The sequence below is a fragment of the Candidatus Ruminimicrobiellum ovillum genome (genome assembly GCF_002392975.1).
Lineage (GTDB): Bacteria > Elusimicrobiota > Endomicrobiia > Endomicrobiales > Endomicrobiaceae > Ruminimicrobiellum > Ruminimicrobiellum ovillum.
This window is the reverse complement of the sequence record NZ_DGIC01000009.1, coordinates 173,014-230,684: the sequence shown is the minus strand read 5'-3', so window position 1 is coordinate 230,684 and position 57,671 is coordinate 173,014. Positions and strand designations below refer to the sequence as shown.

Genomic DNA, 57,671 nt, shown 5'->3' with positions numbered 1-57,671 from the left:
TCTATTATAGCAATGCATATTTTAAGTAAAATGGATATTGCCGAAGAAAGATATAACAGCGATATATTTGAAATTTTCGGGGCAATAGGTAGCCATGAAGATAAAAATATGACACCTCCAACGGAAATTGCGGCTGCTGTTGTTTTGGGTGATAAAACAGATGTAAGATATAAAAGATTAAGAAACGAAGAAAGAAAGTTTACGGATTTCCATTCTAAAGTTATAGCCGCATGTAATAATACAAAATTGGAAGTAAATAAAGATAAAAAAGAAATTTCATTAAATATGGATATTGACACAAAAATATGTTCCATAATGGAATATTTTGAAATTTTTACACAAAGAACTGTATATTGCAGTAAAGCTTGCAGTGTTTTAAATTGCGACTTTTCTTTATATATCAACGGGGACAGGTTCTTATAATGGAGTGCGGTTCATTTCAATTATTGAAAAAATCAAGTCAGTGTAATGCAAGACTCGGCAAATTATACACGACACGTGGTATAATAGATACTCCTGTATTTATGCCGGTAGGCACACAAGGCTCCGTAAAATCCGTTTCCACGGAACAATTAATACAATCAAAAGCACAAATAATACTTGCAAATTCGTATCATATATATTTAAGGCCCGGACTTGATATAATTAAAAAAGCCGGCGGTATACAAAAATTCAATTCTTGGAACAGACCTATGCTTACCGATTCGGGCGGGTTCCAAATATTTTCACTTAACGATTTCAGAAAAATAAAAGAAGAAGGTGCTGAATTTAAATCGCATATAGACGGTTCAAAACATTTTATATCACCGGAAATATCAATGCAAATACAAAAAACCATAGGTGCCGATATTATAATGTGTTTTGACGAATGTACTCCGTATCCTTCAACTTATGAGTATGCGAAAAACTCCATGCTTATGAGTTTGAATTGGGCAAAAAGATGTAAAACGGAATTTTATAAGGATGATGCATGTAATACACAGGCATTGTTCGGTATAGTTCAAGGTTCGGTATATAAAGATTTAAGAAAAGAAAGTGCTTTAAGAATGCAAGACATAGATTTTGTAGGTTATGCTATAGGCGGTGTATCGGTAGGTGAATCAAAAGAAGAAATGTTGGATGTTATAGAAAACACGGTTCCTTTTTTACCGGAAAACAAGGCAAGGTATCTTATGGGTGTAGGAATGCCCGAAGATATTTGGGATGGAATAGAAAGAGGAATAGATATGTTTGATTGTGTAATTCCTACAAGAAACGGAAGAAACGGTCAGGCATTTACGACTTACGGTAAGATAAATATAAAAAACGGTGAATATAAAGATAAATTCGAACCGTTGGACCCTGAATGCGATTGCCAAACTTGTAAAGGGTATACTAAGGCATATTTGAACCATTTGTTCCGTTCGCAAGAGATATTGGCACTTACTTTGTTATCTTTACATAATATTAATTTTATGTTAAAATTAACGGGTAAAATTAGAAAAGCTTTGGTGGAAGATACTTTTTTGGAAACTAAACAGGATTTCTTCAGAAAATATTATTCAAATAAAAAATCCAACAGCTGAAAATACGGAGTATATTAAGATGTCAAAAATTAAATTTTTGTTGTTATCTGTTTTATTTTTATCTCAAAATATTTATGCTGATGGTGCGGCAGCGGCACCTGCGGCAACACCCGGCGGTGCTTTCGGCGGTTTGATGCCGTTATTAATAATTTTTGTTTTTTTCTATTTGTTTTTAATAAGACCTCAACAAAAACAAAGAAAAGAACTTGAAAGACAAATAAATGCAATAAAAAAAGACGATACAATACTTACTTCCGGCGGAATATATGCAAGAGTTATTGCTGTAAAAGAACAAGATGTTGAAGCTGAAATTTCTCATGGCGTTAGAGTAAAAATTGCTAAATCTGCAATAGTAAGTGTTTTAGATAATAATAAACCGGTTACACCGGAAGTTGTTAAAAAGTAAATGAATACGACAGAACTTAAATTTTCAAATGTAATGCTTGAAGATGTTAAGGCTAATGAAACCGTAAACAGTTTTATTCAAGCAGCAAATGATTATTTGGGAGCAATTGGCTATACCGAGCATGGTTACAGGCATGTAAGTTTGGTGTCTTCGGTTGCGGAAAGTATTTTGGCGTCGTTGGATTATCCGAAAAGGTTACAGGAACTTGCCGCAATTGCGGGATATGTTCATGATATAGGTAATGTTATTAACAGACAAGATCATGGTCAGTCTGCCGCATTAATGGCAATGCATATATTAAAACAAATGGGATGTACTCCTGATGAAGTTTCTTTGATAGTTTCGGCTGTCGGGAATCATGAAGAAGAAATCGGAGATCCCGTAAATCCTGTGGCGGCGGCACTTATAATTGCGGATAAATCGGATGTTCACAAAACAAGAGTAAGAAACAAAAATATTATTGCGGCTGATATACACGACAGAGTAAATTTTGCCGTTGACAGATCTTTTTTAAAAGTAAATAAAGAAAAAAAAATAATATCTTTAAATTTGAATATAGATACAAAAGTTGCTCAGGTTATTGAGTACTTTGAAATATTTATGTCCAGAATGGATATGTGTAGAAGAGCTGCAAAATTTTTGGATTGTAAGTTTGAATTAATAATAAATGAGAGGAAATTACTTTAATGAACAAACTTGGTTTCAGAACAGTAGTTACAGCGTTGTTAATCATTCTTTCAGGGTATTTTTTATTTCCTACCTTTGAATGGTACAGAATGAGTGACGATGAAAAAGCACAAGCAGAAAAATCAAAAGATCCTATTATCGGCAAGACATTAAATTTAGGTCTTGATTTGAGAGGTGGTACACATCTTTTATTGGAAGTGGATGCTTCTAAGTTGGATGAAACGGTCAGTGTAAAAGATGCGGTTGACAGAGCAGTGGAAGTTATAAGAAACAGAATAGACCAGTTCGGTGTTGCGGAACCTTTAATTGCAAAACAAGGTGACAGATGGATAGTAGTTCAGCTTCCGGGTATAAAAGATCCGGCAAGAGCAAAAGAACTTATCGGTAAAACGGCATTGTTGGAATTTTGTTTGGTTAGTACCGATAACGATGCATTAAATAAAATTCAAGATAAAATGAGAGAAAAAGATTTGTCTAAAGCTGAAGAAGCTTTAAACGATGAAGAAATAAAAGCTTTAATTCCGGAAGGATACTTCATTGCAGACAGCAAAGAAGACAGCAGAGTATATTTATTGAAAGAAGCATCTCTTACCGGTGCATATTTGGTTAATGCAAAAGTTGAACTTGCTACGGGCGGATTCGGTTATCCTCACGTATCATTAGAGTTTAACAAAGACGGCGGAAAAATATTTGCAGATGTTACCGGTGCAAATATAGACAGAAATTTAGCTATCGTGCTTGACGGTATAGTTCAGTCCGCTCCTGTTATAAGGTCAAGAATTCCGGACGGAAGAGCTATAATTGAAGGAAACTTCAATGCCGATGATGCAAAATTATTGGCTACCGTTTTAAGAGCCGGTGCTTTACCTGCTCCCGTTAAAATAATAGAAGAAAGAACTGTTGGGCCAAGCCTTGGAGATGATTCTATTAAGAAAGGTTTTTCATCTGCATTGATTGGTGTTGGAATTGTTCTTTTATTTATGCTTATATATTACGGTTTTTCAGGCTTAATTGCAGATATAGCTTTATTATTAAATTTCTTTATTCTTATGGGAATAATGTCTTATTTCCAATTCACATTAACATTGCCGGGTATTGCAGGTATTGCTTTGACACTTGCTATGGCGGTTGATGCTAATGTTCTTATATTGGAAAGAATAAGAGAAGAGTTGAATATCGGTAAAACGGCACGAGTTGCGGTTGATGCCGGATACGATAAAGCTTTTGTTACGATATTCGATTCAAACGTAACTACATTAATAGCTGCAGTATTCTTGTTCCAATTCGGAACGGGACCTATAAAAGGTTTTGCCGTTACATTAACGATAGGTTTGTGCATCAGTATGTTTACGGCTATTGTTGTTACAAAATTGATATATGATTTCTTGTTTAAAGAAAGTTTTATAAATAAAATAAAATTATAATAATTGGAGGCATACCGTGCAATTTTTTAAGACACCTAAGATAGATTTTATAGGTAAAAGATATGTAGCATTTACGATATCGATAATATTAATACTTGTTGGTATTTGTGCCGTAGCAATTAAAGGACCTAACTATGGTATAGATTTCAGTGGCGGTATTTTGATGCAATTTTCATTTGATAAAGAAATTCAAATGGATGTTATAAGACAAGGTTTGGCTTCACAGGAAGGGTTAAACTTTGAGTTGCAATCAACAGGTAAAAACGGAGTAATAATAAGGGTTAAAAAAACAAATCAATCTCAAGATGAAATGGCAAAAAACATATTATCCGTATTGCAATCCAAATATTCGGATTCTCAAATAACAACAGATAGAGTTGAATATGTAGGCCCGGCTGTAGGTAAACATTTAACAAAACAAGCAATGTATGCTTTCAGTTTTGTATTTATAGGTATTATCGTTTATGTTGCTTTCAGATTTAAATCCGCATTGTGGGGTGTTGTCGGAGTTCTTGCTTTGATTCACGATACATTTATCACATTCGGTTTAATGGTAGCTATGGATAAACAAATAGATTTGACTTTGGTTGCAGCACTTTTAACCATCGTCGGTTATTCTATTAACAATACAATTGTTGTATTCGACAGAATCAGAGAAAATTTAAGACTCATAGCAAAAGAAACTTTTGCAACAACAATAAATATAAGTATCAACGGTGTTTTAGGCAGAAGTGTTATTACATCGTTAACTGTTGCATTTGTATCCATAATTATATTGTTTATGGGCGGAGAAGTTATAAGTGATTTCGGTTTAGCATTATTTATAGGAAACATAATAGGATTTTTCTCCAGTGTGTTTGTATGCGGTCCTTTAACTTATGAATGGGAAAAAAGAAAGAGAGACAGATTTAAAAAGAATATGGGGAAGAAATAAGTTTTGATGTATAGTTTAAAATAATATTAGCTGAGGGGTTTTAGGTTAAAAATATTCAATATAATACCGAAAATTTCTCAGCTAAAATTTTTATGGAATTATAATAAGGTTTTTCATCATGAGAAAGATAAAGAATTTTAAAATCAGTATACGAACAAGGGAAATATCAAGAATTATAAGAAAACTTCTTAATACGGAAGATTTGCCGATAGAAGTTGAAGAAGCTGTTCAAAAGTCTTGTTTTGTTTGTGAAAAAGTCATAAAACCGGCAGTAGTTTATGATACTTTTTCAAAAGAGGCAATGATTTTTCCCGTTGAGTTTCAAGCTCCCGAAAAATGGATAGCCGTAAGCCCGTATATTTTGACTATAGGAAATGTTTTAGAGGAAGAATATAATAAAAATAAAGAACTTTTTGGCGAATACGGTATTCAAATAGTATCTGCAATTTCAGCGGATGCTTTAGATCAGGCAAGGAACTTTGTTCAAAAACTGTTAGCTGCGGAAGCAATTGATGAAAATTGTGAATTATCGCGAAGTATAGAATTACCTAAACAATATAATCAAGAAATTATAAATTTCCTGCCGGCAGATAAAATAAATTTGTCTTTAGACGACGATGGAAATTTTGTTCCAAAAAATTCCATGTCGGGATTGTATTATTGGATTCCCTTAAAAAAACGTGGCAGAAAATAAAGGTGTTATGAAAGAAATAAAAGAAATACTGATAAAATTAAAAACAATTTATAATAAAAAACAGCAGATAAATTTTGCTTTTTTATTTGTTTTGATAGTTATTTCCGGATTTTTAGAACTTATAGGAATATCTTTAATTTTACCGTTTATAAATGTTGTTATTAATCCCGAAATAATAGTTACAAATAAATATTTATCTTTTGTTTACAATTTGTTTCATATAAGCGATACTACAAATTTTTTAATTTTTTTGGCATTTGTTTTAATTTTGGTATATATATTAAAAAATTTATATATGTTGATTGTCTATTATTTTCAATACAAAATACTATACAATGCCCAAAAAGATATTTCTTTACAATTGATAAAATTTTATATAAATCAGCCTTATTCTTATCATTTAAATATAAATACTTCCGAGATGGTCAGAATTGTTACAAACGATACGACCCGTTGTTCGGATTTTTTGGCAAATGTATTCTTTTTATTGTCGGAATTTATTGTTTTGTTGTTGGTTACAAGTTTTCTTTTCTATATTAATAAAATTGTTACGATAGTTTTGGTTATTTTATTTGTTTTTCTGTTTTTCTGTATATTTGTTGTTTTAAAACCGAGATTAAAAGTTTTTGCCAAAAACAATCAGAAATATCATGGTGGAATGATAAAATGGATACAACAATCTTTGGGTGCAATTAAAGATATAAAAATTTTGCAAAAAGAACAATTTTTTGTAGATAAATATTATGATAGTTCAATAAAGTATTGTTCCGCACAAAAACATTATCGTTTTTTGGAACAATTTCCAAGATTATTGATAGAATCTTTTGTTGTTTCCGTAATTCTTTCGGTTATAATATATTTGTTATACGGAGGAATTGACGCTTCGACGATAATAATTCAAATGGCGGTTTTTGCTATGGCAGCATTCAGGTTGATGCCTTCAATGAACAGAATGCAAGTTGCATTGAATGCCATAATGTATTTTATGCCGTCAATAAATGTAGTTTATAGAGATTTGAAGAATACAAGAGTTACGGGATATTTGAAAGAAGATGAAAATAAAGATTTAAACATGGAAAAAGATATTTATATTAACGGTATTTCTTATAAATATCCGAATACGGAAAAATATATTTTTAAAGATATTTCTTTCGTTATAAAAAAAGGTAAATCTATCGGTTTTGAAGGTCCTACGGGAGCAGGTAAAACAACAATCGTGGATGTTATTTTAGGTTTGTTGGAACCTACCGAAGGTTCTATACTGATAGATAATAAAAACATTCATAGAAATAAAAAAAGTTGGTTTTCTAAGATAGGGTATGTGCCGCAATTTATATATCTTACGGATGATACAATAAAAAACAATATATTGTTTTATGACGATGAAAATGTCAATGAAGAGCAATTAAATACGGTTATAGAACAAGCACAATTAAGAGATTTTATAGATTCTTTACCTAAAGGCCTTGATACTGTGGTGGGAGAAAGAGGTATAAGGTTGTCCGGCGGACAAAGACAAAGAATAGGTATAGCAAGAGCTTTATATAAAAAACCGGAACTTTTGGTTTTAGACGAAGCTACTTCCGCTTTGGATAACGATACGGAAAAAGCCGTTATGCAGGCTATAGAGCATCTGTACGGAAAAATTACTATGTTGGTAATAGCACATAGACTTACAACCATAGAAAAATGTGATGAAATTTATAAAATAGATAAAGGAACAATAGTTAAGGTTAAATGATTTTGTTATAAAACGACAAAAATACAAAAAAAGATTTCTTTCCTTCCGAGAAACGGAATATTAATATGATACCTAAAAAAATTCATTATTGTTGGTTTGGCAAAAAACCGTTACCGAATATTGCAAAAAAATGTATTGCAAGTTGGAAAAAGTATTGTCCCGACTACGAAATAACAGAATGGAACGAAAACAACTTTGATATTAATTGTTGTAATTATACAAAAGAAGCTCACAAAGCAAAAGAGTATGCTTTTGTGTCCGATGTTGCCAGATTATATGCTTTAATAGAGTACGGCGGAATCTATATGGATATAGATCATGAAATACTAAAACCTATAGATTCTTTTTTACATTATGAAGCTTTTTGCGGGTTTGCGACGGAACAAGATATAGGTTTCGGTATTTTGGGATGTAAAAAAAATACGGAAATATTTAAAGAATTTTTATCTTCTTACAATAACATACACTTTATAAAACAAGACGGTAAAAAAGATATTACTATTGTTAATGTCAGGTTTCAAAAATTTTGTAATAAGTATGGATTTATTAACAATAATTCTTTTCAACAAATAAACGAATTATCAATTTTTCCTTCGGAATATTTTTATGCCAAGAGTTTTAGAACACAAAAAACAAAAATAACCGAAAATACATATTCTATACATCATTGTTACGGTTCTTGGAATACGCCTAAGGTAAGAATACAAAACTTTTTATTAAAAGTGTTCGGAAAAAAGATTACGAAAAAAATAGCGAAAATAAAGAATAAAATTATAGGATAAAATTTAAAAAGAATACAAAAGTTTTGCAAAAAATCTTCGGATTGCTTTTAAAACAAATGCGGTTGCCTTATATAACCGAGGATGATTTAAGAAAAATTTGAAAATTAATATTATGAATTTATTTAATATGTTAACATTGTTATTCTTTTTTGAAAATAAAAATTTTTTTACGGAAAATAATGCATATGACATCTTTTTCATCGGGAAAGAACTGAATGTTAAGCAGTAAGCAACATATGTAAAAGCATATATTAGAAATACCGTACAATATTCTTCATAAATATTTTTTTCTATTAAAGTTTTATAAATTTCTTTTATCAACTTAATTATGTAATAAGTTCTGAAATATAAAGAAGCCGTTAAAGATTCATCTCTTCCGATTCTGTAAAAATATATAGGTTCTTCATTGAATATTATTTTAGGCTTTAAAAGCATGAGCTTATAAAAAAATAAACAATCCTCACAACTTTTTAAAGTAAAAAATAAGTTGTTTTTTGTCAGGAAGTCTTTTTTGTATATTTTACTCCAAGGTCCGCAATTTATGCTTGGAAAAAGAATTAAAGCTTTATTGTTTTTACATTTTGTTGTAAGGAAAGAATATCTTTGAGGAATATATTTTGAAGTTTTATTATGATATAATACAAAACCTTCGGCAAAAACATCACAGTCGTTTTTTTCTATGCCGTTAAATAAAACTTCTATATAGTCATCTCTTACCCAATCGTCGGAATCCGCAAAAACAATATATTTGCCTGTTGCTATTCTCATTCCTTCGTTTCTCGCTTTGCTTATTCCTTGATTTGCAGGCATATTTAATAAAATAATTCTGGAATCTCTTTGTTGATATTCTTTAATAATCTGCAAAGAATTGTCCTGAGAACAATCGTTAACCAGTATTATTTCGATATCTTTAAATGTTTGATTAATTACACTATCAAGACATTGTCTAAGATATTTTTCTACATTATATACCGGAATGATTATTGATACTTGAGCCATATGAAATTTCTCTTAAAAATTTATTCTTTCCTTTTCAATAACGAGAGGTCTGTTTTGTATTTGAGTGAGTATTGCATGCAGATATTCTCCTAAAATACCTATAAAGAACAATTGAACGGAAAAGAAAAAAAATACGGATATTAGAATAGGTGCTATACCTGCTGGCAAATGATACCAAAACAATAATTTAAAAATTAAATAAAATATCGCTAAACAAAAGCTTAAAATCGATAATAGAAAACCGCACATTGTAGCTATCCTTAACGGAACTTTCGAATAATTGGTAAACGCCAACATTGCCATATCATAAAGTGTATAGAAAGTGTTTTTTGTTTTTCCTTTTTCTCTTTTATTTTGACAGAACTGAATACATACTAATTCATATCCCAATTCGCAAACAAGTCCTCTGAGATAAGGATAAGGTTCATTTAAGGATTTTAATTTATTGATAACTTCTTTATCGTATAACCCGAAACCCGTGCAATGTTCCAATAGTTTTGTGCCTGAATCGTTGAACAAATTTAATAATTTGTAATACCATGTTCTTATTACATACATTATTTTATTTTCTTTGCTTGCGGATTTTTGTCCTAAAACCACTTTGTAACCTTGTTCCCATTTTTTTATAAAATCAATTATCATTGACGGAGGTTCCTGTAAATCGGATGCTATAGATATAACAATATCTCCGTGTGATTGCAACATACCGTAGTATGGTGAACGAATATGACCGAAATTTCTTGTGTTTATTATAACTTTTATATGTTTATCTTTTGCCGCAAGTTCTCTTAGTTTATTAACGGTATTATCTGTTGAGCCGTTATCGAGTATGATTTGTTCGTAATCATAATTGTCTTTAAGAGTTTCGCATGCTTGTTTTATTTGGTTACAGAGCTCTTCAATATTGTCTTGTTCATTGAAGGCACTTGAAACTACGGATATTAATTTTTTCATTATTTTCTCCGCAAAGAATACTTTTGATATTTTATCATTAAAATCTTACGACTTCAACTTTTTTATATTTTATATTATGTTTTAAAATGGTATAATCAACGAAAATTAAGATAATATCTCTGACAGATGAAAAATTAAAATGAATTTGAAAATAAACTTACAAACTTTAAATCAATTAAGCATAATTTATGTTTCTTTACCTTTATTGATATTTTTGGCTACTTGGTTAAAACCTTATATCGCGACAGTGGCATTTGTTTTGTTTATATATGCCTTGTATTGCGGATATTTTAAAAATAAAAAGTTTAATTGTAAAAATTTATTAAACAATAAAAAAGTATTTATAATTGTACTCGTAACGGCTTTACTGTGGTGCTATTTTTCGGGAATAGGCGGATTTTGGTATCAAAGTAACGATCATCATTGGAGAAATGCAATTTTCAGAGATTTAATAAATCATAATTGGCCGGTCTATTACAACAATATCAATGTTGCACTTGTTTATTATATAGGTTTTTGGTTACCGGCGGCACTTATAATAAAAATAATATCTTTCTTTCAACCTCTTTCCAAATACTTATCTTTTTTTATAGGAAACGAATTATTGTTTATCTACGGTACAATAGGACTTTTTTTAATTTTTGTTAATATATTGTTTGCTTTAAAAACAAAAAAATACAGTAAAGTTTTCCTTGGAATATTTATATTTATTCTTTTTTCGGGAATGGATATAGTTGGGGTATTAACACCCGTATTTTATGATACTTCTTTTTCTTTTAAGGATTTACATTTGGAATGGTGGTCTTATATAGGACAATATAGTTCAAATACCACGGTTCTGTTTTGGGTTTTTAACCAGGGGATACCTGCTTGGCTTATAACACTAATGTTTTATAATAATAGAAAAAATATCGAAAATTACGGAATACTCGCTTTGTTATGTTTTTTTTGTGCTCCGTTACCGTTTATCGGTCTTTCCGTATTATTGATATCATACTTTATAAAAAATTTGTTTACGGAATACAGAAAAAATAAAATTTTAAATTATTTAAAAAGAACTTTTTCCGTTCAAAATACAGTAGCTGTAATATTTATAACACCGATAATATTTTTATATTTTATTTCCAATCTTACCGCAAAGGCAACGATTTCCGGAGGTTTGGGACATCATCATACACCTTGGGCTTTTTGGATGATAGTATGTATGTTTATATATTTTATATTATTGGAAGCAATGGTTTATCTTTTACCGATATATAAACAATATAAAGGAACAATTATGTATTATGTCGTTTTTATTTTTTTGTTATTGTGTCCCATATTGATGTCCGGTAAAAAAGTTGATTTTTGTATGAGGACACCGATTCCGATGTTTGTGATATTATCGTTGTTCGTTATGAGATTTTTGTTTAGAACGTATAACTTCAAAAAATATAAGATAAGATATTTGTTTTTATGTTTATGCTTGGTTTTAGGCAGTGTGACACCGATATTTGAATTTTCAAGAGGATTTATAATCGTTTCCGAAAACAAAACCGTATTTGAAAGTGCGGATCAGTTGAAAAGTTTGGAAAATATTATAAGTTATGATTCGTACGGAAACATAAGAAGCGGAAATTTTGTTGCGGAATTTCCGGAAGAAAAAATATTTTTTAAATATTTGTCTAAGCAATAATTCATAGATTTTTAATTAACTTTTTTGTATAATAACCGACAGGTATTATAAAGTATACTTAATGGAACTGCTGCCATCGTCTAGCGGTTTAGGACATCGCCCTCTCAAGGCGGGGATCACGAGTTCGAATCTCGTTGGCAGCGGTTTAATTTTTACAGAGGAAAAAATGTTAGATATTAAACTATTCAGAGAAAACATTGATGTTGTAAAAGAAGGATTAAAAAAAAGAAATCAGGATATCAATTTAGATCAACTGATGGATTGGGATAATACGAGAAGATCTATAATTACGGAGATAGAACAGTTCAGATTAAAAAGAAATACCGATTCCGAAACGGTGGGAAAGTTAAAAAGAGAAGGAAAAGAACCCGAAAAAGAATTGTTGGAAGAGTTGGAACAATTAAGAGCAAGAATACAAGAAAAAGAAAAATTTTTACTTAATATAGAAAATCAAATAGAAGATTTTTTAATGAGAATTCCGAATATTCCCGATGAAACTACTCCTGTCGGAAAGAGTGATAAAGATAATGTTGTCGTAAGAGTGGTAGGGGAACCTCCGAAGTTTTCTTTTAAGCCGAAACATCATTGGGAAATAGGTGAAAAACTCGGAATATTGGACTTTGAAAGAGCTTCAAAAATTTCAGGTTCGAGATTTTCGTTGTTGAAAAATGAAGGATGTGCTTTGGAAAGAGCAATTATCAGTTTTTTTCTTGATACTCACAAACAAAACGGTTATCAGGAAATTATGACTCCCTATTTGGTAAACAGAGCTTCAATGAGAGGAACTGGACAGTTGCCGAAATTTGAAGAAGATTTGTTCAGATGTCCTGACGATGAATTATATTTGATACCTACCGCGGAAGTTTCCGTTACAAATTTACACAGAGATGAAGTTTTGGATGAAAAGCAACTTCCTGTAAAATATGCTTCTTATTCCGCATGTTTTAGAAGAGAAGCCGGTTCGTATGGTAAAGATACAAAAGGTTTAATAAGAAATCATCAATTCAATAAGGTGGAATTGGTAAAATTTGTTAAACCTGAAGATTCCGCAAAAGAGTTGGAACTTTTGACTAACGATGCCGAAAAAGTTTTGCAGTTGTTGGGTATTCCGTATAGAGTAATGGCTTTGTGCAGCGGAGATATAGGTTTCAGCTCAACAAAAACTTATGATTTGGAAGCTTGGATGAGCGGTGAAGGTATGTACAGAGAAATCTCTTCCTGCTCTAATTTTAAAGATTTTCAGGCAAGAAGAATGAATTGCAAATATAAAAATACTGCAACAAAAAAGAGAGAATTTGTTCATACATTAAACGGTTCGGGAGTTGCGGTCGGCAGAACTTTTGCAACAATTTTGGAAAACTATCAACAAGAAGACGGTTCGGTCATAATTCCCGAAGTTTTAAGAAAGTATACCGGTTTTGATATTATAAAACCTAAAAAATAATTTATGCTTAAAAACAAAAAAGGGCAGGCATTTACAGAGGCTGTTTTTATTTTTCCTGTAATAATAGTCTTGATATTTTCTGTTGTTTGGTTTGCGAGAGTTCTTTTAACATGGCAACAACTCGTTTCCGCAACAAGATACGGAACGGATATGATAGCAAATACGACTTTGTCCGGTGAAGATATAAAAAAAGATATTAAAAACTATTTGACCAACAAAATGATAGAAGGCAGAAGGTTGGATACGGATAAAATAAAAGATATAACCGTAGATATTAAAAATTATAATGCTATCGATTACAACAATATAACGGATTTATCGAATATTTCGAACATTGTTCAAGGTCTGTTTGTTCCGTCAAACGAGTTATCAACCGTATCAATATCTTATTCTTATGATTTGCCCAAAATAATGAATATTGCAGGTATGGATGAATTTATTATAAAAACAAAACTGTCTGTTCTTGCAGGCAGCGGTTGTAAAAATAAAATACATAAAAGAAAATAATTTTCACGGGGGAAAATATGTTAAGAAATAACAAAGGACAAGGAATGGTGGAATATATTCTCATAATCGTTTTGGTTGTTATTGTTGTAATTGCAGGTGTAAAAATGTTCGGCGGTAAAGTAAACAGTATGTTTCAAGATTCAACACAGAAAATATCTACTGAAGCTAATGTAAAATAAATATGAAAAGAAATGTTATACTTATAGCCGTATTGGCACTGTTTTCGGCATTGTTTGCAACCTTATACTTGTACGACACGGGACAGCAAAACAAAAGTATGTCCGAAGAAATTAAAGTTGTTGTTGCCAATCAAAGAATAGAACAGGGACAAATTATAACGGATTCGATGATAAAGGAAAAGATTGTTCCCAAACAATATGTTCAACCTAAATATATATCGGAAATAAAAGATTTTTATGTTGACGGAAAACCTGCATATATATCCATAGTTCCTTTTGAAGAAGGGGAACAAATAACATCATCTAAAATATCGTCGTTAATATCGGGATTCGGCTTGGCAAACACCATACCCGATAACAAAAAAGCAATAACGATACTTTTTAATAATCAGGAAATAAACGGAATAATTACTTCCGGAAGTAAAGTTGATTTAATATCGATTATAGAATATGAAAATAAAAATCAAAGACTTGAAGAAGCCGCGTGTGTGGTTGCTCAAAATCTTTTGGTGTTGGCAGTCGGTAACGATATTATAGGTTCTGCAAAAAAATCTGCGGAAGAAGTAACCGTTTCCGTAAATATTCCGGTAACGATGGCTGTTTCTATGGAAGAAGCACAAAAAATAGTTTTGGCACAGGAAAAAGGAATATTGAAAGTTGTTTTAAGAGCTTCTTCCGACGATAAAATTCAACAAAATAAAACAGTTAAGATAAATGATATTTGTGAGAATGCCACGGCAAATACAAAAATACAATCCGTAAGACAGCAGAATACCGAAATGCAAAAAAGACAAAAAGAGTTAAACGAAATAATAAATAAATATTCTCAAAAATAATGAATAAATCAAAAATAATATCCATTCTACAAACAAACAAGTCCGTTTATGCAACTTCTTTGGCAAGAGGACTGTCTGCCGTAAATACTTACGATAATAAAAAAAATATTGTTGTTGATGTAAGACGACACAGCAACATAATTTGGGCTTATTACGGTAAAAAAAATATAAAATTTTTGGATGATATATTGAATGTTGCTTTGAATCTTAATGTGTCTATGTTAAAATCATATTTCGATACGAATAACGATATTGTTTGTGTGAAAAATATAACAACATTACTCAACGGTAATTTGGACTTTATAATAAAATCTTTATCGAAAATATATGGTAATATTTTTGTTGTTTATGATAACAGCGAAGGTTTTCATGATTTCTTATCTTTGAGTGATATTGTTTTATGTTTGCTTGAAAAAGAGCCTGTTTCTCTGTCAAATTACCAAAAAATATATTCCGATATAGTTATAAATAAAATCAAAGATATAAACGTTTTCCCGGTAATATTAAAAACCGATATTGATTTTAATATTGATGAAAAAGAAGAAAATTTTATTCCACAAAACTCAATATTTATTAACTTTGATTCCGATACGGAAAAAGAAGTTATCGATAAAAACTTTATGTTTAATGACGGAAAAAATGCTTTCGTTGACGGCATAAAGAAAATTATGGGGAAAATATCACAATGCACCACCGAAGGTAATAATGTAATTGATATAGCCGCAGGTTCGAATAAATATAATCTTTTAAGAGAAAAACTACATAAAGATTTAATTGAAAAAATGAAAGATTATTCTGATGAAAGCGATAAAAAAGTTTTATCGAACATAATCATGGTAAATGTTAGAGAACTTGTTTTGAAATACGGAATAAAACTTAATAATGAAACCGAAGAAAAAATTATAAAAGAATTGATTAATGATATAGCGGGATTCGGAATTTTGGAAGATTTGTTGACGGATGAAAATATTACCGAAATAATGGTAAACGGTTGTGATAATATATATGTTGAAAAAAAAGGTAAGATAGAAAAAACGAATATTAAATTTGAGAATGTTGAAAAACTAAAAAATGTTATCAGCAGAATTGTTGCGCCGATCGGCAGACATGTTGATGAATCTTCTCCGATAGTCGATGCAAGACTCAAAGACGGTTCGAGAGTAAATGTTGTTATATCCCCGATATCTTTATATGGGCCGGTATTAACAATAAGAAAATTTTCAAAGCATAAATTATCGGGACAAGAACTTATAAGTTTCGGCTCGTTAAACGAAGAAATGTTGAATTTTTTAAAAACTGCCGTTAATGATAAAAAAAACATTTTAATCTCGGGCGGAACAGGTTCCGGTAAAACCACCTTATTGAATATATTGTCTTCTTTTATAGATTCAAAAGAACGAATAATAACAATTGAAGATTCCGCCGAACTTCAATTGCAGCAGGAACATGTTGTAAGACTTGAGTCAAGGCCGAAATCTTTAGAGGGAACATCGGAAATAACGATAAGACAACTTGTTATAAATTCTTTAAGAATGAGGCCGGACAGAATTATTGTCGGTGAGTGTAGAGCTGCCGAAACATTGGATATGTTACAGGCGATGAATACCGGTCACAGCGGTTCAATGACAACTGTTCATTCCAATTCTTGTTCGGATGCGATATCCAGACTTGTTGTTATGTCTTTAATGGCGGGTTTTGACTTACCGGAAAAATCTATAATTTCCATGATAGTGTCGGCATTGGATATTATTGTTCAAATAAAAAGATATCCTGACGGTTCAAGAAAAATATCTGAAATTTCCTTGTTGGAAAAAACGGAAAACGGCGAATATAAATTGGTTTCGGTTTTTACCTATGATAATCATAAAAATATTTTCATAAAACACTTATGAGTTTAAACATTGTATATCTATTACTTTTTTTAATATCTTTTTGTTTATTGGTTTTTTATTCAGCTTTATCGTTAAAATCAAAAGACACTGCACTTGTAAAAAATAAGAATAAAAAACAAAGCAAAAAAAGAATTTTGTTGCTTATTATTTGTTTTGTTTTGATATCTGTTTTACTTAATGTAATATATGCAATAATAATAACCGTTGCGGGAGTTTATTGTTTTTGGCTTTTTACCGAAAATAAAAAACAAAAATATAAAAAGGAAATAGATAAACAGATATTGGAAACAATAAGACTATTTAGAAATTCGGTTTCGTCCGGAGAGAATATAATTCAAGCAATAGAATCTGTTTCTTGCCAAATAAAAGATCCGTTATCATCGGAATTTAAAGAAATATTGAAGAAAGTCGAGTTAGGTATCGGTTTGGATAAAGCTTTAAAAGATTCTACGGATAAAATTCAAAATGAACAATATAAATTTTTTATGGATTCTTTAAAGATATCTCATTCTACCGGTATAAAAATTTCCGATATACTTTCAAAAATAGAACAATCCGTTTCTAAAAAACTTTATTTAGCGAACAAAGTTGATGTTCTTACTTCTCAGGTGCGTTTTTCAGGAATGGTTATAAGCACGATTCCGTTTTTTATAATTTTTATAATTTATTTTATCGAACCGGAAATGGTATCGATCTTGTTCTCTTCCGTTTTAGGTAATATCATATTGCTTGTTTGTGTTATTATGATTTTATCCGGTTCTTTTATGATGAAAAAAATTGCGGACATAAAATTATGATGTATTTAATATTAACATTTATTACTTTGACTGTTTTGTTTTATATTCTTTATTTTGCAATAAGTATGTTTGTATCGGGTTTTTATGCAAAACAAAATTTTTATGGAAGTGCGGATAATAAAAATATTTTTTTAATATATATTTTGAAAATGTCAAACATGTTGCAGCCGATATTAAAACTCATTAAAATAAAACTGTTTGTCGACTATATTGCGAAACTTGACAGTATGTTAAAAGTGTTTGATTTTAATGATATGAAAATAAATTCATACAATTTTGTTTTTATACAACTTATATCAATGCTGGCAGGTTGTTTTATATCGGTGATAGTTTTCGGCTTCGATATGTTATTTATGATATGTTTCGGATTATTGTTCTTGATATTGCCGTATCTGAAGATATATGAACAGTATAATAAAAAAATTAATGAAATAGTGAAACAAATACCGGATGTTTCAAATTTATTGGCAATAATGGTTTATTCCGGAATAGATTTTAACGGAGCAATCAATAAAATAGTAACGATTTTGGAAGGACATTTTATAAACGAGTTAAAAGATATTATTAAAAAAATGTCTTTGGGAATAGACACAAAACAGGCTTTTAAAGAGTTGTCTGAAAAATATAATATTGTTCAAATAGATACTTTTGTAAAAGCGATAACAATGTCTTTGGATACCGGAACAGGTCTTACCGACAGCTTGAATAAAATAGCTCGGCAAGTGTCCGATGACAATGTCGCAATAGCTGAAAAAAAAGCCCATGAAGCTCCCGTAAAGATGTTATTACCCATGACAATTTTGATATTGCCGACCATTTTCATTTTGTTGTTTGCTCCGTTTGTTATATCTTTTTTTAAATCAGGCTCATTATTTTAATTGATATTTCTTACTGCTTGTATTCTTGTTATATCGGTAAATTTAATGTATAATATCGCCAATTATACACATTTTGGAGAAATCAATGAAAATTACTGTTGCCGGAATAGGATATGTGGGTTTATCGCTTGCTGTATTGTTGGCTCAAAAAAACGAAGTTATTGCTGTTGATATTCTTGATGAAAGAGTAAACGATATAAATAATAAAAAATCTCCCATTAAAGATAAAGAAATAGAAGATTTTTTGACAAACAAAGAGTTAAATTTAGTTGCAACTACCGATGCTCGAACAGCATATAAAAATGCCGATTTTGTCGTTGTTGCCACGCCAACAAATTATGATGAGAAAAAAAACTTTTTTGATACATCGTCGGTAGAAAAAGTAATAAAGCAAGTAACGGACATTAATCCGAATGCCGTTATAGTTATAAAATCCACAATACCTATAGGTTTTACACAAAAAGCAAAAGAAAATTTTGCTACCGATAATATTTTGTTCAGTCCCGAATTTTTAAGAGAGGGTAAAGCTCTTTACGATAATTTGTATCCGAGCCGTATAGTGATAGGAACCGATTTAAATAACAAAAATATTCTAAGTAAAGCGGAACAGTTCGTAAATTTATTAAAACAGGCGGCAATTAAAGAAAATATCAATGTACAATTTATGTCTGCTACGGAGGCTGAATCCGTGAAGTTGTTTGCCAATACGTATTTGGCGTTAAGAGTAAGTTTCTTTAATGAACTTGATACTTATGCCGAACTTAAAGGTCTTAATTCAAAAGCCATTATTGACGGTATATGTTTAGATCCGAGGATAGGCAGCCACTACAATAATCCGTCGTTTGGATATGGCGGATACTGTTTACCGAAAGATACAAAACAATTGCTTGCAAATTACAAAAATGTTCCGCAAAATATAATTTCCGCTATAGTAGATTCCAATAAGACAAGGAAAGATTTCATTGCCGAACAGATTGCTTCTAAAAAGCCAAAAACCGTCGGGATTTATCGCTTAACCATGAAAACAGGTTCCGATAATTTCAGACAAAGTTCGATTCAGGGTATAATCAAAAGATTAAAAGCAAAAAACATTGATATTGTGGTATATGAACCTACAATCAGGGAAAAGATATTTTTAAATTCGGTAGTTGTTAAGAATATAAATACATTTAAACAAGTTTCCGATGTTATAATAGCAAATCGTTACAATAGTGAGCTTGAAGATGTAAAAAATAAAGTTTATACAAGAGATTTGTTTTTTAGGGATTAAGTTGTTATTTGAATGAAAATCATTGACAAAATTGATATATTCTTCTATAATTTTAAAGTGTGAAAAAGTTGTGAAAATCAACTTTTCATATGTGTATATAAAAGGAGTTTTTGATGGTATTAGAAGTTTTACGAAAAAAGTATCTTGGAGAAGTCCTTTTAAGTAAGCAGTATGTCACAAAAGAGCAGTTGTCGGAGTGTTTGAAAGAGTCCTTAGAAAAAAAGAAGAAAATCGGAAGTATTCTTTTAGAAAAACAATATATTTCCGAACCGCAATTATTGGAATGTTTGGCGGTAGCCTTAGGTGTTGAATATCGCGAGTTGTCGGAAGTTGATGTAGAACAAAGAGTTCTTGATTTAATTCAAGAAAAAATAGCAAGAAAATATTGTGCTGTTCCTTTGGAACTTAACGGAGATATGCTTGTAGTTGCGATGGCTGATCCCGCGAATGTTGTTTATAAGGATGAGCTTGCAAGAATTACCAATAAGAAACTTTCGGTAATCTTGGCATCCGAAAAAGATATTTTATCTTTCATAGAAAGATTTTATGTAAGAAGTTCTTTAAGTAAAGAAATCGGCGAAAATGAAATACAAGAGGCTGAAGAGGAAGAAGAATTAACCGATGATATTGAAGAGTCGGATTCGGCTCCGGTTATTAAGTATGTGAATTCGATTTTCTTTGATGCGATAACCAAGAAAGCCAGTGATATTCATTTGGAACCGTTCGAAAAAGAAATTTATTTGAGAATGAGAATAGACGGTATCTTGCAACAGATGCCTGCTCCTTCTAAAAAATATTATCCGGCTATTGTTTCCAGAATAAAAATTATGTCGGATCTCGATATAGCCGAAAGAAGATTGCCGCAAGACGGTAAATGCAGAATAAAAATTTCAGATCAGAAGATAGATATAAGAGTCTCGATAATACCGACTATATGGGGTGAAAAGATAGTACTGAGAGTCCTTGCTAAAAACGTGTTTGGTTTGGACATAGAAAGAGTAGGGTTTAGCCCTCAGGAATTAGCGTTCTTTAAAGAAGCAATCACGGCTCCATACGGAATGATACTTGTTACCGGTCCTACATCAAGCGGTAAAACTACAACTCTTTATTCCGCTTTAGGGCATATAAATACGGCAGATATTAACATTATGACTGCCGAAGATCCTGTGGAATATGAGTTGAAGGGAATTAATCAGTGCCATGTCAGAGCGGATATAGGTTTGGACTTTGCAAGAATTTTAAGAACCTTTATGAGACAAGACCCTGATGTTATACTCGTAGGAGAAATCAGAGATACCGAAACGGCACAAATAGCAATTCAGGCCGCATTGACGGGACATCTTGTATTTTCAACTTTGCATACCAACGATACGGTAAGTACAATTTCGAGAATGGCTTTTATGGGTGTTGAATCTTACCTGATGGCGGATGCTTTGAATTTGATTATAGCGCAAAGATTGGTTAGAACTATTTGTCCGAATTGTAAGAAAGAAGTTACTCTTCCGGATGAGATATATCAAAAGTTGGAACTTGATAAGTCTTGTAAAGTTTATGAAGGACAAGGTTGTAAGTTCTGTGACAATACCGGTTACAAAGGAAGAACGGCAATATTTGAAATGTTAAGAATTACAAAAGATTTGAAAGATGCTATTGCCAGAGGTGCTACCGATGTTGAATTAAGAGATTTAGCTGCAAAGCAGGGAATTATTTCTTTAAGAAAAGCCGCTATTGCTAAATTATTGGAAGGAAGAACAACGGTAGAAGAAGTATTTAATGTGAGTATGGCAGAAAAATAATTTGTGAGGTGTTTTGTAAATGCCTAAATTTAAATATAAAGCTAATAATTCTTTGGGGTTAAAAGTTTCGGGGTCCGTTGTCGCATCCTCGGAAAATGCGGCTCTTTCCGAGTTGAGAATGAAAGGCTTTTCTCAAATATCTTTGTCGCAAAGTGCTTTCGGCGGTTTCCTTGCAGACTTGGATGCAAAGTTAAAAAAGAGTACCTCAAGTACAAAAGTTTCTTTGTCGGAATTGGCGGTTGTTGCCAGACAGTTGTCTACATTGGTTAATGCCGGTGTTAATGTGTTGGAAGCCGTGTCCGATGTTGCCGTTATGGTTCAAAACGCATATTTCAGCAGCGTTTTATTAAAAATATCCGAAGATGTAAGAGGCGGAAGCAATTTCTCTGATGCTCTTGCAAAATATCCTAAAATATTCGATAACACTTTCGTTTCAATGGTTGCCGTAGGTGAAAAATCAGGTAAATTGGCTAAAGTTTTATCCGATTTGGCTACACATATTGAAAATTCAGTTAAATTAAGAAGAAAAATTAAATCTGCCGCATCGTATCCTATGTTTGTAGGCAGCTTTTTCCTTATAGTTTTTTGCGGTATAGTTTTTGTTTTAATACCGAAATTCGAAGAAATGTTTGCTTCTTTCGGAGCGGAATTGCCTTGGGCAACTCAAGTTGTTATTGATGTAAGTCATTTCGTGGTGGATAGAATTTTATACATTGTGGCACTCGGCGTATTGGCTTATATAGCATTTAGAATATGGACTAAAAATCCGGAAGGATTGAAACAGTGGCATAAATTGTTTTTCAAAATTCCCAAATTTTCTCCGATATATACAAAAATGGTTTTTGCGAATTTCTTTCAAACTTTGTCTACGCTTATAAAGAGCGGTGTCGATATTGTTTCTTCAATACAAATTGCGGCAAATACGGTAAATAATACATACTTAAGGTCTATATTGGAAGATATAAGAACCGCAATAGTCGGCGGAAATTTCTTCTCGGCTGAAATGGATAAGCATATTTTGTTTCCTAAAATGGTCGTTAGAATGACTGCCGTAGGTGAAAAAACCGGTCAAATGGAAGAAATGTTTTTGAAGATTACGGATTACTACCAAGATGAAGTTGATGCTGCTGTTGCAAGTATAAGTGCCATTATAGAACCTGTATTGATTGTTGGTTTGGGTTTTATGGTGGGTATATGTGTTATAGCATTGTATTTACCTATATTTAATATGGCAAATGCTATGGTAAACCAAAATGTTTAAAAAGGGTAAAAATTTTATGAAATTGAATGTAAAAGGTTTTACTTTTATTGAAGTTATGATTGTTGTGGTTATTATTGGTATTTTGGCTTCCGCATGGTTTTTTACAGGTAAGGGGCATATGAAAGTAGCAATGGCTAATGAGGGAAGAGCTTTAATTGATAAAATAGTTGCACAGGAAAAAATTTATAGAGTTCAAAATTCAGACTTTTTTATAACTGCTTCCGGTAAAAAACTTGAGTTTTCTCAAGAATTAAAAATTGATGCCAGACAAAATAAGTACTTTAAGAGATTTAATATAGCTAGGACCAAAAATTCGTCCGGAGCAACAAATAGAGAGGGCGTTGTTGTAACGGTTTATCCTGTGGATGGAGATGTTGATTTAAGAGGGGTTACTATTGTCGGCACTTATAAATTAAGTTCCGATGATATTGTGTATGAAGAAAATTTGGGTTGAGGAATTAAATATGGTGTCTAATTTAAAAAAACAAAAAGGAACAACCATAGTAGAAGTTTTGGTAGCGGTTATTATTATCGGTATTGTGAGTGTGTATGGCTTATCTTTTTTTTCTTCTGCATATAGGGTTTCTATAGATAATAAAGATTATAGCTTTATTTCACATGAGTTGGTAAGGAAAATGGAAATGGTTAAAGGTGGTGGCTATCCGTCTGCAACGAATCCGAACTATTATCCATTTGATATTACTTCTGAAGATGGAACAAGGTTTGATTTTAAGATTGAAAAAAAACTTAGAGACCGATGCATAGTCCATTATACTTGCGAATCTTTTGTAGATACTGACGGGACAAATACTTTTAACAATAGTGCAAGAATTGTTATTACAGCAACATGGCCATGGGCTACTGAAGGATCATATTCTAATTCTTCTAGTGCATTGGCAAAAAAAAATAGAATGGTTTTGGTAAGTTATATTGCAAAGGAAAAGTGGCAATAGTGAGGTGTTTTGATGTTTTTTAAGAAAAAAGGTTTTACTTTAGTTGAAATGATGGTAGCTATTTTGTTATCGGCTATTGTTATCTTTTTTTCGTATACAATGACAATATCCGCATATAAAATGTTTTCCAGAATAAGTAAGTCTTCTAAAAATTTTAATAATATACAATTTTTCGAAGAAGTTCTAAAAAAATCAATTACGGAAGCACAAACAATTTCATTTTCCTCAAATAAAAAAGAAATGAAATGTACGAGGTATGATAAGAATATTGGAGAGTTTGTTGTAGATGTTTACTCTTTTCCCGAAGACTCTGCCGGTAAATTTGATAATGTTGTTGGTAAACAATATGATTCTTTTCCCCAAAATATTATTACTGGCAATAAAATGTTCGGTTCTACAAAGCTTTTTTTAAGGACAGAACTTTTAAGTGGAACAGTTTTAGCCTCGAATGTGTTGGTGTTGGATAACATTAGGGCTTTTTATTATAGACCAAATAAATATCCTGGTTCAACTGGATCAAATCCTGCGATACATTGGGATAACATAATGATAGGTGTTGTTTACGAAGAGCAAATTATTCCCAATGTTTCAAAAAGACAAACCAAATCTTTTTGTTTTGCTGTAAGAAATGGGAGTATTTTATGATAAATAATAACAAAGGAGCCATACTTTTAATAACAGTTGTTTCTATGATGATATTGACTATTATAGGTTACATCACCTTACAGATGGTTTCTTCTCAAGGTGTTATGGATACATATGATCATACGAAAATAAGAGTGGATTATGCTGCAGAGGCAATAGTAGAAAGAGCAAGAGGTTATATAGATTATCTTGTCGTTCAAAAGTCAACGCCGATGCCTACTCCAGTGATAGGTTCATATGGGGATGTTGGTTCCGGTGGTAAAGGTCTTCTCTATTCTATGGTTGATGGTTCTGTGGATAATAGATGGTTTTTGTTGGAAAATGCCGAGGGTGTTGATAGTGTGAAAAGGGGACATGTCTTCGATAATAGTATGTATCCTAATATTTTTGCCGGTGATATTTATTGTGAGTTCGTTACGGAAGAGGAAGATGGTTTTGTTCTTGGTACAGATGTAAGCAGTGACCAACAACTGAAGTCTAAAGTTTTTATATTGAATCCTACATCTGATGAAAATCCTAAGTGTCAAACATATAGAATTGTTGCTGTTGCTTCAGCTACGGTGAATGTTGCAGGTGGAACTGTGATAGTTTCAACTGTAACATACTATTTTAATAGTCGTCATTATGTTGATAAGAATGCAGATGGTACAGTAGAAAAACATGTAACGAAACAATACTCAATGGGTTGGAGGAAACAATCTTGATAGGCATTGATTTGGGCAGCAAGTTTGTAAAGATCTGTAAAATTACGAATACTGAAAAGAAAAAGAAAGAATATTCGATAGTTTCGGCTGTAGTGGATATTTCAAACTATTCCGGAACGGAAAAGACGGAAAAATTGACATCCGTTTTGAAAAAATTAGGTTGCTTGGAAGATACCGTATGTTTGGCTGTTGGCGGTAAAGATATAATTAACAGAGATTTTGTGTTAAAAAGAAATAAGTTGATTAACCTGAAAGATCAGGTTAATAACGAGGTTGTTAACACAATTTCCGAAGATTTAGGTAAAACTTATTCTTCTTTTTCTGTTATAAAAAATAATTCCGACAAAGAATACAGCATTATTTTTTCCGCAGCTCCTATGGAAAAAGTTAATGCAAAGTTTTCTTTTATAAATACAATTGATACACTTTCCGTTTCAAGTGTTACTTTGGAAGATTTTGCTTTAGCAAATGCTTTTGTTGAGTTCGGGCCGAACTATAAGAATTCCGAAAATATTATTTTAATAAACATCGGTTACAATGTTTCAAATGTTATTGCAATGAACGGTAAAGAGTTGGTTTTTATTAAAGATATAGATTTCGGAGGTCAAGATATAACGAGAGATATTTCAAACTTTTATTCGATTCCCGAAAAATTATCCGAAGAGTTAAAGAGAAGAGAAGATTTAAGACAAACAATAAATTTTAACATGAAAAATATTTTGAAAAAAGATGTTGCAACTTTAATAGAAACTTTGTTTAGAACTATAGAACATTGTATAACAAGACAATTTATAGTTTCCGTTGACAGAATAGTGCTTACCGGCGGAGGAGCTATGACGGAAGGAATAGATAATTTTATTCAGGATACTTTAGGTATTCCTACCGAAAAATGGAATCCGTTGGATAATAACAAGTTTGTGGGATATGTAAATAAACCGCAAGGTTTTTATTTGCCTGTTGCTTTAGGTTTGGCACTCGAAAAGGAGAAAAAAGCAAATGTATAGCTTTAATTATATAGAAGGTGTTATTACAAAAGAAAAATACGGAAGTACTCTTGTAAGATTTTTAAAACTTTTAAATTTCTTTGTTCACATAGGAATAATATTGATATTTTTATTTACGGTTTTTAGACATTTCGAAACCGTAAATTACAACAAAAAAATAATTGATACAAAGAATAAAATCGAACAAAAAAGAACACAGAACAGTATTATAGAAATAGAAAAAGAGTGGGAAACTTATTACTATAAAATATTGGCTGTAAAAGAACAAATAAAAGGAAGCACGAATTACGGCTCTATTTTAAAGGATTTCGGAACATTCCTGCCCGAGGGAGATTCTATTATAAATCTTTCTATGGCGGGAGAAGCCGCAACTTCAGATTGGTTTATAAGCAAAGAAAAAGTAAAAAAATTAACCAGTTTCTATGATTATGCTCCAATTTTAAATTCTGCTTTTGAGAAAAGTGAGTGTATTAAAAACGATATGGTAATAGAAACCATGGAAAAACAGAATATTTATAAAAGAGAAGTTAATGCTTTAAAATTGAAGATAGGGTTAAAAAAAGCAAATTAAGTATTGGGGATATAATTTATGAATCAAAGTAAAAGAGTTTTAATTTTTATATTGAATTTGATGTTTTCTTTGTTTATCGCATACTTGGTATACAACTATATTTACGGCAGCTATGATAAAGAATTTAAAGAAAGAAAAAGTGTATACGAAAGATTTTCAAATATAAATTCACAGTTGGATGATTTTAACAGCATACAAACAAAGATGGATGAGTTGGATGAATCTTTAGCGGAAGTCTTTTCTATTTATAAAGACACTTTTTATTCGAACGAACAAAATATAAACGCATATAAAGTGAGAATTTTGGAGTTGTTAAAAGAAACCGATATTCATATGGGAAAAGATGATTCCATAGTTCAAGAAAAAAAAGATAACAGTATAGAAATAACTCTAAAGATAAAAGCAACATACAAACAAATTTGTAAATTTTTATTTGAATTGGAAAGGTATTCTAAAGTTTTGTCTCTTGTTATGGATTACAAAGGAAATGTGGAGATAAAAACCGTTCCTATTCTTTTTTCTTCGGAAGTAAACGATTGTTTCAGCGGAAGAAATACGATTGATTTTATAGAAGATGATATTCGTAAAGCCGGGTATTTTAAAGAAATATCCGATAAAATAGAAAAAGCAAAAGATGTTGGTTATATTCAAACATGGAGAGATTTCGAACCGATTCCAAAGACACCTTTTTATTTTTATGTTCCTGAGAAAACGGTTAAAAGCGGTGGCGGAGGTGCTGTAAAAGTTGAAAAACCTAATATAGTTATAGACGGTATAATGTATGAAAAGCAACATCCTATGGCTATAATAGGCGGTAAATTTTATTATGTTGGAGACGTTTATAATGGGTTTAAAATAACGCAAATTAACGGAAACAACATAAAAGTCAGTAAGTATGGTTCAGTATTTACAATAAAAATGGAGAATTAAAAAAAGGAGAGAAAATGAAAAAACTTTTGTTGACGGTATTAGCTGTTTCTTTACTATTTACTACTTCTTATTCTGCGCCGGAAAAAGAGAGTGGCGGAGGTTTACATTCCACAAACTTAATTTCTATCGATTTTCAAGGAACTTCACTATACACTGTTTTAAACGTTTTAAGTATGAAGACAGGTATGAAGTTGATTTCTTCCACGGATTTATATCAAAAGAAGATAATGTTATCTTTGCAGGATGTTACTGCGGAAGAAGCTCTTAATGCTTTGCTTGATACTTATGATTTGTATTATGTTAAACAGGGTGATGCAAACATATATGTTATTAAGAGTAAAGCGGACGGAAGCCACATTACGGTTTCCAGAGTTATTTTTTGTAACTATGCAAAGGCTTCCGATTTAGAGAAAATTTTGTCAACAAGATTATCAAAAGGCGGTAAAATCGTTTCCGATACAAGAACAAACTCTTTAATTATTACGGATTTGGCCGATAGTATAGATAAAATGGAAGGTCTTATAAGATCTTTGGATGTTCCTACACAACAGGTTTTACTTGAAGCTAAAATCGTAGATATTAACTTGTCTCACGGAACGGCAATAGGAACAAGATGGAACGAAACTTATAGAGACGGATTACTTAATCCTACCGTTGATCCTTCAAAAATGAACAACAAAAATTTTGTTTATGATACTCCTATAGGTTCGGTTATGGGATTAGGTTTAACAAAATCTTTTGCAAGAGTAGGAGTTTCTATTCTTGAAGGTGATGATTGGAGTATAAACGGAACATTTGAAGCCGGTGTTGAAGATAAAGATGCTAAAGTATTATCGAATCCTAAACTTCTTGTTTTGAACAATCAGGAAGCATCGATAGATATTGTTGAAGAAATTCCTTATTTGGAAAGTAAAACAACTTCTACCGAAGGAAATACAACGGGAACAATGGCATTTAAAGAAGCCGGTATAAAATTAAAAGTAAAACCTCAAATAAACAGAGACGGTTCGATAGTATTATCGATATCTCCGGAACAAAGTTATAGAACAGGTGAAACAATCGGAGAAGAAAATACACCTGTTATTAATACAAGTAAATCAACAACTACTTTAATGTTAAGAAGCGGAGAAACTGCGGCTATAGGCGGTTTAATAAGAGAAACGGAAGATACGACAGTAAACAAAGTTCCGTTATTGGGTGATATTCCTATATTGGGATACTTATTTAAGAGTGAAACGAAAAACAAATCGAGATATGAACTTACTATATTCATAACGGCAAAAATTGTTAACTAATATTTATCAAGGATTATAAAAACTATGGAAAATGAAAATTTAAATATGGACGATAATAATATAGATAACAATAATTCAAATGTTTCTGCTTCCGAACCGAATTCCGGTACAAGTACGGATGTTTCCGAAAATCATCCGGTTTCTTCGGGTTCGGACAATGGAAATAATGCCGTTAATGCAGGTGATAATAATGCCGGTAGTGAAAGTGCCGATACCGATATAAGTAATAACGGCACACAAGAGAATGAAACTGCAGGTTCGGGTAAAAGTTCTATTGCAAATGTTTTTGCAAATGTAGTTAATAAACAGGCTGATGAGAAAAACAGTGAACAAGAAGAAAACAAAGACCAACAAGGATTAGATGATGGTCCTCATGTTCATAAAGTGTTGATTATTGAGGATAATGAGGCAGAAAGAACTTCTTTGAGAGCTGCATTGGAAACCGAATCTATTGTTGTCGAAGCTGTTGAAAACGGTTTTGAAGCCGAAAATCTTGTTCGTATTTCTATGTTTGATATTGCGATAGTTGATTACAGATTACCTGATACCGACGGTCTTAATTTAATAAAAAAGTTAAAAATATCCATTCCGGAACTTATGCCTTTGGTTGTTACGGCACATAGTTCGGTAGAAATTGCCGTTGAGTCTCTTAAAATGGGTGCTTACGATTATATGACAAAACCTTTGAATATACCGAACTTAATTAAAACAATTTCTACGATGATACAAGATAAAGAAACTGCTGTTTCCAGCAGGAAAAAATTAGTTGATTTGCAATCTAAACAGGGAATAACATATACCGCATCTTCCGGAGATGAACATGTTTCTATAATAACTACACCTAATCCGGATATGTTGGTTAGTGAAGAGACAAAAGTAAGTTTCGGTAAAAAAGTAAAAAAATTTATATTAGCAGTTAAAAATTTTTATTGGGGATCATAAAATGATAATGAAAAAATTATTAATCAGTTTTTCTTTAATTGTCTTTTTGTCGTCTTTGTGTACTGCAATAACAAGAAATACTTCAAACAGTAATGAGAATAGAAAAATAGAAAAGAATGCCTATTATAAAGAATTACAAAGAGCCAAAAATTGTTATTGCGAAGGTGATTTTGACGGAGCCGAGAAATATCTTAATAAAATTTTCGAGGTTTCTATTGACAACGAAAAAGCTAACGAAATGAGAAATAAAATTTTGTTATTAAAAGAAAAAGAATCTTACTATAAAAAAACTTTGGTTAATGATTTAGTGATAGAACTTAGAAGAGCTGTTAAAGAAGGAAATTGTTATGAAGGTTTTTTATTTATAAAAAGAATACAAGATCTTTCACCGAATGAACCGATAGAAGCCTTTAAAACAAGATTGGAAAATGAAAAAGAGTTGGTTTTGTATGCTATAGAAGATACCGGAGACAAAAATCTTTTTATAGATTCTCTTGATTTCTTTGTTAAAGAAAAGTTTAAAAAATCATCGGATTATATATATAAACTATATCAAAAATATCCTAAATTTGTCGATTATGTAGGATTAAACAGATGTTATGTTTTACAGGAAACAACAAGCAAAAGAGTTAAAAAGTTTTATGATGATGCCGTAAAATGTTTTAAGGCAACAAAATTGGGAGAAGCGAGAAATTTGGCTGAATTGGCATATAGTTTGCAGCCTAACGATATAAGAATCAGAGTTTTGTTAGATCAAATTAATATGGAAATATTGTAATTGTTTAATATTTGAACTGATTAATATCTTTTTCATAACTTAGCTATATTATCTGCACCGGTTATTATATTTGACCGATGCAGATTTTTTTTGTTTTGTTCTTCTCGTCGATAAAAAATAAAAACTTGACAATTTTTAAACACTGTGTTATAATTAGCACTTGTAAGATTTAAGTGCTAACAATGTTAGAGTGCTAAATTAGAAAAATAGAAGATTAGAGGAAAAGAGGAAGAATAACCAATAACAAAATTTGCGAAGCAAATTTTACATTTAAATTTCCAATCTTCCAAATCTCAAATTCTCCAATCTTCAAAAATTACGAAGTAATTTTTAGAGGTTTGTATGAGACAAATATCTGAAAGTATTTTACAGGAAAGAAAAGCCAGAGTTTTATATGCTGTCATTCACGAGTATATAAAAACAGGTAAACCTGTCGGTTCAAGTGTATTGGAACAAAAATATAAATTTAATTTATCTCCCGCTACGTTAAGAAATTTAATGGCGGAACTTGAAAAAGACGGATATTTAACTCATCCACACACATCTGCCGGCAGAATACCTACGGATGCAGGTTATAAAGCTTATGTTAACTCCTTGGTTGAGTTACAAAGATTAGCGGTTGAAGAAGAAGAAAGAATTAAACAGGAATACGAAAAAAAGACAAAAGAAATAGAAAGTCTTTTATCTCAAACATCTAAAATATTGTCCGGACTTTCTAATTATACGGGATTTATTACAGCTCCGAAAACAAAAGTTAACGAGATAAGAAACATAGAATTGATGCAAGTTTCAAAAAGTCAGGTTATGGTTATACTTTTAACTAAAACGGGTATTGTTAAACATAAAATGATAAATTTAAGTGTTGACAGCGAAGAATTATATGAATTGAAAAAATTCTTAAATAATAAGTTAAGAGGTTTAACCATAGAAGAAGCATCAAAAAGATTAATTGTTGAAGTGGAGAAGTATCAAGATAAACAAAACGATATGTTACAACTTGCAGAACAAATATGCAGCGTTATAGATAGTATTCAGGAAGATATTTATGTCGACGGAACATCAAATGTTTTGTCTGTTCCGGATTTTACAGATTTCGAATCTGCAAAAAGTTTAATGAAACTGAACGAAGATAAAGACAGACTTATAGAAATAATAGGTAAAGATTTGGATGAAGCAACCGTAAATGTAAAGATAGGCGGACAGGATTTAAGTGAATTAAAGAATTTAAGTGTGGTAAAAACTTCTTATTCGTATGGAGATAAAATAGTCGGAGTATTGGGAATAATAGGTCCTAAAAGAATGGATTACGATAAAATGATGGCTTTGGTAAATTCTGTTTCAAATATAGTTAACGGATTCTTATTAAAAATGGGAGATGAGCAAGATGAAGAATAAAGAAAAAGAAGAACAAAAAATAGAAGCGAAAGCAGAAAAGATTGCAGAAGAAAAAATCGAAAAAGCCGAAGAAAAAGTAGCTGAAAAAGTTGAAGATATAGCAAGAGAAGTAAAATTATCGGAACTTGATATTTTGAAACAGTCTTTGAAAGAAAAACAAAAACAGGCAGATGAATATAAAGCGGAATATTTAAGAAGTGTTGCCGAATATCAAACGTTGAGAAACAGAACGGAAAAAGAAAAAGGTGAATATATAAATTTCGGTAAAGCAAAAATACTGGAAAGAAATATAAGTATATACGACGTTTTTGAACAGGCGATGATAAGTGTTAGAGCAGGACAAGATTTAAAAAGTATTAAAGTCGGTCTTGAAATGATATATAACGAATTTAGCAAAATGTTGAAGGAAGAAGGTGTAGAAAAAATAGATTGTTTAAATAAAAAGTTTGATCATAATGTATGCGAAGCATTGGATCAGGTTGAAACAGACGAAGCAGAAGAAGGAACAGTGCTTGCGGTTTATCAAAACGGATATAAGTTAAACGGAAAACTTATGAGACCTGCAAGGGTAAAAGTAGCAAAAAAGAAAGAAGAAGAAAAAGTAGCGGAAGAAGAAAATTCCGAAGAAAAATAAAAAGTAAAAAATATAAATTTAGGAGGACAAGAAAATGTCTAAGATTATTGGAATTGATTTGGGTACATCGAACTCGGCAGCGGCAGTTATGGAGGGAGGAAAAGTAACACTTATACCTTCCGCAGAAGGAACAACTTTAGGAGGAAAAGCGTTTCCTTCTTATGTAGCATTTACAAAAGACGGTCAATTGTTGGTTGGTGAACCTGCAAGAAGACAGGCAGTAACAAATCCTGAAGGAACAGTTTCCGCATTTAAAAGAAGAATGGGAGAAGATTATAAATACAAAATTAACGGTAAAGAATTTACTCCTCAACAACTTTCAGGTTTTATTTTACAGAAAATTAAAAAAGATGCGGAAGCATATTTGGGAACAACTGTAGATAAAGCTGTTATTACTGTTCCTGCATACTTTAACGATCACCAAAGACAAGCAACAAAAGATGCAGGTGCAATTGCAGGTTTGGAAGTGGTAAGACTTGTTAACGAACCTACGGCAGCATCTCTTGCTTACGGTATAGATAAAGTAGGTAAAGAACAGAAAATATTGGTATTCGATCTCGGCGGCGGAACTTTGGATTGTACAATAATGGAAATGGGATCCGAGGGAACATTTGAAGTATTGTCTACATCCGGAGATACAAAACTCGGCGGAACCGATATGGATAAAGCAATTATAGATTACATCGCTGAAACATTTAAGAAAGAAAACGGTATAGATTTGAGAAACGATAAAATGGCTGTTCAAAGATTGCAGGAAGCTGCAGAAAAAGCAAAAATCGAGCTTTCCAACATTCTTGAAACAGATATCAATTTACCGTTTATTACAGCAGATGCTACAGGACCGAAACATTTGGCAATGAAACTTACAAGAGCAACACTTGAAAACTTGGTAGATCCTATAGTTCAAAGATGTAAAGCATCTATAGACCAGGCAATAAGCGATGCAAAACTTACAAGTGCGGATTTAACAAAAGTTATTCTCGTCGGCGGTCCTACAAGAATGCCTATAGTTCAAAAATTTGTTGAAAACTATGTAGGTAAGATTGTTGAAAGAGGAATCGACCCGATGGAATGTGTTTCCAACGGTGCAGCAGTTCAAGCAGCTGTTTTAACCGGAGATGTAAAAGATATTCTTTTGCTCGATGTTACACCTTTAACATTAGGCCTTGAAACTTTAGGAAATGTTAGAACACCTATCATTGATAGAAATACAACAATTCCTGTAAAGAAATCTCAAGTATTTTCTACCGCACAAGATAATCAGCCGGGAGTGGAAATACATATTTTGCAAGGTGAAAGACCTATGGCAAAAGATAACGTTTCTTTGGGAAGATTTACTCTTGACGGAATACCACCTGCTCCGAGAGGAGTTCCTCAAATTGAAGTTACATTCGATATCGATGCAAGCGGTATTTTGCATGTATCTGCAAAAGATTTGGGAACAGGTAAAGAGCAGTCAATTAAGATTACTTCTTCAACAAAACTTTCGAAAGAAGATATAGACAAATATGTTAAAGAAGCAGAACAATATGCTGCAGACGATAAAAAGAAAAAAGAAGAAATCGAAGCTAAAAACGAAGCCGACAATTTAGTTTATGCAACAGAAAAGAGTTTGAAAGAACATGGTGACAAAATTTCTCAAGATGAAAGATTGAAAATCGAACAAGCTATCAACGACACAAAAGAAGCAATTAAAGGCGGCGATATAGCAAAGATTAAAGAAGCTAAAGATAAACTCTCGGATGCTTCACATAAATTAGCGGAAGAAGTTTATAAGGCGGCACAACAACAGCAACAGGCTAATGCACAAGGCGCAGCAGGTGCAAATGCAGGACAGCAAGCAAATAATAATGCCGGCGGAAACAACGATGACAATGTTGTTGACGCCGAAGTCGTTGATGATAAAAAATAACTAATCTTTTGAATTTATGCTTCGTTACACCGTGCCTCATTTACTTTTCAATGTAAACTTCGGCACGGTGTGCCTAGCCTAAAGTTCAAAATCTTTAGTTATTCAAGATTAAGTAAGATATTTGAAAAAACAGAACTATCAACAGGCAAATTGCCTGTTGGTAGTTTCCGAGTTTAAAAAGAAAAATTTGTTTAGTCATTTGTGTTTGTTGTTAATTGTACATTATACATTGTAAATTATAAATTGTCGTTTTAGCCTGTTGATAGTTTCGCAAGTTTAAAAAGAAGTATATTGTCATACCGCACTTGATGCGGTATCTCGTAGTTAAAAGATAAAATTTTTAAAGAGTATTAAAAGATATTTTTTAATGATTTTATTTGAAAAATTGCGAAGCAAAATACATTGTTTGTTGCTTTGTAAGACTTCTTAGATTTTAAATTTTAACGAAGTATTTACCGAATGAAGTGTACAAAAAGAAAGCGGTAGCGGTTGGTACTCGATTGAGGCAAATACAAAGTTAAAATTAAAAAGATGAAGTCGCTTCGCTCAAATATAAGAGGAAAAAAGATGAAAAAAGATTTTTACGAAGTGCTCGGTGTTCAAAAAGGAGCATCGGCCGACGAAATAAAAAAAGCATACAGACACTTGGCAATAAAATATCATCCCGACAGAAACCCGGGAAATAAAGAAGCCGAAGAAAAGTTTAAAGAGATAAATGAAGCTTACGACGTTTTGTCTAATCCGCAAAAGAAACAGCAATATGATGCATTCGGTCACGAAGGTATGAACGGTATGGGCGGAGCCGGTGCGGGCGGTTTCGGTAATATGGGAGATATGGGCGACATATTCGGCGACATATTCGGCGACATATTCGGCGGCGGCAGAGCGGGAAGATCGTCGGGCGGGGCTCAAAGACAATACAGAAAAGGTGCAGATTTAAGATACGATTTGGATATATCTATGCTTGATGCAATGACAGGTAAAGAAGTATCTTTGGATGTTACTAAAAGAGATACTTGTCAAACTTGCGGAGGAACAGGAGCAAAAGCGGGAACAACTCCGAAAACATGTCCTCAATGTAAAGGAAGGGGACAGGTTAGGGTTAGTCAAGGCTTTTTCTCTTTCACTCAAACATGTCCCAAATGTCATGGCGAGGGACAAATTATAGATAATCCTTGTCCTACTTGCAGAGGAACGGGAACAATAAGAACAAATAAAACAATAAAAGTAAGAATACCTCAAGGTGTTAACGACGGCAGTACATTAAGAGTTTCCGGCGCGGGAGATGCAGGTCCGAAAGGTGCTCAGCCGGGAGATTTGTATGTTGTTATACATTTGAAAAAACAGCCCGGTTTTGTAAGAGAAGGAGACGATTTACATACCGAAATAAGACTTACATTCGCACAAGCATCTTTGGGAATGGAATATGATGTGCCTGTCTTAGACGGAAAAGTTAAAGTTAAAATTGCCCCGGGAACACAACCCGGAACGATATTAAGAGTTAGAGATCAAGGTTTCCCTAAACTCGGCAGAAGAGGAATAAGGGGAGATTTATATGTTAAAGTTAATATAAATGTTCCGAAAAGTTTAAATTCGGAACAGAAAAAAGCATTGTTTGAATTTGCAAAAACCATGGGTGAAGTTCCGAAAGATGCCGTTCAGAAAAACGACAGTTTCTTTAAAAAGTTTTTCAGTTAATAGTATTTTGTTGTACAAAATGATAAAATAATTAAAAACTTATAAAGAGAAAATAATGAAAAAAATATTAAGTTTAACGGTTGCATTGATATTCTGTTTTGAAAGCTTTTCTTATGCAAGTTACAGCGGATATAAATCCTATATAAAGGGATTACTTGCATTAAAAAAAGGAAAATCGGATGTTGCTGTTTCCGAATATGAAAGAACTTTATCTTACGATACGGACGCTACAACCGTTTATAAAGATTTAGCACTTGTTTATTTGCAGCAGGGAGATGTTACAAAAGCATTGGAGAGTGCAAAAAAACTTCAAGAACTTGAAAACGATAATGTTAAAACACAAATGTTTTTAGGTTCTTTTTATCTTTCAATAAATGAAATGCTTTCGGCAAAACAATGTTGGGAAAGAGTTTTGGAACTTGAACCCGAAAACGAAATGGCAACCGTATATTTGGCCGCATATTACTATTCCGACAACAAACTAAAAGAATCAATTGATTATTGGACAAAATTTTTGGAACAACAACCTGAATCCGCAGAAGGATATTTTCAACTGGGTTTAACGCAGGAAAAACTCGGTATGCTCGATGAAGCTCTGCAATCATATAAAAAAGTTAATGAAATAAAATCCGAAGCACAGGAAGGTTATTTGGCAAGAGCCAGAATTTATGAAAACAAAAAAGAATATAAACTTGCAATACAGGAATATAAAGAATATGCAAAACTTTTTTCGGGAAATGTTGCAATATTAACATATCTCGGCAAATGTTATTTCGAAGAAAAAAAATATGACGAAGCCGAAGAAATAGTTTTAAAAGCAAAAGAAACCGCACCGAACAATGTTATTTTAAATTATTTATTGGGAATGATATATGAAAAACAAGATAAAATTGATGATGCGATAGATGTTTTTGAACATATAGTAAAATTGGAACCTACGGCGGCAAATTATACAAGGTTAGGTTATTATTATGCATTAAAACAGGATTATAAATCCGCGGAAAAATATCTTGACAATGCATTGGAAAAAGAACCGTTAAATTCCGAAATATTATATTTGGCAGGTTTAAATTATATAGATTCAAAAAAATATGAAAAAGCTAAAAAGGTTTTAGAAGAATCTTTATATTTAAAACCGGATTTTAACGAAGCTAAATTTTATTTGGCTCTTTCATACGATAAACTTAAAAATTTTAATAAAGCAGAACAGCTCTTAAAGGAAATAATAGCAGTTGAACCGGATAATGTTAAAGCTCTAAATTATTTGGCTTACAGTTATACGGAAAAGACGATACATTTGGACGAAGCCGAACAAATGCTTATAAAAGTCGTGAAGTTGCAACCGAATGTTCCGGCATACTTGGATTCGTTGGGTTGGTTATATTACAAAAAAAGAAATTATGAGTTGGCAGAAAAATATATTTTCGCTGCGGCAAACACACAACCCAAAGTTTTTGATAGAGATATCTACGAGCATTTGGGGGATATAAGTATAGAACTTAAAAAATTATCTCAATCGTGGTTAGCATATGCCGTTGCTTACGATTTGGGTTCCAAAACCGCAAAGAAAAAATTGAATTTGTTGGATAAAAAATTTGCACAGGAAAAAGATTTGCAACAAGAAAAATATAAAGTTGTTGCCGAAAGAGCAATATTGAATTTTCACAGAATCGCATCTTTAAAGTCCGGTTATAAAATTAACATAAAAATGAAGGGCGTATCAGTGTCTTCTTACATGTCCGTTCTGTTTGCAAGAAAATACGGAATGCTTTTTGAATTTCCTCCGAAACTATCTTTTCAGGGCGGAAGTGTTTATATAAACGATAATATTGAGTTTTATCCGCAAGCAATGGAAGAAAATATTCCCGAAGATTTTACATCCATGTTTGACTTTGCAAAACTTATATTATCAAAAGATTTTATAACTTTATTGTTCTCTTCGGATATGAAACAAAAAGGGAAAGAAATTATTTATCAAAATAACGAATACACAATAAAGATAGATTCCGCTAGCGGAATGTTTAAGGAGTTTATAAAAACAAATTCATTTGACTTGAAATTTAATTCGTATAAGACTTTTAATAACATTTCAAAAATTCCGTCAAAGGCAACTTTTATAGCCGAAAAAAACGGTTTTAAGTGTGTATGCGATTTGACAAAATCGTCAAATGTGTCACTTCCGGATTTACAAAAATTTATCGGGCAGACAAACGATGATAGTAAAAGCACCGGCCAAGATTAATTTATATTTGGAAATCATAAACAAAAGACCGGACGGATATCATAACATAGAATCCGTTATGCATACCGTTTCTTTGTTTGATATTTTAGAGTTTACAAAAATTAAAGATAACAAAATAGAACTTGTTTGCGATAATGCGGATTTATTTGATACCAAAAAAAATCTTGTTTATAAAGCCGCCGAAAAAGTTAAAGAAAAATATAACATAAATAGCGGTGTAAAAATAAAGCTTACAAAAAATATTCCTATGGGTGCCGGTTTGGGCGGAGGTTCTTCCGATGCTGCTGCGACAATTCTTGCTTTAAATAAAATATGGGACATAAATGACGACATAAAAAATTTGGAACAGTCAGGAGCCGAATTGGGTGCAGATGTTCCTTTTTTTATGACGGGCGGAACGGCAAAAATTTCGGGCATAGGCGATATTGTTGAAAAAATAAACACAAAATTATCGTTGGATTTTGTTTTGGTAAAACCAAATTTCGGAGTATCTACTCCGCATGCTTATTCCAAAGTAAAATTTCCATTGACAAATCCCCGTAAAATTAGTAAAATTATCAGAAGCCTTGAAAAAGGTGTGTTTGATTTTGAAAGTGCAAAGGATCTTTTTTTTAATAGGTTTGAAGATTTTATCTTTGAAGAGTATCAAGAAATAAAACAAATAAGGGAAGTTCTTGAAGATTTAGGGTGTGCGAGTTTGATGTCGGGTTCCGGAGCTACTGTTTTTGGTTTAGTTCATGATAAAGAAAATTTAGATTTTATCTTAAATGAATTAAAAAAATGTGGCTGGAATGTTTGGGTTGCGAGCTCATTCGAAGTCAGCAAATAGAGCTGAACGGAGGAGTTATGAAAATAACTGAGGTTAGAATTTTCCCAAAAGAAGAAGAAAAATTAAAAGCCTATGCGGCAATTACATTCGATAGTGTATTTGTTGTTCATAATTTAAGAATTGTTAAAGGTGAGAAAGGTTTGATGGTTTGTATGCCTTCAAGAAAAAAGAATGACGGAACTTTCAAAGATATAGCTCATCCTATAACAAATGAGTTTAGAAGTGAATTGGAAAAAGTTGTTTTGGACGCTTACGAAAAAAAGTTAGCTGAAGCACCGGCAACCGATACTCAGACAATATAATTTAATTCCGAGATAGTGTAATGGTAGCACAAGGGAATTTGGATCCCTTCGTCTAGGTTCGAATCCTGGTCTCGGAGTTTGGTATAAATTAAAAAGAAACATTTTTTATAAATTGTTTCTTTTTTTTATATGTATAAAAATATTGAGTTTTTAATAAAAAAAATATATAATTACTCAGTTAGTTGTTAATATATGCTTTTTGGGGTTTTTATGGCAGATTGTCTTTTTTGTAAAATTGTGGCTGGAGAAATACCTACTAACAAAGTTTATGAAGACGATAAAGTGTTGGCTTTCGGGGATATAAATCCTCAAGCTCCCGTGCATATTTTGATTATTCCGAAAAAGCATATTAAAAGTCTTGAAGATGTTTCTAATGAAGATGTTGAATTGTTAGGACATATACAGCTTGTTGCAAGTAAGTTGGCAAAAGAAAATAATTTGAATGACGGATACAGACTTGTAAATAATTGCGGAGTTGACGGCGGGCAGACGGTTGCTCATATTCATTATCATTTGCTTGGTGGCAGAACTTTCGGTTGGCCTCCGGGTTAGAATAGATTTAAGTCACAAAAAAAGGTGGTGTAAATTTAAATGGTTAGTGTTAAGGTAAGAGATGGCGAATCAATAGAAGAAGCTATCAGAAGATTTAAAAGAGAATGCGAAAGAAACGGAATAATGCAAGAGATTAAAAAGAGGGAATTTTATAAATCTCCTAGTGTTATAAAAAAAGAAAAACTTGCTGAAGCTAAAAGAAAAATTCGTCGCAAAATGATGAAAGACAACAATTGGTCAAGATAATCTAGTTGATAAATTTGTTGAAAAATTATTAAACAAAGGGGGATATTCGGAAGTATTGAGAATGTCCCCTTTGTTTGCATTTTTGTTAAAGGGAGGTTTATATGAAATTGAAACAAATGTACGATTTTTTCGTACAGGCAGGAATAGAAAATGACCCTCGTGGCAAAGATGAAGTTAATACAAGATTAAAAGAAATAAACGAAAAATATAATAAATTAGATAAACAGGCAAAAGAGGATTTCGATATTGATTTATTAACAAATCCTTATGCCGATTCAAGAATAATTTTCGGAACCGGAGACGAAGATATAAAAACCGTTATGGTTGGTATAGATATCGAAGCACCGGAACTTTTGATTGCAAACCAATTAAGACTTTCCGGTAAAAAAATAGATGTGGTTTTAGGTCATCATCCGAAAGGAAAAGCTTTTTCGACTTTTTATCAGGTTATAGGAATGCAGGCGGAAATAAATGAAGTCCAGGGTGTTCCTATAAATGTTTCCGAAAAACTTATAGGCTCAAGAGCGGATGAAGTGGAAAGAAGTGTTGCCGGAAGCAATCATCAAAGAGTTTATGATGCGGCAAAACTTTTAAATATTCCCATGATGACGGCACATACTGTTGCGGATAACCATGTTGTAAAATATTTGCAAAGCAGGTTGGATGCATTAAAACCGCGATATTTAAAAGATATAATGGATTTCTTAAAAGATATACCCGAATATAAATATGCAAAAACATTCGGTAACGGACCTACCATATTGTGCGGAAGTAAAAATTCCAAATGCGGTAAAATTTTTGTTGATATGACAGGCGGAACTGAAGGTCCTGTAGAAATGATAGAAAAGCTTGCCAATGCCGGTGTGGGAACGATTGTAGGTATGCATTTTAGCGAGAAACATTATAAAGAGATGGGAAAATATAAAATAAATGCCGTTGTTGCGGGACATATTTCTTCGGATAATCTCGGGATAAATTTAATGCTCGATGGGTTAGAAAAGAAATACGGACAACTGGAATTTATTGAATGTTCAGGATTTAGAAGATTTAGAAGATAATGTCTATACCGGATCAAGTAATAGAACAAATAAGAACGGCTTCCGACATTGTATCCGTAATCGGAGATTATGTTCCGGATTTAAAAAAAGCCGGAAGAAATTTTAAATGTTGTTGTCCTTTCCATACGGAAAAGACACCTTCGTTTATCATTAGCCCCGAAAAGGGAATTTTCAGATGTTTCGGTTGCGGCGTGGCCGGCGATGTTTTTAAGTTTGTAATGCTCATTGAAAATATTTCGTGGATAGAGAGTGTAAAAAAACTTGCCGAAAAAAACGGAATAGCCATAAAAGAAAATTTTAATGAAAAGTATTCCGTTTCGGAAAAAACAAAGATATTTGAACTTTTGGAAATGACGGCAAAATTTTATAACAGGTGCCTTTTGGAAACAAAAGCCGCTTCTTTTGCAAGAGAATACGTTAAACAAAGAGGTATGACCGACGATACAATTAAAAAGTTTATGATAGGTTATGCCCCGAAAGGAAAACTACTTGAATCCGCACGAAAAAAAGGCTATGCTTATGACATACTTTCAAAAGCCGGGCTTTTTACAAAAACGGATTTTGGAAGTATTTTTGAATATATGTCCGAAAGGCTTGTATTTCCGATATTGGATATACAAGGCAGGGTTGTTGCTTTCGGAGGCAGAACATTGGCAGACAGCAAAGCAAAATATTTGAATACACCTGAAACAATTGTGTATTCAAAGTCGTCTAATTTGTACGGACTTTATCAGACTTTGCCCGAATTAAGAAAAAACAAGTCGATAATTGTAGTTGAAGGATATATGGATGTTGTTCTTTCTCAACAATACGGAGTATCGGGAGCGGTTGCTCCGTTGGGAACTGCTTTTACGTCTCAACAGGCGAAATTGATAAACAGATATGCGGAAGAAGTTACATTGTTGTTCGATCCGGATGATGCCGGAAGAACGGCAACACAACGAGCTTTGGAAATTTGTGCGGAAAATAATATGTCCGTTAAAACGTCAAGTTTACCGGAGGGAGTTGATCCGGATGAATATTTATTGGAAAACGGCAGGGACGATTTTTATAACTTGTTAAATAAAAATTCAAAAAATGCAATAGAATTTGTCACCGAAAGAATTTTGTCGCAAATAAATATAAAAACAGCGCAAGATAAAGCAAAAGCCGTTTCAATGTTGTTGGATTTTGTTGACAAAAATAAAAATATAATTGTGCAAAGAGAATATATAAAATTTATTGCACAAAAATTAGATATTGAAGAAGATGTTGTTTGGCAGGAATTTAAGAGGAAGACCGTTTTTAAAACAGGTGTTAATGAAGAAAATTTTGTTGATAAAACAAAAAATAAATCGAAAACATCTTTAGAAGAAAAATTATTAAAATTTTTATTGGATATTAATAACAGACAATATATAAAAAAATTGGAAAAAAATTTTTTTAGAGATGGTAATTGTGTTACCATATACAATATGCTCTTAGAAAACGAAAATATTTCAATAGCACAAATCTTGTCTAAAATAAATGATAAAAAACAAGAACAGTGGTTTTCTAATATAGCAATTGTAAACGATCAGTTGAAAGACGGATACAGCCTTGACGGTAATGAAGAAAAATCCGTAGAACTATACGAAATATTTAATATTTTGTGTAGAGATATAGGATTGGAAAGGCTGGAAAAAGAAAGAAAAATTCTTGAAAAAGAAGTGTTGTTAATGACTGAAGGAAAAATTGCATCCGATAAGGATAAAATAAACAGATACCTTCGGTTAACAGCTCAAATTAAGGGTTCGGGGAAAAAGTAATGGCTAAGAAAGAAATGTTTAAAGATTTGGTATCAATCGGTAAAAAACAGGGATATCTTACTTATGATCAGATAAATGAAAAATTATCGGAAAAAGATGTAAGTGCGGATAAACTTGATAATTTTTATATAAGGCTTGCGGAATTGGGAATTAAAATAGCAGATAAAAGTTCTACTGTTTCCGTTTCGTCAAAAACATCATCGAAAAAAGAAAAAAATGCTCCTGAAACTGCCGATATTGTCGTTAAAAGCAACGAAGATGAAGAAATCAATCCCGTAAGAATGTATCTTACGGAAATGGCAAAAGTTCCTTTACTTGAAAGAAATGTTGAAGTTGAACTTGCCAAAAATGTAAAAGAAAACGAAAAAAAACTTACACATATAGTTTTGGAATCACCTTTAATAATTAAAGAAATAAAAAGTTGGGATACTTTAATAGAACAAGAAGAAATGACTCCGAAAGAGCTCATGCCGAGAGGACGAAAATCAACCACGCAGCTTAGAAATATGAGAATAAAAGTTAAACAGACCGTTCAAAGAATAGGTCAACTCGAAAAAAATATTGCAAAAGTTGATTTAAAAGCAAAACAAAAAGGTTTGTCTCAAAAAGAAAAAGCAAAACTTGATGCTAAAAGGCAAGCAATAAGAGCCGAAATAATTTCCTTGATAGTAGGTTTAAATCTTAACCAAGATAAAATAAAAAGACTTATAAATAAAATAAAAACTACGGCAAATAAACTTAATGAAATAAATTCCGAACTTGAAAGAATAGAAAGAAAATATAAGATGCCTGTTTCTAAATTGCAAAATTTATACAAACAATTTGTTTCGGGAAAAATAACAGCTGCGAATTTCAAAAAAATGTCCGGCGGGTTGGTTGCGGTCAATATAGCGGAAAATATTGAACATATTCAAAATTTAATTTCAAAACAAACTCATATTAAGGAAGGTATTTCCATAACTCCTAAAGAGTTGATAGAAACCGACAGAAAAATAAGAGATTTGGAAGAGTTAATTCACAGAGATAAAATGAAATTAATAGAAGCTAATTTCAGATTGGTTGTTTCTATCGCAAAAAAACATGTCGGAATAAGTAATTTGGAATTGTCCGATTTGATACAAGAAGGGAATTTGGGATTATCAAAGGCTGTTGAAAAATTTGAGTGGAAAAGAGGATTTAAATTTTCGACTTATGCCACATGGTGGATAAGACAGTCTATTAACAGAGCAATTGCCGATCAGGCAAGAACTATAAGAATTCCCGTTCATATGAAAGAATTGATTTCTAAATTAACGAAATTAAAGAAAAAATTTCAACAAGAACAGGGCAGAGAGCCGTTAATAGAAGAATACAGTAAATTCTTAAAAATGTCTACCGACAGAGTAAGAAAAATATTAAAGATGATGCAAGAGCCAGTTTCTCTTGCTACACCGGTAGGAGAGGAAGAAGATTCCAAGTTGGAAGATTTTATAGAAGATCAAAACAGTCCGAATCCCGTAACTAAAACTTATCAATACAGATTACAATTGGAGCTTGAAAAAGTGTTAAATACTTTAACTCCGAGAGAATCCGAAATTATAAGATTAAGATACGGTATAGGAATAGGTTATCCTTCCACACTTGAAGAAGTAGGTAAAAAGTTTGGCGTTACAAGAGAAAGAGTAAGACAAATCGAAGCAAAAGCCATAAGAAAATTAAGACATCCCAGCAAGTGTAAATCGTTAAAAGAATACTTAAGTTAATTTGTTTATTTCATAATTTTGGGAGATAGTTTAAACAACTATCTCCCTTTTTGTTTGCTGTCGAAACTTTTTTTTTGTATATATTGTCTAATATTTAATATGAAAATTGTTGATTATTTAGTCGTTTTTTAATAAAATTAATAGAATATTTATTAGTTTTTTAAGGGTTTATTATTATGAAAAAATTTTTTCTTGCAATATTGTTCATTTTTATAAGTGTTCCCGCTTTATTTGCGGATGATGATACTATTTTCAGAATAAAAGATGTTGTTTTTGACGGGTTGCAAAATGTAAAACCGAAAACGGTTCGTTCCGAGATTCAGTTGAAAAAAGGTAAAGTTTATGCGGCATCTGTCGCAAGGGATGATTTAAGAACGATTTTAGGCTTGGGCTATTTCGAAGATGCTTCTTTGTCCGTTGATAAAGAGAACAAAATAGTTAAGTTTAAATTGGATGAAAAACCGTATATAAAGAAAATCGTTTTTAAAGGAAATAAACAATTTTCCGTGGGAAAATTAAAAGGCGAAATTACTTTAAAAGAAAAAGATTTTTATAATTTCGTGGAATTGGAAGAGTCTAAAAGAAAAATACTTACACTATATAAAGATAAAGGATATGCCGATTGTCAAATGGAAGTATATCCCACTACAGACGAAGATACAAATACAATGACAATAACTTTTCTTATAACCGAAAATAATAAAGTTTTGGTAGGTGATTTGTATGTGGAAGGTGTAAGAAGTTTTAAAAATAAAAAAATTAAGAAGTTGGCAAAAACCAAGAAGAAAAAAGTATTTAAAGAAGAAACTTTAAAAAATGATATGGCATCGATAAAGAAGTTTTATTTAAATCGCGGTTTTATGGACTTTTCGATAGACGAACCGGAAATAGCATACGATGATGCAAGAACGAAAATGTTTATTACTTTAAGAGTTAATGAAGGTGCAAGATATAAGATGGGAGATATAGATTTTGAAGGTAACTATGTTATATCTTCCAAAGATTTGTCTAAACATTCCACAATAAAGAAAAACGAAATATTTAATCAGGAAAAAATATTAGAGCTATTAAATAAAGTTTACGATGATTATTCCAATAGAGGATATCTGCACTCTTACATTGCTCCCGACTTTTCAAAAAGTAACGATAATTTAATGCAGGAAGGACTTAGTTCCAAAAAAACGGAAAAAGAAGTTTTGATACAGGAAGATATAGACGGTATAGACTATCAATTGGATACTAAAATAAACCAAAAGTCGGTTGATAAAAAATTAAAAAAATTAAATAGAAAATTAGAGAGAACTAAATATAAAACGAGAAACAGAGAAAGCGAGGTTTTAAATCAAAACAGCAAAGAACAGGATATAAAGGATAAAATAGCCGATATTGATCAATCTTTGGAGTATATAGAATATAGTGATTTTACGGCAAAACAAAGAGAAAAATTAGAGAAGAAAAAAGCTAAATTGGAAAAGAAATTGTTGAAAGCTCATAAAGAATTGGAAAAGAGAGAAAGTAAAGTTTTGAAACAAAAAAATAAAGAGCAATTGATACAGAGTGATATCGATGAAGTTAATCAAAGAGCTGAAAGCGGTGCTGATTTTGTTCTTACCGCAAAGCAGGAAAAAAAGTTAGAAAAGAAAAAAGTTAAATTAGAAAAACAACTGGTAAAAGCCGAAAAAGAAAAAGAAAAGTTAATAGCAAAAGAAAAGAAAAAACTTGAAAAACAAGAAAAGAAATTGGAAAAGCAGAATAAAAAAGAGGAAAAGTTACAGGAACAATTAGATGCAATCAACGAACAAATAAAAGAAAAAAGAGAGCATCTTGATATAGAGGATAATCTTGTAATAGATATAAACGGTAATGAAGCCGGTAAAAATGATTTTGCCGATAAAAAATTAAAGAAACTTCAAAAGAAAAAAACTAAAATAGAAAATAAAATAGCTAAGTTTGAAAGAAAAAAAATAATAGAAAATGTTGTAAATGTGGATTTTAATATACAGGAAAATAATATAGTTTATGTCGGCGATATTTATGTGGATGGCTTAACAAATACGAAAGATAATACGATAAGAAGAGAAATTTTACTTATGCCGGGAGATGTTTTCTCTTCCGGTAAAGTAAGAAGAAGTATGGAGAAAATTTATAATTTAGGTTTTATCGACGGAGCAGAACCTAACATTGCTCCTACCGGTCAACCTGATATTATGAATTTGGCTTTTTCGATAACGGAAGGTAAACCGGGTATGATAACTGCCGGTGCGGGTTATTCTTCCGTTGATAAATTTGTCGGTTCTATTCAGTTGCAACATATGAATTTATTCGGCAGAGCACAAAAATTGAATTTGTTATGGGAATTCGGTGCAAGAAGACAAAATTACGAAATAGATTGGACCGAACCTTGGTTTTTGGGAAAAGCCATGAGTTTGGGGTTGTCTTTATATAACATAGAAAGATTGAGAGATTATCATAATACAAGCGATGCTTACAGAGAAGGAAGACTTGGAGGTTCCGTTTCTATAAGCCCGAGAGTTGACGACAAGATAGCTTTGCTATTCGGTTACACTTACGAACATGTAAGAATTTTCGATATAGATGATGATGAACTTAAAGAAGAAATTATGAATGATCCCGATTTGGCAAAAGACAGAACATCCAGTGTGAGAGCTCAAATTGTTTATGATACGAGAGATTATATTTATGATGCATCAAAAGGTGCAAGATATTCTTATGGTATAAGTGTTGCTGGAGGACCTTTGGGCGGAAATGTTAATTATGTTAGAAATTCGGTAAGAGGAACATGGTTCTTCCCTACATTCTGGAAATTTGTGCTTTCGGTTAATATTAATACCGGTTGGATAGAAAGTTACGGCTCTTCTTCCGATGTTCCTTTGTATGAAAAATATTATGTCGGCGGAGCCGATACGATAAGAGGTTATAAATACAGAACTGAAGTCGGACCTTATAACGGCGGTAAAGTAATGGCTGTGGCAAATGTTGAATATAAATTCCCTATAGTTCAAGAAAATAAAAGAACTATATTACAAGGAGCTTTCTTCTATGATATCGGCGGAACATGGAAGGATATAAATCATATCAAATTTGCCTTCGGAACAGATAATGATGAAACAAATTCTTATTATTTGAAATCAGGTTTCGGTTTCGGTATAAGATTTGCGACACCGGTATTCCCGTTAAGACTTGATTGGGGATACGGATTAAATCATAAGAGAGGCGAGGATTTACAGCAATTCTACTTTACAATAGGAAATGTTTTCTAATATAAGAGGTAAAAATGAAATTAACTTTAAAAGAAATTGCCGGTATTGTTAACGGAAAAATTATAGGGCAGGAAGATTGTGTCATTGTAGGTGTCGGTGCTATTCAAGATGCTATGGTAGGGCATATATCTTTTTTAGGAAACAAAAAATATACACACTATTTAAAAGATACAAAGGCCAGTGCAATATTCGTAGGAGAAGATATAAACGTTGAAGAATATAAGGGTAAAAATTTTATAATAGTAAAAGATCCGCAACTTGCTTTTTCAAAGGTATTGGTTTTAATAGATAAACAAAGATTAGATAAAATAAAGCCAGGTGTAAGTCCTAAAGCAACAATAGAACAAACAGTTATTTTGGGTAAAGATGTTACGATAGGTCATAATGTAGTTATTGAAGATAATACGATAGTCGGAGACAACACAAAAATTTTAGCAAATACATTTATAGGCAGCGATGTTGTTATAGGTAAGAATTGTTTGATTTATCCGAATGTTACAATAAGAGAAAGAACAATAATAGGTGACGATTGTATAATTCATCCCGGAGTTGTTATTGGCGGAGATGGATTCGGCTTTGCCGCAACAGGGGAAAAAATTCCGCAAATCGGACATGTTGAAATCGGAAATAATGTTGAGATAGGTTCAAATACTACAATTGATAGAGCCGCTATAGGAAAAACATCCATAGGAAATAACACAAAGATAGATAATTTAGTTATGATAGCACATAATGTTCAAGTTGGTGAAAATACTATAATAGTTTCTCAAGTAGGTATTGCCGGTTCAACAAAAATTGGTAATAAAGTAACTCTCGGCGGACAGGTTGGTATTGTAGGACATATAACCGTAGGTGACAATGTAATGGTCGGTGCAAAAAGCGGTATAAACGGTAATTTGAAAGGAAACCAGGTTGTTGCCGGTCATCCTTTACAGCCGTACAGAAAACATTTGGAATCTCAGGTTTTAATAAAAAAATTACCCGAACTTTTTTCGCAAGTTAAAAAGATAATAAAAAAGTTAAATATAGAGGAATAATCATGGCAAAACAGACTACTATTGAAAAAGAATTTAGTATTGAAGGTATAGGTTTACATACCGGTAACAAAAGTAAGATGGTATTTAAACCTGCCGATAAAAATGCGGGAATACATTTTGTTAGAATTGATTTACCTAACAAACCGGATATAAAAGCAGATTGGAACAGTTTATCTACAGGTGTTGCTATAAGGGGAACAACCATTCAATCCGGAGATGTTCAAATTCATACAATAGAACATATATTATCTGCTTGTTTTGCATTGGAGATAGATAATTTAATAATAGAGATAAATAATAATGAACCGCCAATTATGGACGGCAGTGCAAAAATAATAGCGCAGAAAATTTTTGAGTCCGGCATAAAAGAGTTAGATGCTGATAAAGACTTTTATACAATAAAAGAACCTGTTACTTTTACATCCGGGAACACGAAAATCGTTGCTTATCCGAGTGATAAATTGGAAATAGATTGTACTATAGGATACGATCATCCTTTTTTATCTCATCAACAGGCAAAATTTGAAATAACAAAGGAATCTTATGTTAACGATATTGCTCCCGCAAGAACTTTTTGTTTTGATTATGAAATTGAAGCATTACAATCAAACGGTCTTGCAAAAGGCGGAAGTTTGGATAATGCAATAGTTATAGGACCTAATGGTATATATAATAAAGAACCGTTAAGATTTGATAACGAGTTTGTAAGACATAAAATATTGGACTTAATCGGCGATATTTCTTTGGCGGGTAAACCGATAAAAGCAAGATTGGTTGCCGAAAAACCGGGACATAAAAGTAATGTAAGTTTTATAAAAGAATTTGTTTCTAAAGCTGTTATAGATAAAGGAGAACCAAAAGTGGATGTTCCAAAAAAACAAGAAGAACAAGTTGTTTCCGATGAAAAAGTAACGGTATTTAACAGTGCTGAAATTCAAAGAATTATTCCTCACAGATATCCTATTCTTATGATAGACAGAGTTAAATTGATCGGAGCGGGAGATAAAAAAGCTGTCGGATATAAATGTGTAAGCGGAAATGAGCCTTTCTTTCAAGGACATTTTCCGGGACAGCCTATAATGCCGGGAGTTTTGATTGTTGAAGCTATGGCACAGACATCTTGTGTTATGTTTTTATCAAGACCTGCATTAAGAAATTGTTTGGCATATTTTATGGGAATAGATAAAGTTAAATTCAGAAAAACAGTTATTCCCGGAGATATGTTGGAATTAAAGGTTGAAGTTATAAGAGACAGCGGAAGAAAAGGTAAAGTAAGAGGAGAAGCTTTTGTTGATGGTAAGTTGGCGGCAGAAGCCGAATTTATGTTTATTATAGTAGACAGGGAGAAATAATATGATACATAGTACGGCAATAATAGATAAATCTGCAGTAATCGGACAAAATGTAGAAATCGGACCTTATGCTGTAATAGGTGAAGATGTTACAATAGGAGATGGAACCTTTATCGGAGCGCATGCAACGATAGAATGTGCAAGAATAGGTCAAAATTGTAAAATATTTTCTCATGCATCAATAGGTGCTCCGCCTCAAGATTTAAAGTATGCCGGAGAAAAAACAATTGCAATAATAGGAGACGGCACGACGGTTAGAGAATTTGCGACAATTAACAGAGGTACTAGTGCAAGCGGTCAAACCGTTGTAGGAAAAAATTGTCTTATTATGACATGTGCACATGTTGCTCATGATTGTATTTTGGGAGATAATTGTATAATTGCAAACTGTTGTGCAATTGCCGGTCATGTTGAAGTCGGTGACGGAGTTGTTATGGGCGGACTTACCGCTGTTCATCAGTTTGTTAAAATCGGTAAAAATGTTGTTACCGGCGGCGGTTCTATGGTAAGTATGGATATAATTCCGTATATGCAGGCACAAGGTGACAGAGCGAATTTATTCGGTTTGAATTTGGTAGGACTTAAAAGAAAAAGAGTTCCTATTGCCGAGATAGAAAATATAAAACATGCTTATAAAATTTTGTTTGCTTCGCACTTAACATTAAATGATGCCGTAGCAAAAATAGAAGAAGAATTATCTTCATCTGTTTATGTCAAAGATATAATTGATTTCATAAAAAAATCTCAAAGAGGAATTTGCAGACCAAAATAGTTATGAAAACCATAGGAATGATAGCAGGTAACGGAAGGTTCCCTTTTCTTGTTGCTCAAGAAATAAAAAAACAGGGCGACAAAGTCGTTACCGTTGCACTAAAAGAAGAAGCCGATAAAGATATTGAAAATTTTTGTGATGAAACGGTGTGGCTGTCCGTCGGCAAAATTCAAAAAATTATAGATACTTTTAAAGACAGAAATATTGATACTGCCATAATGGTAGGTCAAGTTAAACATGCAAAAATTTATTCTGCAATCACAATGGATTTAAGAGCACTTAAAATAATGACATCTTTAGTGAATAAAAAAACAGATACGATTTTAGGTGCCGTAGTCAGAGAATTTGAAAAAGACGGAATAAAATTTTTGCCCTCACACATATACTTGAAACATTTACTTGCGCCGAAAGGTCTTATTGTCGGTAAGAAATTAAATTCCGATGAAGACAAAGATGCACAGTTTGGCTTTAAAATGGCAAAAAGTATTGCCGGACTTGATATCGGTCAAACGGTAGTCGTTAAAGATAAATCGGTTTTGGCTGTAGAGTCAATAGAAGGAACAGACGAGTGCATAAAAAGAGCATATTCTTTGGGTGGAGAAAACGCAATAGTTGTAAAAGTTGCAAAACCGAACCAGGATTTTAGATTTGATGTTCCCGTAATAGGAACAAGAACCGTAGATACTTTGGAAAGCAATAAAATACGAGCAATGATAATAGAGGCGGATTCTACTCTAATATTGGATAAAGATTTAGTTATGGCAAAAGCAAAACAAGCAGGTGTTACCATTATTGCAATGTAGCTTATTTTTATACTATTTTAATTTGACACATTTTATATGTATAAAATGTGTCTTTTTTTTTGCAAGAACAGACATAAAAGTAGTAAAATATAATATTAAGCTATGACAAGAAAATATCAAATATTATTTTTAATATTATTATCGTATGTTGTCGTGCTGTCTTTCTATCCGATACTTACAACGGGTTTCATAAATCTTGACGATCCCGTTATGGTTGTGGAAAATCAGGATATTAAAAGTTTATCTTTCAATAATATAAAACACATTTTTTCTTCATATCAGTATAAACTGTATCACCCTGTCGTTACTTTATCTTATGCAATGGAATATTTTATTTGCGGAACGGATCCGTATTTGTATCATGTTGATAATGTTATATTACATTTATTAAATGTTTTTCTTGTTTTTTTTATAATAAAATTTTTATCGAAATCTTTTTTTGTCTCTTTCATCAGTGCATTTATTTTTGCATTACATCCTGCACATGTTGAGCCTGTATCTTGGGTTTCTGCAAGAAAAGACACTTTGTTTTCTTTCTTTTTTTTATCGGCTGTTTTTGCTTACATAAAATCTTATGAAATAAACAAGGGAAAGCTTTTATATTGCTTTTCAATAATTCTTTTTATATTGTCGTGTATGTCAAAACCTACCGCGGTAACATTACCGGCAATTCTTATTTTAGTTGATTTTTACGGGGATGAATTTAAGTTTAAATATGATTATTTGAAAAAATATATACCTTTTTTTATTATTTCTTTTGTTTTCTCTTATATTGCCGTTTTTGGACATTATTCGGAACAGGAAAAAATTATTGCGACACTATTTGTAAAAATTACTAATTTTTATGATGCACATTTAAATTGTTTGTTTTATATATGTAAGTTTTTTTTACCGATAAATTTATCATGTTTTTATCCGGATTTTTATGATCATTGCGATATTGTTCCGAATTTTGTGTTTTATTCGTCGGCACTGTTATATTTATTGATTTTTTTCGTGTTGTTGAGTTTGAAAATAAATAAAAAAATTTTTTTCGGATTTTTTTTCTTTTTAATAACATTATTGCCTTCAAGCGGTATTTTACCTACCGGCATTGCACCGGTAGCGGACAGATATACTTATATACCTTACATAGGTTTATCTTTTATGGTTGCCGAGGTTATTTGTTATATTTATAAAAAAAATAAGATATTGAAATATATAGCCGTTTCGGTTTCGATATTTGTCGCGGCAGCATTGATATATTTAACTTATCAAAGAAATCTTTTATGGTCAGATAATAAAAAGTTGATGACACAAGCAATAGATTATGCACCGGCAACAGCCGACCAAGCTTATTTATTGAGAGGAATTATATATAAAAATGAGAATAATTTAGATTTGGCTCAAAAAGATATAGAAAAGAGTTATTCATTAAATTATAAAAATGCATATACGGCGTTTCATCTTGCACATTTAAGGCAGAAACAAGGTAAATATTTACAGGCAAAGGAATATTATTCGGTTATTCCGTACACAAATGTAAATTATGCTTATGCAATGCAAAATATAGGAATTATTCTTTACAATGAAGGAAAAACAAAAGAAGCAATAAGTTTTATGGAGAAAGAAAAAGATAAAAATCTTTTTCTTGTTAACGATGGTTATTTTGCAACGTTGGCGGTATTTTATCAAAAAGAAAAAAATTTTGAAAAAGCGATAGAAAACTTAAAACTTGCAATATCCGTAAATCCGAAAAAAGAACAATATTATATTCATTTGATGACAATTTACGAAACAACGGACGATTTTATTAATTTTGAAAAAACAGCACTGCAGGGAATAGATTTTGCAAGTAATAAAGTGCCGATAATTAATAAACTGGCAAGTTGTTTTTTTGAAAAAGGAAAATACGGACAAACAAAAGTTTTATTACTTTTAAAATCGAACCTTTGTGATAATTTCGGTTACTTCTTGCTGGGAAATGTCTTCGCTTTGGAACAAAAATATGAGCAGGCAATATTTTGTTATACGATGTCCATATTACTAAAAAGAGATAACGGAGAGATTTATTTTAAAAGGGCTATGGTTTGGTATTTGTTAAAAAATTATGATTCGGCACAAAAAGATGTGAAATATGCCGAAAAATATAATTTTATTGTTGATAAAGAATTTAAACAAGATTTAGAAAAAGCTAAAAAGGAGATAAAAAAATGAAAAAGTTTGTTTTGTTTTTTGTATTTTGCAGTTTGTTCTGTTTATGCACAACCGTAAAAGTTTATGCTGAAGATGTGTCTGTAACTCAGAAAATAGAAAGAGCATATGATAATTTTATGAAAAATGAAAAAATTGTTAAATTTAAAACATCCGTAAAGATAGGTTGGGGAAAATTTAAAAATTGGTTTAATAATTTGCCGGGTATAAGACACTATAATAACTCTGTTTATTCCAGTAAAAATTGGAAAGCAGCAATGCACGATATGGGTGGAGAGTACAGCCCTCATTTGAAGAAAGAAGGAGCAAGTGCTCAAATGCTCAGAGAAGGTAAAAAGAATTGGGATAAACTATAAAAATATATGAAATTGCAAAAAACAGGTTTAATATTTATCTTTTTAATAACTTTATTTTTTGTTTCATGCGGGAAAAAAGTTGAAACGGATAATGGCCCTTTGGGAGACATGTATGTTGTCTCTTCAATCGGAGATGCAATATATTTAAATCCCGTTTTAGCTTCCGATTCATCGTCATCTTCTGTTAATTCGTATATATACAACGGACTTTTAAAATATGATAAAAATTTGAATTTGGTCTGTGATTTGGCCGAAAATTATTCCGTATCGGAAAACGGTTTGGAAATAAAATTCAATTTAAAGAAAAATATCTATTGGCACGACGGACATAAATTTACGGTTAAGGATGTTAAGTTTACTTTTGATAAATTGACGGATCCTAATACAAGAACGCCGTTTTCGTCGGATTATTTAATGGTAAAAGAATTTAAAATAACAGACGATTATTCTTTTACCGTTACTTATGATAAACCTTTTGCACCTATACTTGAAAGTTGGGCAATAGGTATAATACCCGAACATATTTTCAAAGATGAAGATATAAATACATCGCAGTATAACAGAAAACCTGTAGGAACGGGACCATATGTTTTTAAAAAATGGGTTACCGATCAAAAGATAGTTTTGGAATCTAATCCGAATTACTATGAAGGCGCTCCTAAAATAAAAGTTTTATTGTTCAGAGTAATACCGGATCAATCTGTTCAGTTTTTGGAATTAAGAACACAAACTATAGATGAACTGTCTTTAACCCCGGATCAATGGAATGCATATGAATCTTTTTTCAAAAATTATAATAAATACAGATATCCGGCATTCAGTTTTACTTTTTTAGGCTTTAATCTCGAAAAACAGCCTTATAATAATATCAAATTCAGACAAGCAATGAATTATGCGATAGATAAAAAAGATATTATAACAGGGGTATTATCGGGAATGGCTAAAACCGCTCAGGGGATATTTCCGCCTCAATCTTGGGCATACAAGGAAATAGAACCTTATGAATATAATCCTAAAAAATCCGAAGAATTGTTGTTGTCTATAGGTTTCAGTAAATCTCAAGACGGAAAATTATTGTTCAACGGTAAAGATTTTGAAATTAACATAATTACAAATCAAGGGAATAAAACAAGAGAGCTTACGGCACAAATTATACAGGAACAATTAAAAAAAATAGGTATTCAAGTTAATGTAAGAATTTTGGAATGGAGTAGCTTTTTAAATCAATACGTGAATAAGAAAAATTTTGATGCTCTTATTTTAGGATGGAATACATCTGTTGATCCTGACCAATTTTCATTGTGGCATTCTTCTCAATGCGGACAAGGACAATATAATTTTATGTCGTATAAAAACGAAGAAGTAGATGACTTGCTGATAAAGGCAAGAACAACTTTCAGTAAAGAAGAAAGAATTAAATATTATCATAAAATACAAGATATTATGAGAGAAGATCCGCCATGTATATTTTTATATTATCCGGAAAATTTGGTTTGTATTCATAAAAGATTTGAAAATGTTGAACTTGCACCTGCCGGTATAGGTTGGAATTTTTATCAATGGTATGTTGAGAAAGAAAATATAAAATATAAAAATGCAAATCTTTTAGTTCAGTAATTATTAAGTAATGAAAAAAACATTTTTGATAATCATTTTCATATTTTGTTCGATATATATATTTGCAGAAAATAATATTTCTGTAAGCAGTAATACGATTGATACAATAAATGTTTCCACGACTACAACACAAGTAAATCAATCTGCGGATACGATAAAAACTTCAACTAATACCGTAAATGAAAACGATACAATGTCTCAACTTGTAAATTCCGATGATACAGTAAATGTTTCAAGTTCCGCAATAGATATAACTAAACCTTTAAAATATAAAGAAGTAAAAGCAAACAAAGAAATTGAAGTTTCATCTTCTACCGTTGTTCCGGATGAGAACGATTTGGGAACATATTATTCTTCTGGCGCAATAGTTGAAAAACCTCAAAATAATTCAAATTATGATTTAAATATCCCTACAACAACGGCACTCGGTATAGCCGGGGATAAAGTTTTGGATAAATTAAATTTGAATACATCTACGGATACGATAAATAATGTTAATAAATCTACGGAATCCGCGAAGACAGGTTCTTCTGCAGCGGCAGCAGGTGAAGATAATAACGACAAACAAAAAAAACAGGAACAGGAAAAAGATAAATCTTTCGCAAAAAAAATGTTGGAAAAAATACCGTTTGATTCCAAATTGTTATTGTCCGGAAGAAAGTTGATAGGTGTAAATTATTCCGGAACGATTTACGACAACGAAGAGTCCGGTAAAAGAGCCAACTCTTCGGATTTTTCGATGGAACAAGAATTACAAATGAAAATAAAAGGCAGTGTGGGAGACAGACTTGAATTAAATGTCGATTTTGATGATACGCAAGAAGATAAAAAAGATATTTATATTCTCTATAAGGGAAAAGGAAACGAATTTATAAGAGAAGCGGCTTTCGGAGATATAAATGTTGAACTTCCAAGTACAGAATTTTCAGGCTATTCAAAAGAGTTGTTTGGTGCAAAAGTTGATACTCAATATAAAAATTTAAAAACAAGAGCTTTCTTTTCTAAAACAAAAGGTTATTCCGAAAGTAAACAATTTAAGGGGAGCAGTAAAACCGAAAAAAAGGTTATAGCCGATACGTCATACATAAAATATAAATATTATTCCATCGTTAAAGACGGTATTTCAAAAACCATAAAAAATGATACGGCAAAAGTGTATTTGGATAAAATAAAAACTACCATCAGTGACTACGTAGTAATAACAACCGATACTGATTTGTATTATATGAAAGATTTGTCTGCGTCTCCGTATAACGGGAATTTTATAAAACTTACGGCAGGAACGGATTACACCATAGATTATACTACCGGTATACTTAC

Annotated in this window: 52 protein-coding genes, 2 tRNA genes and 2 pseudogenes (2 of these 56 only partly in view); 54 read left to right on the top strand and 2 right to left on the bottom strand. The window is 31.9% G+C overall.

Translation table 11 applies throughout. The annotated features are described in order from the left end of the window. The 9 genes and pseudogenes from B2Y85_RS03960 to B2Y85_RS03920 all read left to right on the top strand — a co-directional run. Window positions 1-423, top strand: partial view of a phosphohydrolase gene (locus B2Y85_RS03960; protein WP_372519177.1) — the 3' portion only. The gene continues 252 nt to the left of window position 1, outside the view; the window shows 423 of its 675 coding nt (coding positions 253-675); the start codon falls outside the window, past its left edge; it ends in the stop codon at window positions 421-423. Continuing rightward, entirely contained in the window at window positions 423-1,565 is a 1,143-nt protein-coding gene (gene tgt, locus B2Y85_RS03955; protein ID WP_372519176.1) for a tRNA guanosine(34) transglycosylase Tgt, read from the top strand. Before B2Y85_RS03960 ends, tgt begins: the two co-directional genes overlap by 1 nt. Before the next feature lie 19 nt (window positions 1,566-1,584). Next, on the top strand, window positions 1,585-1,971 hold the full coding sequence (gene yajC, locus B2Y85_RS03950) for a preprotein translocase subunit YajC (RefSeq protein ID WP_372519175.1): 387 nt from the start codon (window positions 1,585-1,587) through the stop codon (window positions 1,969-1,971). Next, complete coding sequence (locus B2Y85_RS03945; protein ID WP_372519174.1) at window positions 1,972-2,658, top strand: HD domain-containing protein; 687 nt, start codon at window positions 1,972-1,974, stop codon at window positions 2,656-2,658. Continuing rightward, the gene (gene secD, locus B2Y85_RS03940) at window positions 2,658-4,082 is read left to right on the top strand and encodes a protein translocase subunit SecD (RefSeq protein ID WP_372519173.1); all 1,425 of its coding nucleotides are present in this window, start codon (window positions 2,658-2,660) and stop codon (window positions 4,080-4,082) included. Before B2Y85_RS03945 ends, secD begins: the two co-directional genes overlap by 1 nt. Window positions 4,083-4,098: 16 nt before the next feature. After that, window positions 4,099-5,016, top strand: coding sequence for a protein translocase subunit SecF (secF, locus tag B2Y85_RS03935; RefSeq protein WP_372519172.1), 918 nt, complete (start codon window positions 4,099-4,101; stop codon window positions 5,014-5,016). Window positions 5,017-5,134: 118 nt separating this feature from the next. Further along, window positions 5,135-5,710, top strand: a complete 576-nt coding sequence (locus tag B2Y85_RS03930) for a hypothetical protein (RefSeq protein ID WP_372519171.1) — start codon at window positions 5,135-5,137, stop codon at window positions 5,708-5,710. Next, a complete protein-coding gene (locus B2Y85_RS03925) occupies window positions 5,697-7,451 on the top strand; it encodes an ABC transporter ATP-binding protein (protein WP_372519170.1) in 1,755 nt (584 codons plus the stop codon). The genes B2Y85_RS03930 and B2Y85_RS03925 overlap by 14 nt, the downstream gene beginning before the upstream one ends. Window positions 7,452-7,492: 41 nt before the next feature. After that, window positions 7,493-8,233, top strand: a pseudogene (locus B2Y85_RS03920) (glycosyltransferase family 32 protein); the annotation flags it as partial. Between the two features lie 3 nt (window positions 8,234-8,236). On the opposite strand, the gene B2Y85_RS03915 reads toward B2Y85_RS03920, so the two are convergent. Beyond that, window positions 8,237-9,232 carry a glycosyltransferase family 2 protein gene (locus B2Y85_RS03915; protein WP_372519169.1) on the bottom strand — a complete coding sequence of 332 codons (996 nt, stop codon included), beginning with the start codon at window positions 9,230-9,232 and terminating at the stop codon, window positions 8,237-8,239. Window positions 9,233-9,244: 12 nt separating this feature from the next. Then, the gene (locus B2Y85_RS03910; RefSeq protein ID WP_372519168.1) at window positions 9,245-10,186 is read right to left on the bottom strand and encodes a glycosyltransferase family 2 protein; all 942 of its coding nucleotides are present in this window, start codon (window positions 10,184-10,186) and stop codon (window positions 9,245-9,247) included. 139 nt (window positions 10,187-10,325) lie between these two features. Here B2Y85_RS03910 and B2Y85_RS03905 point away from each other — a divergent pair, with 139 nt between their 5' ends. The 45 genes and pseudogenes from B2Y85_RS03905 to B2Y85_RS03685 all read left to right on the top strand — a co-directional run. Continuing rightward, entirely contained in the window at window positions 10,326-11,861 is a 1,536-nt protein-coding gene (locus B2Y85_RS03905) for a hypothetical protein (protein ID WP_372519167.1), read from the top strand. A 69-nt stretch (window positions 11,862-11,930) separates the two neighbouring features. Then, window positions 11,931-12,004, top strand: a tRNA-Glu gene (locus B2Y85_RS03900). A 23-nt stretch (window positions 12,005-12,027) separates the two neighbouring features. After that, the gene (serS, locus tag B2Y85_RS03895) at window positions 12,028-13,305 is read left to right on the top strand and encodes a serine--tRNA ligase (RefSeq protein WP_372519166.1); all 1,278 of its coding nucleotides are present in this window, start codon (window positions 12,028-12,030) and stop codon (window positions 13,303-13,305) included. 3 nt (window positions 13,306-13,308) lie between these two features. Then, entirely contained in the window at window positions 13,309-13,812 is a 504-nt protein-coding gene (locus B2Y85_RS03890; RefSeq protein ID WP_372519165.1) for a TadE/TadG family type IV pilus assembly protein, read from the top strand. A 17-nt stretch (window positions 13,813-13,829) separates the two neighbouring features. Then, the gene (locus B2Y85_RS03885; RefSeq protein ID WP_372519164.1) at window positions 13,830-13,991 is read left to right on the top strand and encodes a hypothetical protein; all 162 of its coding nucleotides are present in this window, start codon (window positions 13,830-13,832) and stop codon (window positions 13,989-13,991) included. A 2-nt stretch (window positions 13,992-13,993) separates the two neighbouring features. Next, entirely contained in the window at window positions 13,994-14,827 is an 834-nt protein-coding gene (gene cpaB / locus B2Y85_RS03880; protein ID WP_372519163.1) for a Flp pilus assembly protein CpaB, read from the top strand. Then, a complete protein-coding gene (locus tag B2Y85_RS03875) occupies window positions 14,827-16,719 on the top strand; it encodes a CpaF family protein (protein ID WP_372519162.1) in 1,893 nt (630 codons plus the stop codon). Before cpaB ends, B2Y85_RS03875 begins: the two co-directional genes overlap by 1 nt. After that, on the top strand, window positions 16,716-17,516 hold the full coding sequence (locus B2Y85_RS03870) for a type II secretion system F family protein (RefSeq protein ID WP_372519161.1): 801 nt from the start codon (window positions 16,716-16,718) through the stop codon (window positions 17,514-17,516). The genes B2Y85_RS03875 and B2Y85_RS03870 overlap by 4 nt, the downstream gene beginning before the upstream one ends. Then, window positions 17,513-18,394 (top strand): type II secretion system F family protein, encoded by an 882-nt coding sequence (locus tag B2Y85_RS03865; protein ID WP_372519160.1) that lies wholly within the window; start codon window positions 17,513-17,515, stop codon window positions 18,392-18,394. Before B2Y85_RS03870 ends, B2Y85_RS03865 begins: the two co-directional genes overlap by 4 nt. 85 nt (window positions 18,395-18,479) lie before the next feature. Further along, the gene (locus B2Y85_RS03860; RefSeq protein WP_372519159.1) at window positions 18,480-19,664 is read left to right on the top strand and encodes a nucleotide sugar dehydrogenase; all 1,185 of its coding nucleotides are present in this window, start codon (window positions 18,480-18,482) and stop codon (window positions 19,662-19,664) included. Window positions 19,665-19,777: 113 nt separating this feature from the next. Next, a complete protein-coding gene (locus B2Y85_RS03855) occupies window positions 19,778-21,460 on the top strand; it encodes a GspE/PulE family protein (RefSeq protein ID WP_372519158.1) in 1,683 nt (560 codons plus the stop codon). Between the two features lie 19 nt (window positions 21,461-21,479). After that, window positions 21,480-22,721 (top strand): type II secretion system F family protein, encoded by a 1,242-nt coding sequence (locus B2Y85_RS03850; protein WP_372519157.1) that lies wholly within the window; start codon window positions 21,480-21,482, stop codon window positions 22,719-22,721. 16 nt (window positions 22,722-22,737) lie between these two features. Beyond that, the gene (locus tag B2Y85_RS03845) at window positions 22,738-23,175 is read left to right on the top strand and encodes a prepilin-type N-terminal cleavage/methylation domain-containing protein (RefSeq protein WP_372519156.1); all 438 of its coding nucleotides are present in this window, start codon (window positions 22,738-22,740) and stop codon (window positions 23,173-23,175) included. After that, window positions 23,156-23,674, top strand: a complete 519-nt coding sequence (locus tag B2Y85_RS03840; RefSeq protein ID WP_372519155.1) for a type IV pilus modification PilV family protein — start codon at window positions 23,156-23,158, stop codon at window positions 23,672-23,674. The genes B2Y85_RS03845 and B2Y85_RS03840 overlap by 20 nt, the downstream gene beginning before the upstream one ends. Before the next feature lie 12 nt (window positions 23,675-23,686). Continuing rightward, a pseudogene (locus tag B2Y85_RS03835) lies at window positions 23,687-23,758 on the top strand (prepilin-type N-terminal cleavage/methylation domain-containing protein); the annotation flags it as partial. A gap of 36 nt (window positions 23,759-23,794) precedes the next feature. Further along, complete coding sequence (locus B2Y85_RS03830) at window positions 23,795-24,319, top strand: hypothetical protein (protein ID WP_372519313.1); 525 nt, start codon at window positions 23,795-23,797, stop codon at window positions 24,317-24,319. Beyond that, window positions 24,316-25,023, top strand: coding sequence for a hypothetical protein (locus B2Y85_RS03825; RefSeq protein ID WP_372519154.1), 708 nt, complete (start codon window positions 24,316-24,318; stop codon window positions 25,021-25,023). The genes B2Y85_RS03830 and B2Y85_RS03825 overlap by 4 nt, the downstream gene beginning before the upstream one ends. Next, window positions 25,020-26,027 carry a pilus assembly protein PilM gene (pilM, locus tag B2Y85_RS03820; RefSeq protein WP_372519153.1) on the top strand — a complete coding sequence of 336 codons (1,008 nt, stop codon included), beginning with the start codon at window positions 25,020-25,022 and terminating at the stop codon, window positions 26,025-26,027. Before B2Y85_RS03825 ends, pilM begins: the two co-directional genes overlap by 4 nt. Next, window positions 26,020-26,598, top strand: a complete 579-nt coding sequence (locus tag B2Y85_RS03815; RefSeq protein ID WP_372519152.1) for a hypothetical protein — start codon at window positions 26,020-26,022, stop codon at window positions 26,596-26,598. The genes pilM and B2Y85_RS03815 overlap by 8 nt, the downstream gene beginning before the upstream one ends. 18 nt (window positions 26,599-26,616) lie before the next feature. Continuing rightward, a complete protein-coding gene (locus B2Y85_RS03810) occupies window positions 26,617-27,528 on the top strand; it encodes a hypothetical protein (RefSeq protein ID WP_372519151.1) in 912 nt (303 codons plus the stop codon). A gap of 14 nt (window positions 27,529-27,542) precedes the next feature. Further along, window positions 27,543-28,823 (top strand): secretin N-terminal domain-containing protein, encoded by a 1,281-nt coding sequence (locus B2Y85_RS03805; protein WP_372519150.1) that lies wholly within the window; start codon window positions 27,543-27,545, stop codon window positions 28,821-28,823. 24 nt (window positions 28,824-28,847) lie between these two features. Further along, window positions 28,848-29,765 carry a response regulator gene (locus B2Y85_RS03800; RefSeq protein ID WP_372519149.1) on the top strand — a complete coding sequence of 306 codons (918 nt, stop codon included), beginning with the start codon at window positions 28,848-28,850 and terminating at the stop codon, window positions 29,763-29,765. Window positions 29,766-29,772: 7 nt separating this feature from the next. After that, complete coding sequence (locus B2Y85_RS03795; protein ID WP_372519148.1) at window positions 29,773-30,543, top strand: hypothetical protein; 771 nt, start codon at window positions 29,773-29,775, stop codon at window positions 30,541-30,543. A 342-nt stretch (window positions 30,544-30,885) separates the two neighbouring features. Next, window positions 30,886-31,938 carry a heat-inducible transcriptional repressor HrcA gene (gene hrcA, locus B2Y85_RS03790; protein ID WP_372519147.1) on the top strand — a complete coding sequence of 351 codons (1,053 nt, stop codon included), beginning with the start codon at window positions 30,886-30,888 and terminating at the stop codon, window positions 31,936-31,938. Further along, window positions 31,928-32,572: a nucleotide exchange factor GrpE gene (locus B2Y85_RS03785; RefSeq protein WP_372519146.1), complete on the top strand. Its 645-nt coding sequence runs from the start codon at window positions 31,928-31,930 to the stop codon at window positions 32,570-32,572. Before hrcA ends, B2Y85_RS03785 begins: the two co-directional genes overlap by 11 nt. A gap of 34 nt (window positions 32,573-32,606) precedes the next feature. Then, on the top strand, window positions 32,607-34,484 hold the full coding sequence (gene dnaK, locus B2Y85_RS03780; RefSeq protein ID WP_372519145.1) for a molecular chaperone DnaK: 1,878 nt from the start codon (window positions 32,607-32,609) through the stop codon (window positions 34,482-34,484). A 567-nt stretch (window positions 34,485-35,051) separates the two neighbouring features. Further along, window positions 35,052-36,182, top strand: a complete 1,131-nt coding sequence (gene dnaJ / locus B2Y85_RS03775; protein WP_372519144.1) for a molecular chaperone DnaJ — start codon at window positions 35,052-35,054, stop codon at window positions 36,180-36,182. Window positions 36,183-36,237: 55 nt separating this feature from the next. Continuing rightward, complete coding sequence (locus B2Y85_RS03770; RefSeq protein ID WP_372519143.1) at window positions 36,238-38,424, top strand: tetratricopeptide repeat protein; 2,187 nt, start codon at window positions 36,238-36,240, stop codon at window positions 38,422-38,424. Further along, window positions 38,396-39,253 carry a 4-(cytidine 5'-diphospho)-2-C-methyl-D-erythritol kinase gene (gene ispE, locus B2Y85_RS03765; protein ID WP_372519142.1) on the top strand — a complete coding sequence of 286 codons (858 nt, stop codon included), beginning with the start codon at window positions 38,396-38,398 and terminating at the stop codon, window positions 39,251-39,253. The genes B2Y85_RS03770 and ispE overlap by 29 nt, the downstream gene beginning before the upstream one ends. A gap of 17 nt (window positions 39,254-39,270) precedes the next feature. After that, window positions 39,271-39,555, top strand: a complete 285-nt coding sequence (gene spoVG / locus B2Y85_RS03760; RefSeq protein WP_372519141.1) for a septation regulator SpoVG — start codon at window positions 39,271-39,273, stop codon at window positions 39,553-39,555. A gap of 6 nt (window positions 39,556-39,561) precedes the next feature. Beyond that, a tRNA-Gln gene (locus tag B2Y85_RS03755) sits at window positions 39,562-39,632 on the top strand. 133 nt (window positions 39,633-39,765) lie between these two features. Beyond that, complete coding sequence (locus B2Y85_RS03750) at window positions 39,766-40,107, top strand: histidine triad nucleotide-binding protein (RefSeq protein ID WP_372519140.1); 342 nt, start codon at window positions 39,766-39,768, stop codon at window positions 40,105-40,107. A 39-nt stretch (window positions 40,108-40,146) separates the two neighbouring features. Beyond that, entirely contained in the window at window positions 40,147-40,353 is a 207-nt protein-coding gene (rpsU, locus tag B2Y85_RS03745) for a 30S ribosomal protein S21 (protein ID WP_372519139.1), read from the top strand. Between the two features lie 101 nt (window positions 40,354-40,454). Further along, window positions 40,455-41,411, top strand: a complete 957-nt coding sequence (locus B2Y85_RS03740) for an NGG1p interacting factor NIF3 (protein WP_372519138.1) — start codon at window positions 40,455-40,457, stop codon at window positions 41,409-41,411. Beyond that, entirely contained in the window at window positions 41,411-43,198 is a 1,788-nt protein-coding gene (dnaG, locus tag B2Y85_RS03735; protein WP_372519137.1) for a DNA primase, read from the top strand. The genes B2Y85_RS03740 and dnaG overlap by 1 nt, the downstream gene beginning before the upstream one ends. After that, window positions 43,198-44,940: a sigma-70 family RNA polymerase sigma factor gene (locus B2Y85_RS03730; protein ID WP_372519136.1), complete on the top strand. Its 1,743-nt coding sequence runs from the start codon at window positions 43,198-43,200 to the stop codon at window positions 44,938-44,940. The genes dnaG and B2Y85_RS03730 overlap by 1 nt, the downstream gene beginning before the upstream one ends. A gap of 176 nt (window positions 44,941-45,116) precedes the next feature. Continuing rightward, the gene (gene bamA / locus B2Y85_RS03725) at window positions 45,117-48,221 is read left to right on the top strand and encodes an outer membrane protein assembly factor BamA (protein ID WP_372519135.1); all 3,105 of its coding nucleotides are present in this window, start codon (window positions 45,117-45,119) and stop codon (window positions 48,219-48,221) included. A gap of 14 nt (window positions 48,222-48,235) precedes the next feature. Beyond that, window positions 48,236-49,258 carry a UDP-3-O-(3-hydroxymyristoyl)glucosamine N-acyltransferase gene (gene lpxD / locus B2Y85_RS03720; protein WP_372519134.1) on the top strand — a complete coding sequence of 341 codons (1,023 nt, stop codon included), beginning with the start codon at window positions 48,236-48,238 and terminating at the stop codon, window positions 49,256-49,258. Between the two features lie 2 nt (window positions 49,259-49,260). Beyond that, window positions 49,261-50,610: a bifunctional UDP-3-O-[3-hydroxymyristoyl] N-acetylglucosamine deacetylase/3-hydroxyacyl-ACP dehydratase gene (locus B2Y85_RS03715; protein WP_372519133.1), complete on the top strand. Its 1,350-nt coding sequence runs from the start codon at window positions 49,261-49,263 to the stop codon at window positions 50,608-50,610. Window position 50,611: 1 nt separating this feature from the next. Continuing rightward, window positions 50,612-51,382, top strand: a complete 771-nt coding sequence (lpxA, locus tag B2Y85_RS03710) for an acyl-ACP--UDP-N-acetylglucosamine O-acyltransferase (RefSeq protein WP_372519132.1) — start codon at window positions 50,612-50,614, stop codon at window positions 51,380-51,382. 2 nt (window positions 51,383-51,384) lie between these two features. Next, window positions 51,385-52,185 carry an LpxI family protein gene (locus B2Y85_RS03705; RefSeq protein ID WP_372519131.1) on the top strand — a complete coding sequence of 267 codons (801 nt, stop codon included), beginning with the start codon at window positions 51,385-51,387 and terminating at the stop codon, window positions 52,183-52,185. Between the two features lie 102 nt (window positions 52,186-52,287). Further along, on the top strand, window positions 52,288-54,381 hold the full coding sequence (locus B2Y85_RS03700; RefSeq protein WP_372519130.1) for a hypothetical protein: 2,094 nt from the start codon (window positions 52,288-52,290) through the stop codon (window positions 54,379-54,381). After that, window positions 54,378-54,734 (top strand): hypothetical protein, encoded by a 357-nt coding sequence (locus tag B2Y85_RS03695; RefSeq protein ID WP_372519129.1) that lies wholly within the window; start codon window positions 54,378-54,380, stop codon window positions 54,732-54,734. Before B2Y85_RS03700 ends, B2Y85_RS03695 begins: the two co-directional genes overlap by 4 nt. 6 nt (window positions 54,735-54,740) lie before the next feature. After that, window positions 54,741-56,351, top strand: a complete 1,611-nt coding sequence (locus B2Y85_RS03690) for a peptide-binding protein (protein ID WP_372519128.1) — start codon at window positions 54,741-54,743, stop codon at window positions 56,349-56,351. Window positions 56,352-56,361: 10 nt separating this feature from the next. After that, window positions 56,362-57,671, top strand: partial view of a hypothetical protein gene (locus B2Y85_RS03685; protein ID WP_372519127.1) — the 5' end (the start) only. Its footprint extends 4,204 nt past the window's final position; 1,310 of the gene's 5,514 nt are visible here — the first part of the coding sequence; it begins with the start codon at window positions 56,362-56,364; its stop codon lies off the right edge, out of view.

Excerpts from the sequence above, each read along its gene's own strand:
- hrcA (WP_372519147.1), top strand. The coding sequence starts at position 30,886 with ATGAGACAAATATCTGAAAGTATTTTACAGGAAAGAAAAGCCAGAGTT.
- B2Y85_RS03845 (WP_372519156.1), top strand. The coding sequence starts at position 22,738 with ATGAAATTGAATGTAAAAGGTTTTACTTTTATTGAAGTTATGATTGTT.
- B2Y85_RS03740 (WP_372519138.1), top strand. The coding sequence starts at position 40,455 with ATGAAATTGAAACAAATGTACGATTTTTTCGTACAGGCAGGAATAGAA.
- dnaG (WP_372519137.1), top strand. The coding sequence starts at position 41,411 with ATGTCTATACCGGATCAAGTAATAGAACAAATAAGAACGGCTTCCGAC.
- B2Y85_RS03850 (WP_372519157.1), top strand. The coding sequence starts at position 21,480 with ATGCCTAAATTTAAATATAAAGCTAATAATTCTTTGGGGTTAAAAGTT.
- B2Y85_RS03770 (WP_372519143.1), top strand. The coding sequence starts at position 36,238 with ATGAAAAAAATATTAAGTTTAACGGTTGCATTGATATTCTGTTTTGAA.
- B2Y85_RS03805 (WP_372519150.1), top strand. The coding sequence starts at position 27,543 with ATGAAAAAACTTTTGTTGACGGTATTAGCTGTTTCTTTACTATTTACT.
- ispE (WP_372519142.1), top strand. The coding sequence starts at position 38,396 with ATGATAGTAAAAGCACCGGCCAAGATTAATTTATATTTGGAAATCATA.
- B2Y85_RS03695 (WP_372519129.1), top strand. The coding sequence starts at position 54,378 with ATGAAAAAGTTTGTTTTGTTTTTTGTATTTTGCAGTTTGTTCTGTTTA.
- B2Y85_RS03705 (WP_372519131.1), top strand. The coding sequence starts at position 51,385 with ATGAAAACCATAGGAATGATAGCAGGTAACGGAAGGTTCCCTTTTCTT.
- B2Y85_RS03865 (WP_372519160.1), top strand. The coding sequence starts at position 17,513 with ATGATGTATTTAATATTAACATTTATTACTTTGACTGTTTTGTTTTAT.
- B2Y85_RS03730 (WP_372519136.1), top strand. The coding sequence starts at position 43,198 with ATGGCTAAGAAAGAAATGTTTAAAGATTTGGTATCAATCGGTAAAAAA.
- dnaK (WP_372519145.1), top strand. The coding sequence starts at position 32,607 with ATGTCTAAGATTATTGGAATTGATTTGGGTACATCGAACTCGGCAGCG.
- bamA (WP_372519135.1), top strand. The coding sequence starts at position 45,117 with ATGAAAAAATTTTTTCTTGCAATATTGTTCATTTTTATAAGTGTTCCC.
- B2Y85_RS03870 (WP_372519161.1), top strand. The coding sequence starts at position 16,716 with ATGAGTTTAAACATTGTATATCTATTACTTTTTTTAATATCTTTTTGT.
- B2Y85_RS03945 (WP_372519174.1), top strand. The coding sequence starts at position 1,972 with ATGAATACGACAGAACTTAAATTTTCAAATGTAATGCTTGAAGATGTT.
- B2Y85_RS03930 (WP_372519171.1), top strand. The coding sequence starts at position 5,135 with ATGAGAAAGATAAAGAATTTTAAAATCAGTATACGAACAAGGGAAATA.
- serS (WP_372519166.1), top strand. The coding sequence starts at position 12,028 with ATGTTAGATATTAAACTATTCAGAGAAAACATTGATGTTGTAAAAGAA.
- B2Y85_RS03700 (WP_372519130.1), top strand. The coding sequence starts at position 52,288 with ATGACAAGAAAATATCAAATATTATTTTTAATATTATTATCGTATGTT.
- B2Y85_RS03785 (WP_372519146.1), top strand. The coding sequence starts at position 31,928 with ATGAAGAATAAAGAAAAAGAAGAACAAAAAATAGAAGCGAAAGCAGAA.
- dnaJ (WP_372519144.1), top strand. The coding sequence starts at position 35,052 with ATGAAAAAAGATTTTTACGAAGTGCTCGGTGTTCAAAAAGGAGCATCG.
- B2Y85_RS03800 (WP_372519149.1), top strand. The coding sequence starts at position 28,848 with ATGGAAAATGAAAATTTAAATATGGACGATAATAATATAGATAACAAT.
- B2Y85_RS03690 (WP_372519128.1), top strand. The coding sequence starts at position 54,741 with ATGAAATTGCAAAAAACAGGTTTAATATTTATCTTTTTAATAACTTTA.
- rpsU (WP_372519139.1), top strand. The coding sequence starts at position 40,147 with ATGGTTAGTGTTAAGGTAAGAGATGGCGAATCAATAGAAGAAGCTATC.
- B2Y85_RS03815 (WP_372519152.1), top strand. The coding sequence starts at position 26,020 with ATGTATAGCTTTAATTATATAGAAGGTGTTATTACAAAAGAAAAATAC.
- B2Y85_RS03910 (WP_372519168.1), bottom strand. The coding sequence starts at position 10,186 with ATGAAAAAATTAATATCCGTAGTTTCAAGTGCCTTCAATGAACAAGAC.
- B2Y85_RS03855 (WP_372519158.1), top strand. The coding sequence starts at position 19,778 with ATGGTATTAGAAGTTTTACGAAAAAAGTATCTTGGAGAAGTCCTTTTA.
- B2Y85_RS03795 (WP_372519148.1), top strand. The coding sequence starts at position 29,773 with ATGAAAAAATTATTAATCAGTTTTTCTTTAATTGTCTTTTTGTCGTCT.
- B2Y85_RS03890 (WP_372519165.1), top strand. The coding sequence starts at position 13,309 with ATGCTTAAAAACAAAAAAGGGCAGGCATTTACAGAGGCTGTTTTTATT.
- yajC (WP_372519175.1), top strand. The coding sequence starts at position 1,585 with ATGTCAAAAATTAAATTTTTGTTGTTATCTGTTTTATTTTTATCTCAA.
- cpaB (WP_372519163.1), top strand. The coding sequence starts at position 13,994 with ATGAAAAGAAATGTTATACTTATAGCCGTATTGGCACTGTTTTCGGCA.
- B2Y85_RS03885 (WP_372519164.1), top strand. The coding sequence starts at position 13,830 with ATGTTAAGAAATAACAAAGGACAAGGAATGGTGGAATATATTCTCATA.
- tgt (WP_372519176.1), top strand. The coding sequence starts at position 423 with ATGGAGTGCGGTTCATTTCAATTATTGAAAAAATCAAGTCAGTGTAAT.
- B2Y85_RS03875 (WP_372519162.1), top strand. The coding sequence starts at position 14,827 with ATGAATAAATCAAAAATAATATCCATTCTACAAACAAACAAGTCCGTT.
- spoVG (WP_372519141.1), top strand. The coding sequence starts at position 39,271 with ATGAAAATAACTGAGGTTAGAATTTTCCCAAAAGAAGAAGAAAAATTA.
- B2Y85_RS03915 (WP_372519169.1), bottom strand. The coding sequence starts at position 9,232 with ATGGCTCAAGTATCAATAATCATTCCGGTATATAATGTAGAAAAATAT.
- B2Y85_RS03905 (WP_372519167.1), top strand. The coding sequence starts at position 10,326 with ATGAATTTGAAAATAAACTTACAAACTTTAAATCAATTAAGCATAATT.
- B2Y85_RS03715 (WP_372519133.1), top strand. The coding sequence starts at position 49,261 with ATGGCAAAACAGACTACTATTGAAAAAGAATTTAGTATTGAAGGTATA.
- B2Y85_RS03830 (WP_372519313.1), top strand. The coding sequence starts at position 23,795 with ATGTTTTCCAGAATAAGTAAGTCTTCTAAAAATTTTAATAATATACAA.
- B2Y85_RS03810 (WP_372519151.1), top strand. The coding sequence starts at position 26,617 with ATGAATCAAAGTAAAAGAGTTTTAATTTTTATATTGAATTTGATGTTT.
- lpxD (WP_372519134.1), top strand. The coding sequence starts at position 48,236 with ATGAAATTAACTTTAAAAGAAATTGCCGGTATTGTTAACGGAAAAATT.
- B2Y85_RS03840 (WP_372519155.1), top strand. The coding sequence starts at position 23,156 with ATGAAGAAAATTTGGGTTGAGGAATTAAATATGGTGTCTAATTTAAAA.
- lpxA (WP_372519132.1), top strand. The coding sequence starts at position 50,612 with ATGATACATAGTACGGCAATAATAGATAAATCTGCAGTAATCGGACAA.
- B2Y85_RS03825 (WP_372519154.1), top strand. The coding sequence starts at position 24,316 with ATGATAAATAATAACAAAGGAGCCATACTTTTAATAACAGTTGTTTCT.
- B2Y85_RS03860 (WP_372519159.1), top strand. The coding sequence starts at position 18,480 with ATGAAAATTACTGTTGCCGGAATAGGATATGTGGGTTTATCGCTTGCT.
- secD (WP_372519173.1), top strand. The coding sequence starts at position 2,658 with ATGAACAAACTTGGTTTCAGAACAGTAGTTACAGCGTTGTTAATCATT.
- B2Y85_RS03750 (WP_372519140.1), top strand. The coding sequence starts at position 39,766 with ATGGCAGATTGTCTTTTTTGTAAAATTGTGGCTGGAGAAATACCTACT.